Genomic DNA, 57,671 nt, shown 5'->3' on the forward strand with positions numbered 1-57,671 from the left:
CACCTTGAGCACACGCAGCGAGTCGCCCCCCAGTTCGAAGAAGTTGTCGGTAACGCCAACCTGTTCGACCTCCAGCACCTGTTGCCAGATGGCCGCCAGGCCCTGCTCCAGCGCATTGCGCGGGGCGATGAAGGCACGCGCCTTGAAGTCCGGGTCGGGCAGGGCCTTGCGGTCGAGCTTGCCGTTGGGGTTGAGCGGGAAGGCGGCCAGCGCGAGGATCTGCGCCGGTACCATGTAGTCGGGCAGCTCGACCTGCAGTGCACCGCGCAGGCGTTCGCCCAGGTCACCGGCGTCGTCCGCCACCACGTAGCCGATCAGTTGCTTGCCGGCGCCGGTTTCACGTGCAACCACCACCGCGTCGGTCACCCCGGGTTGCTGGCGCAGGCGCGATTCGATTTCGCCCAGCTCAATGCGGAAACCGCGCACCTTGACCTGATTGTCCAGTCGGCCGAGGTAGTCGAACACGCCGTCGGCGCGCTGGCGCACCAGGTCACCGGTGCGGTACAGGCGGCTGCCATCGCCCGCGAACGGGTCGGCAACGAAGCGTTCGGCGCTGAGCCCGGGACGCTGGTGATAGCCGCGCGCCACGCCTTCGCCACCGAGGTACAGCTCGCCGGCCACGCCGTCGGGCACCGGGTTGAGCTGGTCGTCGAGTACGTACAGGGTACGTCGACCCACGCGGGTGCCGATGGGCGCATACACCGCACCGCACTGCTGGCTGGCGTCGACTTTCCACAGCAACGGCGTGACCACGGTTTCGGTGGGGCCGTAGCCGTTGGTGAGATAGGCCGGCTTGAGTGCACGCTTGACCAGCTCGAAGTTGGCCTCGGCCACCGCGTCACCACCAAAGCAGTACACCCGCACCGCCGGTGGCGGCGCTTCGACGCTGGCGGCGTATTCGGCCAGTTGCTGCAGGTAGGCGGGCGGGAAGCAGGCGATATCGATGTTGTGCGCGTGCAGGGCCTGCCAGGTTTCCTCGGCAGTCCACAGGCGATTGTCGCGCAGCACCAGCTGGCCGCCGCCGAGCAGGGTCGACTGCCAGCGTTCCTGGGCACCGTCGAAGGCGAACGACATGAACAGCAGCTCGCGGGTGCTGGCGTCCATCGCGTAGCGCTCGGCAATCGCCAGGCAGTGCATGCGGATCTGCCCGTGGCTGACGGCCACTCCTTTGGGCTTGCCGGTGGAGCCGGAGGTGTAGATCAGGTAGGCGAGGTTGTCCGCGTCGGCGCGAGGCGCCGGGCAACTGGCGGGGTAGGTGTCCAGGGCCAGATGGTCAAGTGTGATCAGGGTGCCGGCACCGGCATCGGCAAACCGGTGCTGGAGTGAGCGTTGCGTCAGCAGCACCGGCATGCGCGAGTCTTCGACGATCCACTTGACGCGCTCCTGCGGGTAGTCGATGTCGAGCGGAACGTAGGCTGCGCCGGTCTTCATCACGGCATAGAACGCCACGATCACGTCGACCGAACGCTCCAGGGCAATGCCGACGCACACTTCAGGGCCGATGCCCTGTGCGATCAGGTGGTGGGCCAGCCGGTTGGCGCGGGTTTCCAGTTCGCCGTAGCTCAACTGCACATCGGCGCAGGTGACCGCGATACGCTGCGGCTGCCGTTCGGCATGGCTGCGGATGCACTCGGCCAGCAGCGCCGGGTCGCGGCTCGGCGGCGCCAGTTGATTGTGTTGTGCAAGTGCCTGCTGTTCGTCGGCACTGAGCATCGACAGGCTGCCCAGGGTTGCTTGAGGGTTGTCGAGCAGGGCATCGAGCAAGGTTTCGAAGCTGGTGCGGATCTGCGCCGTGGCAGCCTCGGTGAAGCGGTTGCGCAGGTAGAGGAACTCGATCTTGAGGGTGCGGCCCAGGTTGATCGCCAGGTCCATGGCGAAGTTGGTGACGTCACGACTGTTCACCTCGCCAAAGCTCAACTGATTCTGCTCGGCTTCCTGCAGGCGGTCGTCCACCGGGTAGTTTTCGAACACGATGATGCTGTCGAACAGTGCCTGGCCGTTCTGCCCCGACCAGCGCTGCACGTCGGCCAGCGAGGCATGCTCCTGGTCACGAACCTCCAGGTTGTAGGTTTGCAGTGCTTGCAGCCACTGCGCCAGCGGCATGTGCGGCTGCGGGGTCTGAATGATCGGCAGGGTATTGATGAACAACCCGAGCATTTCTTCGGCACCGGGCAGGCTGGCCGGGCGACCGGCCACGGTGGCGCCGAAGCACACGGTGGGCTGGCCGGTGTAGCGTTGCAACAGTAGCAGCCATACGGCCTGGATCAGTGTGTTGGGCGTGATACGCAGGCGCTGGGTCTGTTCGCGCAGGCGCTGGGTGCGTGCTTCGTCCCAGTGCAGATACAGCGCTGCATGCCCTTGCAGGTCGCCGGCCGGACGCGGTGCAATGCTGCCGGCCAGCAGGGTCGGGCCTTCAAGGTCGTGCAGCTTGTGTTTCCAGAACTGCTCCAGGCTGGCCTGGGACTGATTCTGCAGCCATTGGATATGGTCGCGATATTGCCCGCGCTTTGCCGGTGGCGTGCGCCCGTGGTACAGCTCCAGCACTTCGCCGAGCAGGCGCGAGCTGGACCAGCCGTCCATCAGGATGTGGTGGCTGGTCCAGATCAGGTGGTGCTTGTGCTCGCCCAGGTCGATCAGCGTCAGGCGCGTCAACGGCGCCTGCAGCAGATCGAAGCCTTCGGCGCAGTCCGCTTCAAGGATACGTTGCAGGGCCTTTTCATCGAACGTCGTGGCTTGCCTGGCCAGGCGACGCACCGGCAGGGTGGCGTGCCTGTACACCACTTGCAGCGGCTCATTCAGCTCGTTGGCCGACCAGAACCCGGTGCGCAGGATTTCATGGCGGGCAATCGCGGTGTTCCAGGCCGCGATGAACCGTTCGGGGTCCAACCCGATAACCGGTACGCTCATCTGGTTGATGTAGAGGCTGGCCTCGTTGGACTCCAGCGTGTGAAACAGCATGCCTTGCTGCATGGGCGAGAGTGGGTAGAGGTCCTGCACGTCGCTGCACGGTACTGGCAAACGGTCCAGTTGCGGCTGGCCAAGACGCGCCAGCGCGAAGTCCGATGGCGTCAGCCCCCTGTGCTGCGGGTCGCGACAATGCGCAATGACAGCGGCCAGTTCCAGGCAGAAGGCATCGGCCAGTTGCTGAACCGTCGCCTCCTCGAACATTTCGCTGCTGAAGCTCCAGTTCATGCTCAGCTCGCCGCCATACACCTGGCCGTTGAGCGACAGCCAGTTGCCCAGCGTTGCGTGGGCACTCTGGTTGGCGCCGGTGCTTTCAGCGGCCGGTGCGAACAGCGCGCCCTCATTGCTGTCGAAGCTGGCGTCGAACTGGCCCAGGTAGTTGAAGGTGATGCGTGGGACGGGCAGTTCGCCCAGGGCCTGACGCGCGCTCCCATCGCCAAGAAAGCGCAGTGCGCCGTAGCCGATGCCCTTGTTGGGAATGGCGCGCAGCTGTTCCTTGATTGCCTTGATCGACTCGCCCATACCGCTGGCGGGGGTGAGCTTGACCGGGAACACGCTGGTGAACCAACCCACGGTACGGGTCAGGTCGATCGTGTCGAACAGGTCTTCGCGGCCATGGCCTTCCAGCTCGATCAGGCTGCTTGGCGAGCCGCTCCAACGGCCGATCACGCGTGCCAGTGCGGTCAGCAGCAAATCGTTGATCTGTGTGCGATAGGCCGCCGGTGCCTCCTGCAGCAGTTGGCGGGTGAGCTGCGTGTCGAGGCGGCTTTGCACGCTGCGTGCGTGGCGGTTCAGCAAGCTGCCGTGTGGGCGATCGCAGGGCAGTGTGGTGGGTACATCCTGCAGTTGCGCCTGCCAGTACTGCAGTTCCTTTTGCAGGGCCTCGCTGCGTGCATAGCCTTGCAACTGCTCGGCCCAGGCCTTGACCGAGCTGGTTTTGCCCGGCAGTTTCGTCGGCTGGTTTACCAGCCGTTGCTGGTAGGCCAGTTGCAGGTCTTCGAAGAGGATGCGCCACGACACGCCATCCACCGCCAAGTGGTGAATGACCAACAGCAGGCGCTGCTGGCCATCGGGCAGGGTCGCCAGCAGGGCTCGCAGCAGCGGGCCTTGCTGGATGTTCAGGCTGGCCTGGGCGCGATTGGCCCATTCGTTGAGCGCAGGCTCGTCAGCGACCTCGGCCTGCCACAGCAATTTGCAGGTCGGGTCCACTGGCAGGTAGCGAGCCCCTGGATGTTCGCCGTCGAGGGAGAACACCAGGCGCAAGGCATCGTGGTGTTCCAGCAGCGCGTGCAAGGCATGGTCCAGTACGGCTGCATCCAGCGGCCTGGATGGTTCGAGCATCACCGATTGATTGAAGTGATGCGGTTCGGGGGTATCGCTGAGCAAGAACAGTTGCTGGATCGGCAGCAGGGGCGTGGTGCCGAGCACGGGGCCCTGATCGATCTGCTGCGTGGTGTCGGCGACCTGCGCGACACTGGCCAGGCTCTTGATGGTCTGGTGCTGGAACAGGTCTTTGGCGCTGAAGCGGATCCCGCTCTGGCGGGCACGGCTGACCACCTGGATCGAGATGATCGAGTCGCCACCGAGCTCGAAGAAGTTGTCGTCCAGACCAATGCGCGGCAGCTTGAGCACGTCTTGCCACAAGGTGGCGATGCGTTTTTCCATTTCGGTCTGCGGTGCCACGTATTCACGCTGCAGCAGGCTCGCATCCGGCGCCGGCAAGGCGCGGCGGTCGAGCTTGCCGTTGGCCGTCAGTGGCCATTGCTCCAGGAACAGCAGGTGCGTGGGCACCATGTAGTCCGGCAGTTCGGCCTTGAGCCCGGCCTTGAGTTGATCACGCAATTGGGTGTGCTCGGCACTGGCGTCCTGCGGCACGACGTAGCCCACCAACTGCTGGCCGCTCGGCCCGTCCACCGCCAGCACCAGCGCTTCGCGCACGGCGGCCTGTTGCGCCAGACGTGCCTCGATCTCACCCAGTTCGATGCGGAAGCCGCGGATCTTGACCTGATGGTCGATGCGGCCGACGTATTCGACGATGCCATCCTGGCGATAACGCGCCAGGTCGCCCGTGCGGTACAGGCGCTCGCCGCGGGACGAGAACGGGTCGGGCACGAAGCGCGTGGCGGTGAGATCGGCACGCTTGAGATAACCACGCGCCAGGCCGGCCTGGCCCACATACAGCTCGCCGATGGCGCCTTTTGGCACCGGGTTCAGGTCGGCATCGAGCAGGTACCACGACAGGTCCGGGATCGGCTCGCCGATGGGGCTTGCCGCATCGCCGGCCAGATCGGCCAGCGACACAGGACGGTAAGTGACGTGCACCGTGGTCTCGGTGATGCCGTACATGTTGATCAGTTGCGGCTGCTGATCGCCGAAGCGCTCGAACCAAGGGCGCAGGCTGTGCACGTCGAGAGCTTCACCACCGAATACCACGTAGCGCAGGGCGGGTTTGGCTGCTGCATTGGCGGGGGCACAGGCCACCTGCATCAGCTGTTTGAACGCCGATGGCGTCTGGTTGAGCACGGTAACCCCCTGCTCGCACAGCAACTGGAAGAACTCTTCCGGTGCCCGGCTGGTGGCCTGCGGCACGATGACCAGCCTGCCGCCATACAGCAGCGCACCAAAGATCTCCCACACCGAGAAGTCGAAGGCATAGGAGTGGAACAGGCTCCACACGTCACTCGGCCCGAAGGCGAACCAGTGTTCGGTGGCGGCAAACAGGCGTAGCACGTTGTGGTGCGCGAGCAACGCGCCCTTGGGCTTGCCGGTGGAGCCGGAGGTGTAGATCACATAGGCCAGGTTGGCAGGGTCCAGCGAGAGTGCCGGGTTGTGCGTGGCGAAGGCGCCGAAGTCATCGTCCAGCAGCAACGTGCGCACGCCTTGCGGAACTGGCAGTTGCAGGTGCGACTGGGCCAGCACCACGCTCAGGCCGCTGTCCTCCATCATGTAGGCCAGGCGGTCCTCGGGGTACGCCGGGTCCAGTGGCACATAGGCGCCGCCGGCCTTGAGGATCGCCAGCAGGCCGACCACCATCTCCAGGCTGCGCTCGCAGGCCAGGCCCACCAGCACCTCTGGCCCGATGCCCTGGGCAATCAACGCATGGGCCATCTGGTTGGCGCGCTCGTTGAGTTCGCGGTAGCTGAGCTGGGCGTCACCCAGGGTCAGCGCGATGGAGCCCGGCGCACGCGCAGCCTGGGCTTCGATCAGTTCATGGAGGCAGCGCTGGCTGGCGAACTGCGCAGGCGCCGGGTTCCATTGCTGGAGGTTGGCCTGTTGCTCGCGGGCATCGAGCAACGGCAGTTCAGCGACGCGCTGTTGCGGGTCAGCGACAATCGCCTGCAGCAGGTTCTGCCAGTGCCGGGCCAGACGCTCGATGGTGGCCGCCTCGAACAGATCGGTGGCATAGGTGAATACCGCTGAGAAGCCTTCGGCGCTTTCAGTTGTATGCAGCATCAGATCGAATTGCGATGTCTGCTTGTCCCAGGCGAGGAACTCTACGTCCAAATTTGGCAGCGCGTTTTGCCTTTGTACGCCACGTGTCTCGCCCTGGTGGCTGAACATGACTTGAAACAACGGATTGTGACTCAGGCTTCGTTCAGGCTGCAGCGCTTCAACCAGCTGTTCGAACGGAAGGTCCTGATGAGCTTGGGCCTGCAAAGTAATGTTTCTAACCTGATCAAGCAGGGTGGCGACGGTGTGCTGACTTTCTATCTCGGTTTTGAGCACCAAGGTATTGACGAAGAAGCCGATCAAGCGCTCGGTTTCCATTCGATTTCTGTTGGCAACGGGCACGCCTACACGAATGTCGCGTTGGCCGTTGTATCGATGCAGCAGCATTTGGAACGAGGCCATCAACAGCATGAAGGGCGTGATGCCGCGCTGTTGTGCAAGTTTTTTGAGGCTCAGCGCTAGTGGTTGATCGAGCGTAAGCGCGAGATGGTCCCCACGGAAACTCTGCTCTGGCGGTCTGGCATGGTCTGTCGGCAATGTTATGACGGAATGTTCGCCGCTCAACTGCTTGAGCCAGTAGTGCAGTTGCCGATCCCGCTCTCCGGCCTCCATCCACTCGCGTTGCCACAGCGCATAGTCTGCATACTGAATGGGCAGTACGGGTAGCACAACATCCTGGCCTGCGCTGTATGCGCTGTACAGGCTGATCAGTTCGTCGACCATCACCTGCATCGACCACGCATCGGAAACGATATGATGCTGGGTCATGATCAACACATGGTCATCGGCTGCCAATTGCAGCAGCTTCACCCGTAACAATGGCCCCTGATCCAATGCAAACAGACGGTTGATTTCGACTTCGACAAAGGTGTCTATCTGGTCTTTCTGATTGGTCAGGTCTTCCTGTTCGATCAGCATGGCTGGTTGATGGGTGACTATCTGGTGCAGTTGGTCATCTTTTTGAGTGAAGTGCGTTCGCAGACTTTCATGACGCGCTAGCAACGTGTCGAAGCTACGTTGCAGTGCCTTCAGGTCCAGATGGCCGCGCAGGCGCAGGGCCGCCGGCAGGTGATAGGCACTGCTCTGCGGGTCCAGCTGCCAGAGGAACCACTGGCGCTCCTGGGCGTAGGACAGCGGCAGCGGCACGCCGCGTTCGACCGCAACCAGCGCAGGCTCGTCAATGCGCTTCAATGCATCCAGCGTGGCGACGAAATCCGCCAGGCGACTGTGTTCGAACAGCGTGCGCAAGGCCACGTCGAAGCCCAGCACCTGACGCACCCGCGAGATCACCTGGGTGGCCAGCAGCGAATGCCCGCCCAGCTCGAAGAAATCGTCGGTACGGCCGATACGCTCGCAGCCGAGCATCTGTTGCCAGAGGGCGGCGATCTGTTGTTCAAGTTCGCCCTGCGGCGCCACGTACTCGGCCTGCAGCAAGCTCGCATCCGGCGCCGGCAAGGCGCGGCGGTCGAGCTTGCCGTTGGCCGTCAGTGGCCATTGCTCCAGGAACAGCAGGTGCGTGGGCACCATGTAGTCCGGCAGTTCGGCCTTGAGCCCGGCCTTGAGTTGATCACGCAATTGGGTGTGCTCGGCACTGGCGTCCTGCGGCACGACGTAGCCCACCAACTGCTGGCCGCTCGGCCCGTCCACCGCCAGCACCAGCGCCTCGCGCACCGCAGCCTGTTGCGCCAGACGTGCCTCGATCTCACCCAGTTCGATGCGGAAGCCGCGGATCTTGACCTGATGGTCGATGCGGCCGACGTATTCGACGATGCCATCCTGGCGATAACGCGCCAGGTCGCCCGTGCGGTACAGGCGTTCGCCGCGGGACGAGAACGGATCGGGCACGAAACGTGTGGCGGTGAGATCGGCACGCTTGAGATAACCACGCGCCAGACCGGCCTGGCCCACATACAGCTCGCCGATGGCGCCTTTTGGCACCGGGTTCAGGTCGGCATCGAGCAGGTACCACGACAGGTCCGGGATCGGCTCGCCAATCGGGCTTGCCGCATCGCCGGCCAGATCGGCCAGCGACACAGGACGGTAAGTGACGTGCACCGTGGTCTCGGTGATGCCGTACATGTTGATCAGTTGCGGTTGCTGATCGCCGAAGCGCTCGAACCAAGGGCGCAGGCTGTGCACGTCGAGAGCTTCGCCACCGAACACCACGTAGCGCAGGGCGGGCTTCATCTCGGCTTGCGCCGGAGCACAGGCCACCTGCATCAGCTGTTTGAACGCCGATGGCGTCTGGTTGAGCACGGTGACCCCCTGCTCGCACAGCAACTGGAAGAACTCTTCCGGTGCCCGGCTGGTGGCCTGCGGCACGATGACCAGCCTGCCGCCATACAGCAGCGCACCAAAGATCTCCCACACCGAGAAGTCGAAGGCATAGGAGTGGAACAGGCTCCACACGTCACTCGGCCCGAAGTTGAACCAGTGTTCGGTGGCGGCAAACAGGCGCAGTACGTTGTGGTGCGCGAGCAACGCGCCCTTGGGCTTGCCGGTGGAGCCGGAGGTATAGATCACATAGGCCAGGTTGGCAGGGTCCAGCGTCAGGCCTGGGTTGCTGGCGGCATAACCAGTGAAGTCATAGTCCAGCAGCAACGTGCGCACGCCTTGCGGAACTGGCAGTTGCAGGTGCGACTGGGCCAGCACCACGCTCAGGCCGCTGTCTTCCATCATGTAGGCCAGGCGGTCCTCGGGGTACGCCGGGTCCAGTGGCACATACGCACCGCCAGCCTTGAGGATCGCCAGCAGGCCGACCACCATCTCCAGGCTACGCTCGCAGGCCAGGCCCACCAGCACCTCTGGCCCGATGCCCTGGGCAATCAACGCATGGGCCATCTGGTTGGCACGTTCGTTGAGTTCGCGGTAGCTGAGCTGGGCGTCACCCAGGGTCAGCGCGATGGAGCCCGGCGCACGCGCAGCCTGGGCTTCGATCAGTTCATGGAGGCAGCGCTGGCTGGCGAACTGCGCAGGCGCCGGGTTCCATTGCTGGAGGTTGGCCTGTTGCTCGCGGGCATCGAGCAACGGCAGTTCGCCGACGCGCTGTTGCGGGTCAGCGACAATCGCCTGCAGCAGGTTCTGCCAGTGCCGGGCCAGACGCTCGATGGTCGCGGCGTCGAACAGATCGGTGGCATACGTGAAGCTTGCCGAGAAGCCAGTCGGCGATTCGGCGGTGTTGAGCGTCAGGTCGAACTGCGCGCTGTGGGTGTCCCACTGCAGGTTTTCGACCTGCAGCGCATCCGAGTGGTCTGATGCCTGCCGCGTTTCATTGACCAGCCCGCGATGGTTGTACATGGCCTGGAACAGCGGTGTGACGCTCATGCTGCGGGTGGGTTGCAGCGCTTCGACCAGGTAGCCGAAAGGCAACTCCTGATACTGCTGTGCTTCGAGCGACGTCTGCTTCACCTGCTGCAACAGTGCCTCAAAGCTCGATGCGGTGCTGAAGTCGGCCTTGTAGACCTGGGTGTTGACGAAGAAGCCGATCAGACCCTCGGTCTCGACCCGGTTGCGGTTGGCCACTGGCACGCCGACACGGATGTCCGCCTGACGACTGTAGCGGTGCAGAAGGGTCTGGAATGAGGCCAGCAACAGCATGAAAGGGGTCACGTTGTGCGATTGGGCCAGGTGTTTGAGATGCTGGGCGACGGTGTGATCGAGGTCGACATCCAGGCGCGCTCCGCGGTGGCTTTGCTCGGAGGGGCGCGGGCGGTCCAGTGGCAACTCCAGCACCGACTGCTCGCCACCGAGCTTTTCAGTCCAGTACTGCAACTGCCGCTCACGTTCGCCGGCTTCCATCCAGCGTCGCTGCCAGATGGCGTAGTCGGCGTACTGGATCGGCAGCTCGGGCAACGTCACCTCGCGCCCCTGGCTGTAGCCGGCATACAACTGCACCAGGTCGCTGACCATGATCTCCAGCGAGGCGGCGTCCGACACGATGTGGTGCTGAACCAGCACCAGCACATGCTCGTCCGGCGCCGAGGATGCTAACGCGATGCGCAACAGAGGGCCGTGCTCCAGGTCGAACGGGGCCTGTGTCTGCGCCTGGACAAAGGCCAGAACCGCCGCCTCTGTCTGGGTGTCCAGCACATGACGCGCAATTTCCAGCGTCAGGTGCGGGGCAATGCGCTGCACCGGGCCGTCGTGGGTCTGGGTGAAGGTGGTGCGCAGGGCCTGGTGGCGTGCCACCAGGGCGTTGAAACTGCGCTCCAGCGCGTTCGCGTTCAACGGGCCCTTCATGCGCAGCGCAATGCAGATGTGGTAGGCCGCACTCTGCGGCTCCAGCTGCCAGAGGAACCACTGACGCTCCTGTGCGAAGGACAGCGGAACCGTCTCGACCTCCGACTGCACCTGCGGGATCGGCAGGTTGGCCGGCGACACGCCTTCGCCGAGCATTTTTTCGAGAAACACTTTGCGCTTGTCCAGCGGGAGGGTGATGAATCGCTTGGCGATCCGTGCAGCCATGTCCTTGTCCATCACACTTCCTCCAATTCGTCGAACAGTGCTTCGAGTTTGCTGAGTTTCGTGGTGTCGACCTGGGCACCGAGTTGCGCCACCTGTGCAGTGAAATCACCCAGGACAGGGAATTGGAACAGCTCGTGCGGGCTCACCTGTATCCCCACATCCAGTTGCATGCGTGACATCACGCGAATCACCATCAAGGAATGTCCACCCAGTTCGAAGAAGTTGTCGTGCAGGCCGATGCGCTCGCAGCCGAGCACGTGCTGCCAGATGGCAGCAATGCGCTGCTCCAGCTCGCTTTGCGGGGCTACATATTCACGTTGCAGCTGGCTGGCATCGGGCTTGGGCAGCGCCTTGCGCTCCAGCTTGCCGTTCGGGCTCAGCGGCATCTGCTTCAGCCACACCCATTGCGCCGGGATCATGTAGTCCGGCAGATGTGCATTCAGTGCGTGCCTGAGGTGCTCGCGCAGGTCGTCCTGCCCAGCACCAGCGCTTGGCACCACATATCCCACCAGTTGCTGGCCGGTGGCACCCTCGATCGCCAGCACCACCGCTTCGCGCACGGCGTCGAGCGCCATCAGGCGTGCCTCGATTTCACCCAGCTCGATGCGCAGGCCGCGGATCTTCACCTGATGATCGATACGCCCGCGGTATTCGATCACGCCGTCGGCGCGGTAGCAGGCAAGGTCGCCGGTGCGGTACAGGCGCTTGCCTTCGCCGAACGGGCTGGTGACAAAGCGCTCGGCAGTCAGTGCGGCGCGGCGGTGGTAACCCCGCGCCAGGCCTTCGCCGGCCAGGTAGAGCTCACCGGTGACGCCCGCCGGCAACAGCCCCAGGTCGTCGCCGAGGATGTAGGTCTGCAGGTTGGCAATCGGCTGGCCGATCGGTACGCCATCCTTGCCTTCCTCGCGGCAGGTCCAGTGAGTCACGTCGATGGCGGCTTCGGTAGGGCCATACAGGTTGTACAGGCCGGCGTTCGGCAACTTGGCGAATACCTGCTGCTGCGCGTCCACCGGCAGGGCCTCGCCGCTGCAGACGATGCGGGTGAGGCTGGTGCAGCGCGGCACACCGGCATCCAGCAGGAAGGCCTGCAGCATCGACGGTACGAAGTGCAGGGTGCTGACCTGGTGCTGGTTGATCAGCGCCACCAGCCTGGCCGGGTCGCGATGGTCGCCAGGAGCAGCGACCACAAGGCGCGCACCGGTCATCAGCGGCCAGAAGAACTCCCACACCGACACGTCGAAGCTGAACGGGGTCTTCTGCAGTACCGTGTCGCTGGCGTCCAGGGCGTAGGCCTGCTGCATCCAGCACAGGCGGTTGGTGAGTGCGCTGTGGCGGTTGCCGGCGCCCTTGGGATTGCCGGTGGAACCGGAGGTGTAGATGACGTAGGCCAGGTTCTCCGGGTGCAGGGCAATGTCCGGGTTGCTCTGGGCGTGCTCGCTCAGGTCCAGCGTGTCCAGGGCCAGCAGCGGTAGGCCTTCGGGCACCGGCAACTGTGCCAGCAGGTGCTGCTGGGTCAGCAGCAGGGCGATGCCGCTGTCGTCGAACAGGTAGCCCAGGCGCTCGCGCGGGTATTCCGGGTCCAGCGGCACGTAGGCGCCACCGGCCTTGAGGGTCGCCAGCAGGGCGACGACCATCTCGATGCTGCGTTCCATGGCGATGCCGACCAGCACGTCGGGGCCGACACCGCGTGCAATCAGCGCATGGGCGAGCTGGTTGGCACGGCTGTTGAGTTCGGCATAGCTCAGGTGCTGCCCGCCGAACACCAGGGCCGGCGCGTTCGGTGTCTGTTCGACCTGCGCCTCGATCAATTGATGAACCGGTTGCTCGAGTGGGTAGTGGGTCGATGTCAGGTTCCAGTCGAGCAGTACGGTGTGCTGTTCCTGCGGTGCAAGCATCACCAGGTCGCCGATGGCCTGGTCTGGCGAGTCGAGCATCGCCCTCAGCAGTCTGAGCAGCGAGTGAGCGAGCTTCTCGACCGTGGCGGTATCGAAATGCGCCTGGTCGTAACTTGCCTGCAAGGTCAGCATCGCGCCGAAGCCGACCATCAAGGTCAAGGGATAGTTGGTCTGCTCATGGGTACGGATGCTGCCAAAGTGCAGTGTTGTGCTTGGCGTCTGTTCCAGGGCTTGCGAAATCGGATAGTTCTCGAACACCAGAAGGGTGTCGAACAGGCTTTCGGCGTTCTTGCCGGCCAAGCGTTGAATCTCGAACAACGGGGTGTGTTCATGTTCTCGCAAGCTCAGGTTCTGCGCCTGCACCTGCTGCAGCCATTGGCCGACGCTGAGCTCGGGCAGCGGCGTGGCGACCACTGGCAAGGTGTTGATGAACAGCCCCAGTTGCTGTTCCACCCCGCTGAGCTCCGCCGGGCGACCGGAGACGGTGGCACCGAAGCAGACCGTCGTCTGTGCGCAGTAACGCTGCAGCACGATCAGCCAGGCTGCCTGAACCAGTGTGTTGGGGGTCACCTTCTGCTGGCGGGCAAAGGTCTCGAGCCGGGCAGTGTCGGCCTGTTCGAGCGCGGCTTCGAGGTGTGCGTGGCCGGACCCCGGTGAGCGTTGCGCAGTGATGGCCGCTGCAAGCCGAGTGGGCGCATCGAGGGTCTGTACCTGGGCTTTCCAGAACGTCTCGCTCAGTGTCGGGTCCTGCTGTTGCAGCCAGGCGATGTAATCGCTGTAGCGACCGCTGGACTGGGGCACGCGCTGGCCATGGTAGCGCTGCATCACCTCACCCATCATCTGCGAGTTGCTCCAGCCATCCATCAGGATGTGATGGTGGGTGTAGATGAGGTGATGGCTGTCCTCGCCGGTGCGGACCATGAACAGGCGCAGCAATGGCGGTTGCTGCAGGTCGAACGGCTGCATCAGCTCTTCGCCAGCCAGGGTGTCCAGCGCTGCGCTGCAACCCTGGCGCTCGCGCCAGTCCAGTACGCTGAACGGCAGTTCGACTCGCTTGTGCACCACTTGCAGCGGCTCGTCGAGCTGGCCCTGCCAGAGGAAACCGCTGCGCAGGATGTCATGGGCATCCACGGTGGCCTGCCAGGCAGCCCGGAAGCGTTCTGCATCCAGGCCGCGTACGTCCAGGCGCATCTGATTGATGTAGTCGCCTGCTTGTTGCTGGTAAAGGGTGTGAAACAGCATGCCCTGTTGCATCGGGGCCAGCGGGTACAGCGTTTCAACCTGCTGGGCCGAAAGGGGCAGTGCATCGAGCTGCGCCTGGCTCAAACGGGCCAGAGGCACGTCCGACGGCGTCAGGCCGTGGTGGTCGGCCTGCAGGCAGTGCTCGATCAGGCGGCTCAGCGAATGCAGGTAATCTTCGGCCAGCCCTTCAATGGTCGATGCATCGTACATTGCGCTGTTGTAGCCCCAGGTCAGGCTCAGTTCACCGGCAAACACCTGGCAGTTGAGGGTCAGCCAGTTGCTCTGCGGGGCGTCCAGGCTCTGCCCGATACCTGCGCTTTCTGCAGCGGGGGCAAACAGCGCACCCTCGTCACTGTCGAAGGTGCCATCGAGCTGGCCCAGGTAATTGAACGTCAGGCGCGGCACAGGCAGCTGCTGCATGGTCTGTTGCATCTGTGCATCGCCCAGGTAGCGCAAGGCGCCGAAGCCGATGCCCTTGTTGGGGATGGCGCGCAGTTGCTCCTTGATCTGCTTGATCGTGCCACCCAGCGTACTGGCCGGGGTCAGGCGTACCGGGAACAGGCTGGTGAACCAGCCGACGGTACGGGTCAGGTCCATGTCTTCGAACAGCTCCTCGCGGCCATGCCCTTCGAGTTGCAGCAGCAGGTCGTCGTGACCGCTCCAGCGCGTGATGACCTGCGCCAGCGCGCTGAGCAGCAGGTCGTTGACCTGGGTGCGATACGCCGCCGGTGCCTGTTGCAGCAACTGGCGGGTGCGTTGCTTGTCCAGCACGACCTGCACACTGTTGCTGTTGCGGTTGATCAGGCGATCGGCTGCACGGTCGCAGGGCAGGTCATTGCTCGCTCCGTGCAACTGCTGCCAGTAGGCGAGTTCCTGGTCCTGCCCGGTGTGCCTGGCGAACGCCTGCAACTGTTCGGCCCAGGCACGCAGCGAGCGGGTCCTGGCGGGCAGTTCGACAGCGTGCCCGGCCACTGCACGGCGGTATGCTGCCTGCAGGTCTTCGAAGAGAATGCGCCACGACACGCCATCGACCGCCAGGTGGTGAATCACCAGCAACAGGCGCTGGCTGCCATCGGCGAGCTCGGCAAGCAGCGCACGGACCAGGCCGCCTTCCAGGTCCAGGCTACGCTGCGCCGATTCGGCCAGCGCTTGTAGCGCATGCGCATCACTGACTGTGTGTTGCCACAGCAGCGGTGTGTGTGCCCAGGCTTCGCGCTGGGCCGCTTGCGAACGGTACTCGCCGGTCCAGCCGCTGGCGGTTTCGGTGAACTGCAGGCGCAAGGCGTCGTGGTGCAGCACCAGGCTTTGCAGGGCCTGCTCCAGCGCCGCCGCATCAAGCCTGGCGTTGGCCTTGAGCAGTACGGCCTGGTTCCAGTGATGCCGCTCGGGCATCGGCAGTTCGAAGAACATCTGCTGGATCGGCAGCAATGCCGTTTCGCCCTGCAAGGGCGATTGGTCGACAACCGAGCGTGCATCGCTGGTCTGGGCAACCGTGGCCAGGCGCTGGATGGTCTGGTGTTCGAACAGCGCCTTGGGAGTGAAGCGGATACCGGCCTGACGGGCGCGACTGACGACCTGGATCGAGATGATCGAGTCGCCGCCCAGTTCGAAGAAGTTGTCGGTAACGCCCACGCGATCAAGCTTGAGTACCGCCTGCCAGATAGCGGCCAGTTGCTGTTCCAGTGGGTTGGAGGCAGCGACATGCTCGCTGCGCGTGGCTGCGTCGCCGATGCCGGGCAGAGCCTTGCGATCGAGCTTGCCGTTCGGGCTCAGCGGCAGTTGCTCCAGCAGTATCAGGTGGGTTGGCACCATGTAGTCGGGCAAACCGGTCAGCAACTGCTGGCGAACAGCATCGCGCCATTGCGCCTGCTGCGCACTGCTGGCCGACGCCAGGGTGGCGTCACTGGCCACCAGGTAGGCGGCCAGTTGCAGGCCGCTGCCTGCTTCAACGGCCAGCACGCTGGCCTCGCGAACGCAGTTCAGTTCGAGCAGGTGCGCTTCGATTTCACCGAGTTCGATACGCAGGCCGCGGATCTTCACCTGGTGGTCGACTCGCCCCATGTAGTCGATCACGCCGTCGGCGCGTTGGCGTGCCAGGTCACCGGTACGGTACAGGCGCTGGCCGGCGCCGAACGGGCTGGCGACGAAGCGCTCGGCGGTCAGCGCGGCACGGCGGTGGTAACCGCGCGCCAGGCCTGCACCGGTCAGGTACAACTCGCCGGTGGCACCCGCCGGCAACGGCAGCAGGTCGGCACTGAGCACGTACGCGCCCAGGTTGGCGATCGGCTGGCCGATCGGCACGCTGTTGCGACCTTCGTCGCGGCAGGTCCAGTGGGTCACGTCGATGGCGGCTTCGGTGGGGCCATACAGGTTGTACAGGCCGGCGTTCGGCAACTTGGCGAACACCTGCTGCTGCGCGTCCACCGGCAGGGCCTCACCGCTGCAGACGATGCGGGTGAGGCTGGTGCAGCTCGGCACACCGGCATCCAGCAGGAAGGCCTGCAGCATCGACGGTACGAAGTGCAGGGTGCTGACCTGGTGCTGGTTGATCAGCGCTACCAGCCTGGCCGGGTCGCGGTGGTCGCCAGGAGCAGCGACCACAAGGCGCGCACCGGTCATCAGCGGCCAGAAGAACTCCCAAACCGACACGTCGAAGCTGAACGGGGTCTTCTGCAGTACCGTGTCGCTGGCGTCCAGGGCGTAGGCCTGCTGCATCCAGCACAGGCGGTTGGTGAGTGCGCTGTGGCGGTTGCCGGCGCCCTTGGGATTGCCGGTGGAGCCAGAGGTGTAGATGACGTAGGCCAGGTTCTCCGGGTGCAGGGCAATGTCCGGGTTGCTCTGAGCGTGCTCGCTCAGGTCCAGTGTGTCCAGGGCCAGCAGCGGTACGCCTTCGGGCACCGGCAGCTGTGCCAGCAGGTGCTGCTGGGTCAGCAGCAGGGCGATGCCGCTGTCGTCGAACAGGTAACCCAGGCGCTCGCGCGGGTATTCCGGGTCCAGCGGCACGTAGGCGCCACCGGCCTTGAGGGTCGCCAGCAGGGCGACGACCATCTCGATGCTGCGTTCCATGGCGATGCCGACCAGCACGTCGGGGCCGACACCGCGTGCAATCAGCGCATGGGCGAGCTGGTTGGCACGGCTGTTGAGTTCGGCATAGCTCAGGTGCTGCCCGCCGAACACCAGGGCCGGGGAGCCGGGGGTCCGCTCGACCTGGTCTTCGATCAGCTGGTGCACGCAGCGTTCGAGCGGGTATTCGGTGCTGGTGGCGTTCCACGCCTGGACGACCTGATGGCGTTCGATCGGCGCGAGCATCTCCAGCTCGCCCAGGTGCTGGCGGGGGTTGTCGCGCATGCGTTCGAGCAGGTTGAGCAGGTGCTCGCCGATGGCCTGCACGCCCGCGTCGCTGAAATGCTGTCGCGAATAGCTGGCATGCAGCAGCAGCGAGTCGCCAGCACTGATGGCCAGGGTCAGCGGGTAGTTGGTCTGTTCGTGATAGTCGACTGCACCGAATGTCAGCCCGGCGGGCGCCTCCTGTTCCAGGGCTTCGGCCACCGGGTAGTTCTCGAACACCAGGATGTTGTCGAACAGTGCCTCGCCCTGTTGACCGGACCAGCGCTGGATATCGCTCAGCGCGGTGTGTTCGTGCTCACGCAGGCCAAGGTTGATTTCCTGCACCTGCTGCAGCCAGCTGGCCACGCTGACGTCGGGGCGCGGGCTGGCGATGACCGGCAGGGTATTGATGAACAGGCCGATCTGCTGTTCCACGCCCGCGATATCAGCCGGGCGCCCGGCCACGGTGGCCCCGAAACATACGCAGCGCTGGCCGCTGTACTGTTGCAGCACTACCAGCCAAGCGGCTTGCACGAGGGTGTTGAGGGTGACTTTCTGCTGGCGTGCGAAGTCGTTGAGGTGTTGAGTGCGTGGCGCATCCAGGCTCAGGTAGCAGGCGCCATGGCCCTGCGCCGGCGTGCTGTTGACGACCGAATGCGCGAGCCGGGTGGGCTCCTCCAGGTCGGCCAGTTGAGTGTGCCAGTAGGCCTGGTCAAGTACGGCGTCCTGACGGCCGAGCCAGTGGATGTAGTCGCGGTAGCGGCCTGGCGGGGTAGCGAGGGCCTGGCCGCTGTAGCGTTGCAACACTTCGCCGAGCAACTGCGAGGTGCTCCAGCCATCCATCAGGATGTGGTGGCTGGTATGGATCAGGTGATAGTGCCCAGGTGCGGTGCACACCAGCACAAGCCTGAACAGCGCAGCCTTGTCCAGCGCCAGGTCCTGTTGCAGCTGCTCGGCGGCCAGTGCGTCGAGCGCGCCCGGCAGGTCAGCGCGTTGCTGCCAGTCGAGCAGGCTGAACGGCACGCGCATCTGCCTGTACACCGCCTGCAGTGGCTGCGCCATTTCGCCTTGCCAGAGGAACACCGTGCGCAGGCTGTCGTGTCGGTCGACGGCGGCCTGCCAGGCTTCGGCGAATGCCTGGGGGTCCAGGCCGCTGATGTCCAGGCGCATCTGGTTGATGTAGCTGCGACCGTCCAGGTCGTGGGCTTCCTGCTCGTAGAGTGTATGGAACAGCATGCCTTGCTGCAGCGGCGACAGCGGATAGAGGTCGTCAATCAATGCCAGGTCGATCGGCAGGGCATCCAGTTGCGCCTGGTCGAGCCCGGCCAGCGGGAAGTCCGACGGGGTAGCGCCCTGATTCAGGCTGTCACAGCAGTGGTCGATCAGTGCGCCGAGCTCTGCGACATAGTCCTCTGCCAGACGCTCTATCACCTGCGGGGCGAAGCGGTTCTGGTCATAGGTCCAGCTCAGGCTCAACTCGCCGGCGTACACCTGGCCATTGATGCTCAGCCAGTTGCTCAGCGGGGCATCGGCGTGTTTCTCGGCACCTGCCGCTTCGCTGGCCGGTATCAGCAGCGGTTGCTGGGTGTCATCGAAGCTGGTGTCGAACTGGCCGAGGTAGTTGAAGGTGATACGTGCATCTGGCAGCGCCTGCAACACCTCGCGCACGGCTTGCTCGCCCAGGTAGCGCAGGGCACCGAAACCGATGCCTTTGTCGGGTATGCCACGCAGTTGCTCCTTGACCTGCTTGATGGTGGCCTGCAGGTCATGTCCCGCCGACAGCCGGAGCGGGAAGGCACTGGTGAACCACCCCACGGTACGGGTGAGGTCCAGCCCTTCACTCAGCTCTTCGCGGCCATGCCCTTCGAGCTGGATGAGGTTGTCGGCCTGTCCGGTCCAGCGTGCGAGTACTCGGGCCAGCGCGCTGAGCAGCAGGTCGTTGACCTGGGTGCGGTAGGCCGCAGGCGCCTGTTGCAGCAGGCGACGCGTGCGTTCGCTGTCCAGGTGCGAATCGAGCAGCGCGACCTGTGCCGGTGCGCCCATGGCGCTCCGGGCATCGGGCAGGTCGGCTGCGATGGCCTGGTGCTGGTCCAGCCAGTAGTCCAGCTCGCCGATGGCCTGGCCCCTGGCATGCTCGCGCAGCGCCTGGGCGAAGGCCTGCAGCGAACTGGTACGGGCCGGCAATTGGGGGGGCTGGCCAGCCAGGCACTGCTGGTAGGCGCTTTGCAGGTCATCAAACAGGATGCGCCAGGAAACCCCGTCGATCACCAGGTGGTGGGCTACCAGTAACAGGCGTTGACGCCCATCGGCCAGGCTCACCAGCAGCGCGCGCAGCAACGGGCCGTGTTCGAGGTCCAGGCTGCGCTGGGCGCGTTCGCACAACTGCTCCAGTTCGCGATCATCGCACGCCACCGCTTGCAGCAGGGCGTTGTGGGCGTCGGCAGGCGCGCGGTAGACGCTGCTCCAGCCCTGTGCCTGCTGGGTGAAACTCAGGCGCAATGCGTCGTGGTGGTTGATCAGGGTGTTCACTGCCTGTTCCAGCACAGCGGCATCGAGTGGCTGCCCGGCCGGCTTGAGCAGGACCGACTGGTTCCAGTGATGACGTGATGGCACCGGCGTATCGAAGAATGCCTGCTGAATCGGCAGCAGCGCGACCGTGCCGCTGGCCGGCCCCTGGTCGATGTGTGCAACCGGGTCGTCGAACTGTGCGACCTGGGCCAGCCCCTGCACGGTCTGGTGCTGGAACAGCTGTTTGGGAGTAAAGCGAATGCCAGCCTGACGGGCGCGGCTGACCACCTGGATGGAGACGATCGAGTCGCCACCCAGTTCGAAGAAGTTGTCGTTCAAGCCGATGTTCGGCTGCTTGAGCACTTCCTGCCAGAGCATCGCGATCTGGCGTTCCATGGCGCTTTGCGGGGCCGCGTAGCGGTAGCCGGTGGGCGCAGTGTCGGGCATAGGCAAGGCCTTGCGGTCGAGCTTGCCGTTGCGTGTCAGGGGCAGGCCGTCGAGCAGCAGCAAGTGGGCCGGTACCATGTAGGCCGGCAGTTGCTGTTCGAGCCCGGCAATCAGGGCCTGGCGCAACTGGTCCTGCGCCTGAGCATCGGGCAACGGCCGGGTGGCCACCACATAGGCCACCAGGCGCTGGCTGCCCAGGTAGTCCGGGGCCAGTACGACGGCTTCGGCAACCTGGGGCTGTTGCAGCAGGCGTGCCTCGATCTCGCCCAGTTCGATGCGCAGGCCGTGCAGCTTGATCTGGTGGTCGATGCGGCCGACATAGTCGATCACGCCGTCGTCGCGATAGCGGGTCAGGTCGCCACTGCGGTACAGGCGCTCGCCGTGTCCGGCGAAGGGGTCTGGCACGAAGCGTTCGGCGGTCAGCCCGGGCCGGGCGTGGTAGCCGCGGGCCAGGGCCACGCCACCGATCAGCAGCTCGCCACTGACGCCGATGGCGCAGGGGTTCAGCTCGTGGTCGAGCACGTGGGTGCGCAGGTTGCTGATTGGCTGGCCGATGGGCACGATGGCGCCGTCGGGCGTGGCCGGCACGCTGTAGCAGCACGTGTCGATGGTGGCTTCGCTGGGCCCGTAGAGGTTGTAGATACGTGCGTCGCTGACGCTGCGCAGTTGCTGCACCAACGCCGGGCTCAGCGCTTCGCCGCCCAGCAGGATTGCCCGCAGGCTGGCCAGTGATGTGCGCTCGGCCTGGCCCATCAGGGCTTGCAGCAGCGAGGGCGCGGCTTGCAGCACGGTGATGCGCTGGGCCTGCACTTCGGGCCACAGCAGCGACATGTCGTCGTTCAGTTCAGGGCCAGCCAGCACCAGTTGCGCGCCGTTGAGCAACGGCAGCCAGAACTCCCAGACCGAGGCATCGAAGCTGAACGCGGTTTTTTGCAGCACCCGGTCCTGGGCCTGCAATTGCAGGGTCTGCTGCATCCACAGCATGTGGTTGGTGAGTGCGCCATGACGAACCTGCACACCCTTGGGGCGACCGGTGGAGCCGGAGGTGTAGATGATGTAGGCCAGGTTGTCCGCGTCGACCACTGGCGTCGGGTTGCTGTCGGCATACCCCTGCAGTTCGTTGTCGGCCTGCTCCAGCAGCATGACCGGCAGGGCCTCGGGCAGCAGCAGGCCAGGGTGCACCGATGCCTGGGTCAACAGCAGTGCAATGTCGCTGTGCTCGATCATGTAGGCCAGGCGATCCTGCGGGTAGCCGGTGTCCAGCGGCACATAGGCGCCCCCGGCCTTGAGCACGCCCAGCAGCCCGATCACCATCTCCAGGCTGCGCTCGCACGCAATGCCCACGCCGACCTCTGCACCTACGCCCAGTTCCAGGAGCTTGTGCGCCAGGCGGTTGGCGCGCTGGTTGAGTTGACGATAGGTGAGAGCGGCACTGCCCAGGCGTACGGCGACGGCATCCGGGGTGGCGTGCGCCTGACGTTCGAACAGGGTCTGCAGGTTGGCATGCGCGCCGAAGTCCGTGGCTGTGGCGTTCCAGGTGTGGAGGGCCATCTGCTGTTCGGCACGCTCGAGCATTGGCAGCTCGCCCAGGCGCAGTTGAGGCGTTTCGACAAGCCCCTGAAGCAGGTGCTGCCAGTGGCCGGCCAGACGCTTGATGGTCTGTGGCAGGAACAGTGCGGTGCTGTAGCTGAACGTGGCGTCGGTCTGCTGCTGGCTGTAGTCGATCTCCAGCGACAGGTCGAACTTGGCCTGCTGCTGCTCGACACCGAGAAATTCCACCTCCAGGCCATCCAGGCGTAGTTGTGCTGCGTCCTGGTTGGCCACGCGCCAGTTGAACAGCGTCTGGAACAGCGGGTTGGCCTGGGTGCTGCGTTGCAGTTGCAGGTCTTCCAGAATCAGCTCGATGGGGTAGTCGGCGTGCTCCAGTGCGGCCAGCGACTGTTCGCGCAGGCGTTGAAGGAATTCGGCGACGGGTTGCGCGCCGTCGAGTCGGGCACGGTACACCTGGCTGCTGACGAAGAAGCCGACCAGCGCCTGTGTCTGGCCCTGGCTGCGGGTTGCATTGGGCACGCCGACGGTGAAGTCGTGCTGGCCGGTATAGCGACCCAGCAGCAGTTGCCAGGCACCCAGCAGCACGATGAAGGGTGTCAGCCCCTGTTGCTGGCAGAACCGCTGCAGGGCGCTGCCCAGCGAGGCCGGCAGGGTAAGGCAATGGTTGCCGACGAGGTGTAGCTGGTCTGGTGCATGCGGCCTGTCGAAGGGCAGGTCCAGGCTCGGCAGCTCGCCGTCGAGCACTTGCTTCCAATGGGCGGTCGCGCGTTCGTGGGCGGCGCTGAGCGGGTACTGCTGGCGCTGCCAGTGCGCGTAGTCGGCGTATTGGATCGACGGCCGCTGCAGGCCAGCGGGCAGGCCTGCCTGCGCTTGCGCAAAGGCTTGGGCCAGGTCCTGCAGCAGGATCGCATTGGACCAGGCATCGGACACGATGTGGTGCATGTTCAGCAGCAGCACGTGCTCGCTGGCACCGGTACGCAACAGCGTGCCGCGAATCAGAGGTGCCTGGCTCAGGTCGAACGGTTGGGCCAGGTCGGCGTCATGGTGCCGGCGTATGGCTGCGTCGCGCTCGGTGGCGGGCAGTTCGCCCAGGTTGTGCCGTGCAAGTATCAGTCGCGCCTGGCGGTCGACCTGCTGCTGCGCCAGGTTGTCGATTTCGACGAAGCGGGTGCGCAGGATATCGTGCTTGTCGATCACTGCATTCAACGCCTGCTCCAGCGCGTCGGCGTTCAGCGGACCGTTCAGGCGCAGTGCGCGAGGCAGGTTGTAGGCACAGCTCTGCGGGTCGAACTGCTGCAGGAACCAGAGGCGCTGCTGAGCGAAGGACAAGGCGCCATGCGTGGGTGCGCAACCGGCCTTGATCACGTGTTCGGAGCCGGCTTCGTCGGCCAGCAGCAGGGCCAGCAGGTCGTCGTCGGAGGGGTGATTCATCTGATTCATGTCGATCTCGTCGCCGTCGGCAGAAATTGAGCGTTGTCAGGAAGACGAAGGGCGACGAATGCGATTTAGTTGCAAAGGCGGGCAGCGGCGAGCGGCGGTGCGCTCGCCAGTTCTAGGCATTCAGGCGAAGACTTTTTCGCTGACCACACGACCGCCGTGCATGCGCACCAGTTGGTCGGCCACGTCGAAATAGCGGTCGTCGTGGGAGATCACGATGATGGTCTTGCCCAGGCGTTTGAGATCGGGCAGCAGCTCGGTGTAGAAGATCCGGCGGAAGGTCGGATCCTGGTCGGCGGCCCACTCGTCGAACACCAGCACCGGGCGCCCGTCGAGCCATGCATTGACCAGGGCCAGGCGCTTGCGCTGGCCGGTGGACAGGTCGGTGGTGGTGAAGGCGCCGTCGCGCACGCTGACCTTGTGCGCGATCTCCAGGCGTTCCAGGTACTGCGCGGCATCGTCGGGCAAGGCGCCTTCGCGCTGCACCAGTTCGTCGAACAGGAAGTAGTCGGCAAAGATGGTGGTGAACAGCTGGCGGTAATCGTCCAGGCCAGGCGCATCAACAGCCTTGCCGTTGAGCAGCACCATGCCCTGTTGCGGCGTGTACAGGCCCAGCAGCAGCTTGATCAGGGTGGTCTTGCCGCAGCCGTTCTCGCCGACGATGAACAGGATCTCGCCGGGCTCGATGTTCAGGTTGACCGGCCCCAGGCGGAAGGGCGCGGCGCCGGGTGCCGCCGGGAAGCTGTATTGAACGTCGCGCATTTCCAGGCCCTCGAAGGCGCCTGCGGGCTTTTCTGCAGCGCTGAGCAGCAGGTGTGGCTCGGGCGAGGAGAAGCGCTCGGCCAGGTCGGCGATGCGGCGGAAGGCGATTTGCGCCCGGCTGATGATCGGGATGTTGCCGATCAGGTTCTCCAGTGGGCCTTTCATGTACAGCAGTACCAGCACGAAGCCGCTCAGCGCGGTGGGGTTGCTGGCCGGCCAGAACGCCTGCAGGGCCAGGGCCAGGCCGATGACCACGAAGAACAGCATCGAACCCAGGCTCTTGGCGATCACGAAGATGTTGATGGCGCGTACATGGGTATCGCAGATGAAGTCGGCGGTGCCCTGGATGTTGCGGGTGAACATGGCGTGGCGGCGTGGGCGGTGGATGCGCAGTTCCTTGGCGCCCTCGGCGATTGCCTGGTAGTGCTTCTGCAGGTTGTCCTCGGCGTCGCGCGCGGCATGGAAACCCTTGACGCCGCGGCGCTGGGCAAAGAACTGCACCGCCGAACCGATGCCGATGGCGATCAGGGTCATCAGGCAGATCGGCCAGGACAGCATCGCCAGGTAGCCCAGGCAGCCGATCACCACGGTCAGCGAGATGGCCAGTGGCGCGAACGAAAAGGCGAAATCGCTGATGGTGTCGACGTCGTGGGTCAGCACCGGGATCAGACGGTGGGTACGGTAGCGCTCGATCTGCTCGATCGGTGCGGCGAGCACCTTGGCGCCCAGGTCCTTGCGCAGCTTGGCGATGATTTTCTGGCCGACGTAGTTGCTGCCGATATCGGCCACGATGGTGCTGAGCAGGGCCAGAACGCATAGCCCGGTAAACGCCAGGACCACGCCCTTGCCCATGCCGCCGGCATCGTGCAGGCCCTGGTTGACGGTGGCCAGCAGGGCGGTGACGCTCAGGCCTCCGACGATACCCAGCGCGATCGAGGCGATCACGATGGCGCGGTAAGGCCTGAGCAGGCTGAAGAGTTCGCGAATGGCGCTACGCGGTGCTGCGGTCATGAAACTACCTCGGTCGCGACGTGGCTACGTGCTAAGGGCGAGTGGACCCGCGCACGGCGGGCTGTCTGAAACTGGACGAGTGGATACGCGGGGGATTTAGTGAGGGCGCCGGCGCGGCACCGGCGCCCTGGCCGGTCGGCTACAGGTCGCGCATCACACGAAAGCCCAGCCAGTCGCCGGCGTTGTCCGAACAGCGGTCGTTGCGGTTGCCTGAGCGCGAGAAGATCGGCGCTTCGGTCCAGTCGTTGCCGCGGATGTGCCGGTAGTCGCAGGTGGGGTCGCTCGGCTTGGGGTCGATCCAGGCGCTGCCATCGGTGGGTGCGCCGACGTAATCGTCATGCACGCTGTCGGCGACCCATTCGTAGACGTTGCCGTGCATGTCGTACATGCCGAAGGCGTTGGGGGGGAAGCTGCCCACCGGGGCGGTGAAGCTGAAGCCGTCTTCAGGCCCGTAGGTGTTGGCATGCCTGGCGATGCTGTATTCCTTGCCTTCGTCGAAGGGGAACGGGAAGGGGCCGGTGCTGCCGGCACGTGCGGCGTACTCGCGTACCGACTCGCTGAGCATGCGGTAGGGCTTGCCGGTCTTGTTCGACAGCCAGTCGATGTAGCGCTGCGCTTCGTGCCAGGTCATGCAGACGGCGGGGTGACGCGCGGTGGTCGGGTAGCTGGGGTTGCCGGCGCTGCATTTGCGGCCGGGGCGGTCATCGGCGTCGGGCATCTTGTAGCCGGTGTCGCGCAGAAATGCCTGCCACTGGCCGATGGTCACGGTGAAGCGGCTGACGGCAAATGGCTTGCTGAAGGTCACCTGGTGCAGCGGGCCTTCGTCGGGCTGGCGGCCGACTTCGTCATCAGGGGTGCCCATGGTAAAGCTGCCGCTGGGCAGCACGACCATTTCAGGGCAGTCCTTGCAGTCCTGGAACACCTCGCCCGGGGGCGGTACGGCGGCGTGTGCGGCGGGCATCAGGCAGGCGAGCAGGGCACCAAGGGCCAGTGCGTTGCGCCAGGGGGTCGGGATCATCTGGGGTCTCCATGAGGGGCGGATCGCTGCACGCAGGCAGGGACGGTACGCGGTGTGCTCCCCAGGAAGAACGAGCGCAGGGCCGATTAATTTATCCGGCACCGGGTGTGGCGCCGACACTAAATTTAACCTTCAAGCCTACGTCCTAGCTTGGATAAAGCCTGCTTCCAGGCTGATACAGGTAGGGCAATGACGATATCTCGACGAGGATTTGTCGCAGGCCTGGCACTGACCGGTGCTGCGGTGCCTGCTGCGTTGTACGCGCACAAGGAACTGACGCGACCCGAGCATCCGGTTACCCCGGGGGAAGCCAGGGTCGAGCTGCCGGATACGGCAGGACGCCAGTTGGCCGATCAGTTGCGCGGGGTGTGGAGCCTGCGCCTGGAAGGGCGCGATGCGGGACTGGACGGCCTGGCCACGCATGACCTGGAGGTGTTCATCGACATTGCACCGCGCGGGCGCGCGGTTCGCGGTTTCATCGACACCGCGCAGGCCCTGCGTGCCCCCGCGGCCCCGCGCTACAGCCTGCTGGGCGACCTGGCCACGCCGGGAGCGGGGGAGCTGACGTGGCGCCTTTTCGATCGGGAGCAGGGGCTGCAGCAACCGGTCTACGAATTGAGCATGGTGCTGGATGAGGTGTGGGGTGAATTTGCCAACGCCGGCAGCGGCACGCTTACCGGGCGCATTGCGCGCCTGGACCGCAGCCTTGCCCTGGTACAGCAGGACAACCGTTTTGTCGCCACCCGCAAGCTGTTCCCGGAAGCACGCGAGCGCATCGGCTTGCAGCCGGCCCTGCTGAACTGGCTGATTTCCGACGAGCACAGGTTGTTTCACCAACTCTGGCACGCTTCGCGTGACCAGTGGCACTCGTTACCCGAAGACAAGCGCAATGCTCTGCGCGGGCTTGGCTGGCAGCCCGGAACGCGCGAGCGCGAGCGCGATGCGCGGGGGCCGACCAAGGACCGCAATGGCTCCGGGGTGGATTTTCTGTTCATGCATCGACACATGCTGCAGACCGCGCGGGGGTTGCAGGACCTGCCTTCCTGGCCGCGCTTTCCGGCGCCACAGCCGGAGCTTGAACGCGACCGCCTGGGCTTTGCGCGCTACTTCGACAACCATGATGGCTGTGCGGTGCCGCCAACCTGGCTGGCGCCGGGGGATGCCGAGTACACCCAGTGGGTCAGTGACATCAAGAGTGCCGAGACCTACCACAGCAATTTCGAGGTATGGGAGTCGCAGTACCGCGACCCGCGCTACCTGTCGCGCCTGAGCCTGGGACAGCTGGGCTCGGAGATGGAGCTGGGCCTGCATGACTGGCTGCACATGCGCTGGGCGTCGGTGCCGCGTGACCCGTCCAACGGTGCACCAGTACCCATGGCGCGTGACCTGGACGACTTCTCGGCGCGTTGGTACGGGCCCGAAAACGACTTTCTCGGCGATCCGTTTTCTTCCCATGTGAACCCTGTGTTCTGGCTGTTCCATGGCTGGATCGATGACCGTATCGAAGACTGGTTCCGCGCCCACGAACGCTTCCACCCCGGCCAGGTGACGCGCAACCGGGTCAATGGCGTGCCGTGGTTCGCCAAAGGGCGCTGGGTCGATATCAGGCAGCCCTGGCTGGGCCCTGTGACTCATGGTTGCAGCACCACGCCAGGCCTGCAGCCGGGCAAGAGTGTGGAGATGGACCCGGAGACCATGAAGCTGGCGCTGCGGGTGATCGTCGCCAATACCAAGGACAAGCAGCGTTTCAAGGGGTTGCTGCGCCGGGTGCCGCAACGCCCCTGGTACGCGCGTCACCTGGTGGTCACGCGTCGCACCTGAGGGCAGGTGCAGTCATTGCACCTGCCACCCCCCTCCCACAGCCTTGTACAGGGCGATGCTGGCCTGCAGTCGCTGCAGATGCAGCAGCACGGCCTCGTCCTGGCTTTCGTACAGGCTGCGTTGCGCGTCCAGTACATTGAGCAGCAATTCGGCGCCTGCCTCGTAGCGTGTGCGTGCAATGTCGAAGGCCTGCTGAGCCTGGTTCAGCTCGACGCGCTGCCATTGGCGCTGGCGATCGAGGCCGTCGATGCTGTTGAGGGCCTTTTCGACATCGGCAAATGCGTTGATCAGTTCGCCGCGGTATTTTTCCAGCAGTTCCTGCTGCACGGCGGTGGCCTTGTCACGTTCGGCGCCGAGCCGCCCATTGTTGAAGATCGGCGCACTGAGGCCGGCCGCCAGGCTGTAGAACGGGTTGCGCAGCACGTCGGCGGCGACGTTGGCGCCGGAGCCCAGGCCGGCAGTCAGGGTCAACTTGGGCAGCATCGCGGCGCGCGCCACCTGCACGTCGGCCTTGGCCGCTGCCAGGCGAGCCTCGGCCGCGGCGATGTCTGGCCGGCGGCTGAGCAGGTCGCTGGGCAACCCGGCATCGATGCCAGGGGCGGCGATGCGGTTGAAATCGCTGGCGTGCAGGGTGAGGGCCTGCACCGGCTTGCCCAGCAATGCGGCCAGGGTGATGCGGGCCTCGGTGGCCTGCTGGCGCAGCAATGGCAGCCGGCGCTGCTGCGCAGCGACCAGTACTTGCTGCTGGGCCAGCTCAAGTGCAGTTGCCGAGCCCGCGTTGTACTTGGCGCGTACCACCTCCAGTACCTGCTGGGCGTTGGCCAGGTTGAGGCTGGCGATACGCTGCTGTTCGTCCAGGGCCAGGGCCTGCAGGTAGAAGCTGGCCACGTTGCTGAACAGGGTCAGGGTGACGGTAGCCTGGTCGAACTCGCTGGCCTTGAGGGCCTGCTCGGCACTGTCGCGTGCCGCTGCATTGCCGCCCCAGAAGTCGACCTCGTAGCTGGCGTTGAAGCTGGCGCTGTAGCTGACCGATTCTCGGTCGTTAGTGCTGCTGGAGGTGCCGTAGCCGTTGTGGTGCATCTGTTTTTCGCGATTGCCGGCCAGGGCTGCGCCCACTTCGGGCAGCAGCGTGCCGCCAGCGATGGTGCGCGCCGCACGGGCCTGGCGCACGCGGGCGATGGCAGCGGCAATGTCGTAGCTGCCGCTGTCGGCCTGTGCGATCAGTTGGTCGAGTTCGGGACTGGCAAAGCTGCGCCACCAGGCGAGGTTGCTGTCGCGCACCGCCTGGGTGTTGGCTGACTGCCACTGTTGTGGCGGGGCAAACCCGATGTCCGGCGGGGTGGGTGGAGTGCTGCAGGCACTGAGCAGCAGGGCCAGGCTCAATGCGCTCAAGAGCGGTTTCATCGGAGGTTCATTCACTGGTGAGGGCCTTGACCGGATCGAGACGGGCTGCTTTGCGTGCGGGCATGAAACCGAATACCACGCCGGTGATGACCGCGCAGGTGAATGCGCCAAGCATGGCGCCCAGGGTAAAGGCCACGGCAATGTCGGCCAGCAGCAGGCCGCCGCCGATCAACAGCGCCAGGGCAATGCCGGTGATGCCACCGACCATCGACAGCAGCACCGCCTCGCTGAGGAACTGGCGCAGGATGTCGCGCTGGCGGGCGCCGGTGGCCATGCGGATGCCGATTTCGCGAGTGCGTTCGCGCACGGTCATCAGCATGATGTTCATCACCCCGATGCCGCCCACCAGCAGCGAAATGGCTGCGATTGCGCCCAGCATCAGCGACAGGGTGTTCTGGGTGCGGGCCTCGGCCTGGATCAGCGCCGCATCGTTGGTCAGCTCGAAATCATGCTTGCCGTTGTGCAGGCGGCGCATCAGGTGATCGATGGCCTGCTCGGTTTCCTTGACCCGGCCCGAGTCGACGGCGCCGATGGTGACGTACTCCGGATCGCGGCTGCCGAACAGGCGCACGGCAGCGGCGGAGTAGGGCACCACGATGCGGCCATCGCTGTCCTGGTTGCCGGAGCTGGAACCTTTTTCGGCGAGTATGCCGATGACCTGGAAGGGCACGTTGCCGATCAGGATGTACTGGCCAATAGGGTCGCCGGCATCCTTGAGGAGTTTTTCCCTGACCTTGTGACCGATCACCGCGACGGCTGCGGCAGCATGTTCGTCAGCGTCGGTGAAAAAGCTGCCTTCGACCACCGGCCAGTTGAAGATCTCGGGGAAGTGGGTGTTGTTGCCGCCGACGTAGAAGCGCTGGTTGCTGTTGCCGTAACGCACCGTCAGTTCGCTGCCGATGACCGGCATGATCATCTTCACCTGCGGCAACTGCGCCACTGCTGCCACATCGTCGAGGGTCACCACTCCGGCGGGGGCGTTGTGCGTCGGCTCGCTGCCGCTGAGGTAAAGGATGTTGGAGCCGAAGGCGGCCATCTGCGCCATGACCTGGCGCTTGCTGCCTTCGCCGACGGCCAGCATCACCACCACCGAGGCCACGCCGATGACGATGCCGAGCAGGGTCAGGGCGGTGCGGAAGCGGTTGATCCACATCAGGCGCCAGGCGGCCTGCAGGGCTTCGATGAGCTCGCCTTTCCAGGCCCCGCTCTGGGTGGCGCCGCGGTCCAGGCGCTGGCGCAGGTCGTCTGCATTCAGGCTGGCCACCGCTGCGCGCGCTGGCGCCGCCGCGTTGGCCGAGTCGCTTAGGATCAGGCCGTCGCGGATCTCGATGATGCGCTTGGCGCGCGCGGCGACTTCGCGGTCATGGGTGATCAGGATCACGACGTGGCCCTGGCCTGCCAGTTCGTCGAGCAGGCTCATCACTTCGGCGCCGCTCTGGCTGTCGAGGGCGCCGGTGGGTTCGTCGGCCAGGATGATGTGGCCGCCGTTCATCAGCGCGCGGGCAATCGAGACGCGTTGTTGCTGACCGCCGGACAGCTGGTGCGGACGGTTGCCCGTGCGGGTGGCCAGGCCCAGTCGGGCCAGCAGCCCGGCCGCGCGGGCATGGCGCTCGGCGGCAGGGGTACCGGCGTAGATTGCCGGCATCTCGACGTTTTCCTGGGCCGACCCGGAGGCGATCAGGTGGTAGCCCTGGAACACGAAGCCGAAGGCTTCGCGACGGATCCAGGCCAGTTCGTCGCTGTCCAGTTCGGCGACATCCTTGCCGGCAAAGTAGTACTGGCCGCTGGTGGGGCGGTCGAGGCAGCCCAGGATGTTCATCAGGGTCGACTTGCCCGAGCCCGAAGCCCCGACGATGGCAACGAACTCACCGGGCTGGATGGCCAGGCTGATACCGCGTACCACCTCGACCTTGGGCGTGTCGATGCCGCCGTAGGATTTGCGTATGTCGCGCAGTTCGATCAGGGGCGTGGACATTCAGCCTCCACTGGCGGCGGGCGCGCCGATCAGCAGGGTGTCGCCCTCGGCCAGGCCTTCGAGGATCTGCACGCGCAGGCGATCGCTGAGGCCGGCGCGAACCTGGCGTTGCTCGACCTTGCCGTTGGGGTGCAGTACCTGGACCAGGCGCATGTCGTTTTGCCGGGCATCGGGCTCCAGCGCCACGATCGGGGCAGTGAGCACGTTGCTGGCCTGGCCGGCGACGAAGAACACCTGGGCGGTCATTTCCGCCATCAGGGAATTGTCGACGTTGTCCACGTCCAGCAGGACGGTATACAGCACGACCTTGCCCCCACCGCCGGAGGCGCTGGAGCTGGTGGGGCTGCCACCGCCCTGGCTGATCTGGTCGAGCGGCTTGGGCGGTACCGGCAGGATCTGGCGCACGGTGCTGCTCCAGCGGCGCTTGCCGCCGGCCAGGGTGGTGAAGTAGGCCTGCATGCCGGGTTTGACGTTGCCGATGTCGGCCTCCGAGACCTCAGCCCATACGGTCATCGGCGACAGCTTGGCGATGCGCAGGATCAGCGGTGTTTGCTGCTGCGCGTTGAGTGTCTGGCCCTCACGCGCATCCACGGCGACCACCGTGCCGGACATCGGCGCGTAGATACGCGTGTAGCCCAGCTCTGCCTCGTCGCTGCGCAGGCTGGCCTGGGCCTGCAGGATCTGCGCCTGGAACATGCCGATGCGTGCCTGGGTGACTTTCAGTTGTGCCTGTGCGGTCTGCACATCCTCTTCGCGGGTAGCGCCGCTGGCGGCCAGTTGCTGCTGGCGCTTGAGCTGATGCTCGGCCAGGGTGTACTGGGCGCGCTGCTCCTGCAGCTGGGCCTTGAGGTTCTCGATCGAATAGCGGCCTGCATCGAGGCGTGCCTTCTGGGTCGAAGGGTCGATCTCGACCAGCAGTTGGCCTTCCTCGACGTGGTCTCCGGTTTCCACATGCAACTTGCGGATCTGTCCCGAGGCCTGGGCGCCGACATCGACATAGCGGCGTGGCTGCAGGGTGCCGAGTGCTGTCACGCTGCTTTCGATGTCGGCGCGGGTGACCTTGATGGTGTTCGAGGGCTCACCACCCAATGGCAGGGTTTGCCAGGCCGCCAGGCTGCCGGCGGCGAGCAGGCCGAGGCCGCAGAGCAACAGGCGGCGATTTTTCGTAAGACGTGTCATGCGGGCTTCCAGCCAGAAGGGTTGACCCGCGAGTTGCTGGCGTAGACAGCGCAGGCACGGGGGCTCCTCGTTAGACGAGCTATATGCGCAGGAATTTACCGGCGCACATTCAGGGTTGCAGGCCGTGCAGTCGGGTAATCTGCGAGGCGTGACGGAGGTTGCTGAGAATAATAATAATTTGTATTGTTGCCTACTGGCTTCACCCTGATTCTCCATTCTCGGCGCTTTAGCGCCGAATCCTGGCCAGGTGTCGTTTTGGAAAACTACTATCGCGAACTGGTGAGCTTTCTGTGTGTTCGGCTGGGCAGTCGCCAGGCGGCCGAGGACGTGGCCCACGACGCTTATGTGCGAGTGCTCGAGCGACATGGCGAACAGCAGATCGAGTATCCGCGGGCCTTTCTCTACCGTACCGCGCTGAATCTGGTGATCGACGACCATCGGCGTAGTCAGGTGCGGCACAACGAGCCGCTGGAAGTGCTCGACACCGACGAGGCATTCCGTTCGCCGGCGCCCTGCCAGCGCATGGACATGGATCGCCGACTGGAGCTGATGCAGCAGGCGTTGGGGGAACTAAGCCCTGGGTGCCGGGACAGTTTCCTTCTACGCAAGCTGGAGGGGTTTTCTCACCAGCAAATTGCCGAAAGACTCGGAATTTCTCGCAGTCTGGTGGAAAAAAATATCGTCAATGCCATGAAGCATTGCCGGGCGCGGATGCGCCAAAATTCCGTCTGATGCACTGGTCAGCAACAAACAATTGAGGCTGCGCCTTGATTTCCCGGCATTTCCCTACAACTATCTATCAGATCCGTCACCTGACGTAATGCCTGTCGCAGCCTGAGGTTTATCGTGGCGTAGTAGCGGTCAAGGAATGTCTTCCATGCTCTCTATCCAGGCCCTTCCGATGCCCGACAAGTCCATGCGAATCCTGATTGCCGATGAGCACCCCATCCAACTGCTGCAGTTGGAGAAGATGCTCAACGGCCTGGGGTATTACCGGATTGCCCCTGTCGAGACCTTCGACGACCTGCAGCGCCTGGTGCAGAACGCGCTTTTGCCGTTCAGTCTGCTGGTCGGAAATATCGACCTGGCCAGCCACGTGGGGGTCGATCTGGAGCGGTTCTGTCGCGTGAGTACGCAGATCCAGCATGTGCTGCTGTATGAGTCGCAACACCTTCGCGTACCTGCGGTGCCTGCTGGCCAGCGTCAGGCGGTGAGCGTCAGCCTGCCCAAGGTGCCCGACAACGAGGCCCTGCAGTCCTTCATGGCTATCATCGATGCCCCACTGCTGCTGGGGCAGTTGCCCAACCCCGGGTACAGGCCTGCTGGTAACGCGCCCCCCATGCGCCGCCTGAACATGGGGCATACGGTGTTCCCTCGCGAGGCCTGAGCCGTTCGCCGCTTTTTGGTATGCTCTGCGCCTGTCCTGGCGCGCCTTGCTGCGCGCAGTGAGCCTATCGAAGCGGATGCCTTTATGACTGCCACCAACCCTGCGCGCCCGCTGCGGCTTTCGCGCGACGACCACAAGACCCTGGGCCTGGCGGCGCTGGGCGGTGCGCTGGAGATCTACGATTTCATCATCTTCGTGTTCTTCGCGCTGACCCTGAGCCAGCTGTTCTTCCCGCCCGAGATGCCGGAGTGGCTGCGTCTGCTGCAGAGCTTCGGGATCTTCGTCACCGGGTACCTGGCGCGGCCGCTGGGCGGCATCCTGATGGCGCATTTTGCCGATCACCTGGGGCGCAAGAAGGTCTTCAGCCTGAGCATCCTGATGATGGCGCTGCCGTGCCTGCTGATCGGGGTGATGCCAACCTATGCCGACATCGGCTACGCGGCGCCGCTGATCCTGCTGGGCCTGCGCATTCTGCAGGGCGCGGCGGTGGGCGGCGAGGTGCCAAGTGCCTGGACCTTCGTCGCCGAGCATGCGCCGGCCGGGCGGCGGGGCTATGCGCTGGGTTTTCTGCAGGCCGGGCTGACGTTCGGCTACCTGCTGGGCGCGCTGACCGCCACGGCGCTGGCCCAGGTGTTCACCGCCCAGGAGATTCTGGACTACGCCTGGCGCTATCCATTCTTGCTGGGCGGGGTGTTCGGCGTGATCGGGGTGTGGCTGCGCCGCTGGCTGAGCGAGACGCCGGTGTTCCTGGCGCTGCGCGAGCGGCGTGAACAACCGGTGGCCTTCCCGCTGCGCACGGTGCTGCGCGAGCACCGCCGCGCGCTGGTGCCGGCGGCCCTGCTGACCTGCGTGCTGACCTCGGCGGTGGTGGTGCTGGTGGTGATTACCCCGACGGTGATGCAGCAGCGCTTCGGCATGAGCGCGGCCGACACCTTCGCCCTGAGCGCGCTGGGTATCGTGTTCTTGAACATCGGTTGCGTGCTGGCCGGCTTGCTGGTGGACCGGGTAGGTGCCTGGCGCGCGCTGATGGTCTACAGCCTGTTGCTGCCGTTGGGAGTGGGGGCGCTGTATGCCAGCCTGATCGGCGGCTGGGGCTGGACCGGGGTGGCCTATGCGCTGGCAGGGCTGGCCTGTGGTGTGGTGGGGGTGGTGCCGTCGGTGATGGTCGGGCTGTTTCCGCCGGCCATTCGCGTGTCGGGGATTTCCTTTACCTACAACCTGGCCTATGCGCTGTGGGCCAGCACCACGCCGCTTATGCTGATTGCGCTGATGCCGTGGAGCCCATGGGTGTGTGTGGGGTTCTGCCTGCTGATGGGCACGGTGGGCCTGCTCACGGCGGTGTACTTCAGTGCGCGGGAGGACCTGCGGGCCGGGGATGAACTGGTGTTGGCGAAGGTGTGAGGCCGTTTGCTCGAACGCCTTCACGAAAAAGCCCCCAGCGCCGCAAGGCGTGGGGGCTTTTTTTGTGGGCGGTACTTACATGTTCGGGTAAGTCGGGCCGCCAGCACCTTCCGGGGTCACCCAGGTGATGTTCTGCGAAGGGTCCTTGATGTCACAGGTCTTGCAGTGCACGCAGTTCTGGGCGTTGATCTGGAAGCGCTTGCTGCCGTCTTCCTGGCTGATCACCTCGTATACGCCGGCCGGGCAGTAGCGCTGCGCCGGTTCGTCGTACAACGGCAGGTTGGTGCCGATCGGGATGCTCGGGTCGGTCAGCTTCAGGTGGCACGGCTGCTCTTCTTCATGGTTGGTGCTGGAGAGGAACACCGAGCTCAGCTTGTCGAAGCTCAACTTGCCATCGGGCTTGGGGTAATCGATCTTCTTCGAGTCGGCCGCCAGCTTGAGGCAGGCGTAGTCCGGCTTGGTGTCGTGCAGGGTGAACGGCAGCTTGCCGCCGAACCAGTTCTGGTCGACATAGTTGAATGCCGCGCCGAGCATCGGGCCGAACTTGTGCATCGCCGGGCCGAAGTTGCGGCTGGCGAACAGTTCTTCGTACAGCCAGCTGGCCTTGAAGCCGTCGACGTAGGCGGTCAGTTCGTCGCCACCCTCGCTACCGGCCAGCAGCGCATCGGCCACCGCTTCGGCTGCGAGCATGCCGGACTTCATGGCGGTGTGGCTGCCCTTGATCTTGGCCACGTTCATGGTGCCCAGGTCGCAGCCGATCAGCGCGCCGCCCTTGAATACCATTTTCGGCAGCGAGTTCAGGCCGCCCTTGGCCAGGGCACGGGCGCCATAGCTGATGCGCTTGCCACCCTCCAGGTACTGGGCGAGCACCGGGTGGTGCTTGAGGCGCTGGAACTCGTCGAACGGGGAGAGGTAGGCGTTGGCATACGACAGGTCGACGATCAGGCCGACCACCACCTGGTTGTTTTCCAGGTGATACAGGAACGAGCCACCGGTGTTCTCGGTGCTCATCACGTCCAGCGGCCAGCCGGCGGTGTGGATCACCAGGCCTTGCTGGTGCTTGGCCGGGTCGATTTCCCAGATTTCCTTGAGGCCGATGCCGTAGTGCTGCACGTCGCTGGCGTTGTCCAGGTCGAAGCGCTTGATCAGTTGCTTGCCGATATGCCCACGGCAGCCTTCGGCGAACAGCGTGTACTTGCCGCGCAGTTCCATGCCGGGGGTGTATACGCCTTCCTTGGGGTTGCCTTCGCGGTCGACACCAAGGTCGCCGGTGATGATCCCGCGGACCACGCCGTTTTCATCGAACAGCGCTTCCTGGGCAGCGAAGCCTGGGTAGACTTCCACGCCCAGGTTCTCGGCCTGCTGGGCCAGCCAGCGGCACAGGTTGCCCAGCGAGATGATGTAGTTGCCTTCGTTGTGCATGGTCTTGGGCACGAACAGATCGGGCACCTTGACCGAGCTGCTGGCGTCGCGCAGCACGTAGATGTCGTCGCGCTTGACCTCGGTGTTCAGTGGCGCGCCGAGTTCTTTCCAGTCCGGGAACAGTTCGTTCAGGGCACGCGGCTCGAACACCGCACCGGAGAGAATGTGTGCACCGACCTCGGAGCCTTTCTCGACCACGCAGACGCTGATTTCATTACCGGCTTCGGCGGCCTTCTGCTTCAGTCGGCAGGCGGCGGACAGGCCTGCCGGGCCAGCGCCGACGATGACCACGTCGAATTCCATGTATTCGCGTTCCACAGGTTCTCTCCTACTCAAGGCTCATCGGTTTTTCTTTGTTGGCGGGTGTCAGGCGGTCATTTCGAAGTACCCGGGTGTGTAGCTCGGGTGATGACGGACTACACCGCTTTCTCTTGGCCGCGCATTATATCTACACCACTTGCGAGGTCCAATACAAACGTTTGTTTGAATTTGCCGCAGCCCAGTAAAATCAAAGACGCACGGCTTGAAGCTGGCTGGTTTGCCGTATTGACCGGATTGGGCGTTACGGTCAAGATACGGGCGGTTTTACGCTCGCCGTAGGCTGACCGTCGGATGCAGGAGCACCCCTAAAAACCAGGCAAAAAGCAGGGCAGTTACGCCAGGACCCGCCTTTGTAGTGGAGTTTACACGCCACGACAAACAATGACCCACGGGTTTTGCGCGCAAGCGTCGAGAACAGACTGCACAGTCAGTTGAGTTTCACCTGCTCGCGTTCGTTTTTGGAGGTGCCCTTGTACCCACGCGCAATCGCCCGGTTCTGCCCAGGCGACATTCTTTTCACCGGAGAGTAACGAGGAATCCATGAAGGTTCTTGTAGCTGTCAAACGAGTGGTCGACTATAACGTCAAGGTTCGCGTCAAGGCGGACAACTCCGGCGTAGACCTTGCTAACGTCAAGATGTCCATGAACCCCTTCTGCGAAATCGCCGTAGAAGAAGCCGTGCGCCTGAAAGAGAAGGGCGTGGCGAGCGAAATCGTCGTCGTTACCGTCGGCCCGGCCACTGCCCAGGAGCAGCTGCGTACCGCCCTGGCACTGGGTGCCGACCGCGCCGTGCTGGTCGAGTCGGCTGAAGAGCTGACCTCGCTGGCCGTGGCCAAGCTGCTCAAGGCTGTGGTCGACAAGGAGCAGCCGCAGCTGGTCATCCTTGGCAAGCAGGCCATCGACAGCGACAACAACCAGACCGGCCAGATGCTGGCTGCGCTGACCGGCTATGCCCAGGGTACTTTCGCCTCCAAGGTGGAAGTGGCCGGCGACAAGGTCAACGTCACCCGTGAAATCGATGGCGGCCTGCAGACCGTTGCTCTGAACCTGCCGGCCATCGTGACCACCGACCTGCGTCTGAACGAGCCGCGCTATGCGTCGCTGCCGAACATCATGAAGGCCAAGAAGAAGCCGCTGGAGACTGTGACTCCGGACGCGCTGGGCGTTTCCACCGCCTCTACCAACAAGACCCTGAAAGTCGAAGCGCCAGCAGCACGCAGCGCTGGTATCAAGGTCAAGTCGGTGGCTGAACTGGTCGAGAAACTGAAGAACGAGGCGAAGGTAATCTAAATGACTATCCTGGTTATCGCTGAACACGAAAACGGCGCCGTTGCCCCGGCGACCCTGAACACCGTTGCTGCCGCCGCGAAAATCGGTGGCGATATCCACGTACTGGTCGCTGGCCAGAACGTGGGTGGCGTTGCCGAAGCTGCCGCGAAAATCGCTGGCGTGGCCAAGGTGCTGGTAGCCGACAACGCTGCCTATGCGCACCAGCTGCCGGAAAACGTCGCGCCGCTGGTGGCCGAGCTTGGCAAGGCCTACAGCCACGTGCTGGCACCAGCCACCTCCAACGGCAAGAACATCCTGCCGCGCGTTGCCGCGCTGCTGGACGTCGACCAGATCTCCGAGATCATCGCGGTCGAGTCGGCGGACACCTTCAAGCGTCCGATCTACGCCGGTAACGCCATTGCCACCGTGCAATCGAGCGCTGCGGTCAAGGTCATCACCGTGCGTGCCACCGGCTTCGACGCCGTTGCCGCCGAAGGTGGTTCGGCTGCTGTCGAAGCGGTTGGCGCTGCCCACGATGCGGGCAAGTCGGCATTTGTCGGCGAAGAGCTGGCCAAGTCCGATCGTCCTGAGCTGACCGCTGCCAAGATCGTCGTTTCCGGCGGTCGCGGCATGCAGAACGGCGACAACTTCAAGCACCTGTACGCGCTGGCCGACAAGCTCGGCGCCGCCGTGGGTGCTTCGCGCGCCGCGGTCGACGCAGGCTTCGTGCCCAACGACATGCAGGTCGGCCAGACCGGCAAGATCGTTGCGCCGCAGCTGTACATCGCCGTCGGCATCTCCGGCGCGATCCAGCACCTGGCCGGCATGAAGGACTCCAAGGTGATCGTTGCGATCAACAAGGACGAAGAGGCGCCGATCTTCCAGGTGGCCGACTACGGCCTGGTCGCCGACCTGTTCGAAGCCGTACCTGAGCTGGAGAAGCTGGTTTAATCCAGCCGCTTCACTTATAAAGAGCCCGGTCTTTTGATCGGGCTTTTTTATTTCGCGACGCAAGGGAGGCATGTGCATGGGGTGGCTTGGCCGAATGGCGATGGCAGGATTGCTGGGGTTTGCCTGCTTGCCCACGGCGGCGCTGGCGGTGGGCAAGTGCGAGCGTCTGGTGGCGACCGGCAGCCCCGATGCGCCGCCCTATGCCTGGCGCGACCCGCAGGACCCCAGGCACCTGATTGGCGCCAACGTCGACCTGCTCAAGCAGGTGGCGACGGAGCTTGGGCTGAAGGTCGAGGTGCTGTACGCAGGCAAGCGCAACGAGGCGCAGGATGAAGTGCGCAGCGGACGCATGGACCTGCTGGTGGATGCGCCGCTGGCCACTGAAGACCTGACCCGCGTCGACTTCATCCACCCGGCGCTGCTGCAGAACGACTACCTGGTGTGGACCCGGCACGACTCCACGCTGGCCTACGACGGCCTGGCCGATCTGCACCAGCACCAGGGCGCGATCTCGGAGAAGGCCAGGCTGACCCCGGCGTTCGCCCAGTTTGCCAAGGACCAGTTGAAGCTGGCGCCGGCGCAGAACCTGACCCAGGCATTCCAGAAGCTTTTGCTTGGCCAGGTCGACTATGTGCTGGCCGGGCGTTACGCCGGCATGGCCATGGCGCAGACCCTTGGCATGGCCAACGACCTGATCGCCCGCGGCCTGCCGCTGGATCGCCCGGGGCTGTACCTGGCGCTGTCGCACAATTCGGCGTGCAATGACGCCTGGTTGCGCGGACAGCTGGCCAAAAAACTGACAGAATTGCCGGCCTCAGGCGTGCCTCAGGCAGTACTGCAACGCAATGTCGAGCGCTGGAAGGCGCAGCTGCAGCAACCGCTCGACGCCCCCAAACAGTAGGAAGATTGTGTGAGAACTCAACCGCTTTTCGCTGCCATGGCGTTACTGGCCCTGGCCGGTTGCGCTGCCGACCCGGCGCCCCACGAGCAGATGCGCCTGTCCGAACAGGCGCTGGAGCAGGCCAAGGCCGTCGGTGCCACCGACGAAGTGGCCGAGCTGAAGCTGGCCGAAGACAAGCTTGCCCGCGCCCGCAGCAACATGGCCAGCGAGTCGTACCGTGATGCGCGGCTGCGCGCCGAGCAGGCCGAGCTTGATGCGCGGCTGGCCGAAGCCCGGGTGCTGACCCTCAAGAGTCAGGAGCAGCTGTCGCTGCTGCAATCGCGGGTCAATCGTCTGCGCAAGCAGTTGGGGGAGCAACAGTGAGTTCGATCAAGCCCTTGGTGGCCGTGTTGTGTGCAGGTGTGCTGGGGTTGCAGGGCTGCGCCAGCGAGCGCAGCGAAACCGCCCTCGACCAGGCCGCCGCCAGTTTCCAGGCAGTGAAGGACGATTCCAATGTGCTGCGCAGTGCGCCGCGTGACGTGATCCGCGCCGGCGAGTCGCTGGCCCGTGCCGAGCGGTTGTCCAGCTACGTGGGCAGTGGTGCGGACGTGCGCCATTACGCCTACCTGAGTCAGCGCTACAGCGAGATTGCCCGCGAGCACAGCAACCTGGTGCTCAATCAGGAGCGCCTGGCCAAGCTCGAACTGGAGCGCCAGCGCCTGCAACTGGCCCTGCGCGAAGCCAAGCTGGTCAGCGTGCAGCAGCAGGGCAAATGGCTGGAGGCGCAGATCGTCAGCCTGGCCACGACCCAGAGCGACCGTGGCCTGGTGATGACCCTGGGTGACGTGCTGTTCGATACCGGGCAGGCCGAATTGAAGAACTCCGCCAGCCGTACCGTGCTCAAGCTGGTGCAGTTTCTGCAGCTCAACCCCCGGCGCGTTGTGCGCATCGAGGGGTATACCGACAGCACCGGCACTCCCGAGGACAACCTGACGCTGTCGCGTGATCGTGCGCAGGCCGTGGCGGACATGCTGGTCGACCTGGGCGTCGACGAAAAACGCATCCAGGTCGAAGGCTATGGCGACCAGTACCCGATCGAGGCCAATGCCTCGGAGCGGGGCAGGGCGCAGAACCGTCGGGTGGAGATCGTGTTTTCCGACGAGAAAGGCCACCTGGGCGCGCCGCGCTGAGGTCGAGGTAAACAAAAACCGGTGATAGTCACCGGTTTTTTTATGCCGCAAAGCTTGAAAAAGCCGCTGTCACACAACTGTGTAGTCGACTATTCTGGCATCTGTGCCCGTACACTTATGCACTGTTCCGGTATTCTTCGCCGACTGTACAAGAACAATTAGATAGCCCGCGTTTCGAGATCCGTCCCATGACCAATCTGTTGCTCTACCAGCGCATCGCCCAGCAACTGGCGGAAGACATCCGTCGCGGCGTCTATCAGCCCGGTGAGCGCGTACCTTCGGTACGCAAGATGAGCTCGCAGCTCAATGTCAGCCATGCCACCGTGCTGCAGGCCTATGCCAACCTCGAGGACCAGGGGCTGATTCGCGCGCGGCCGCAATCGGGCTACTACGTCCACCAGACCCCGGCCCTGACTGCGCAGACCCCGGACATCGCGCGGGTCGAGCGTCCAGGGCTGGTCACGCGCAGCAGCATCATCCAGCAGGTACTGACCGAAGCCCGGCGTGATGGGGTGTTCCCGCTGGGGGCGGCGGTTCCGCATGTGGACTACCTGCCGGTGCGGGCGCTGCACCAGCAACTGGCCAAGGTCACGCGGTTCCAGAGCCCGCGCGCGTTCAGCTACATGTTCAGCCCGGGTTTCGAGCCGCTGCGCCGGCAGATCGCCATTCGCATGCGCGACGCCGGGGTGGTGGTCGACCCGTCCGAAGTGGTGGTGACCCACGGTTGCGTCGATGCGCTGCAGATGTCGTTGCGGGTGCTGACCCGGCCAGGCGACCTGATCGCCGCCGAGTCGCCCACCTATTACGGGCTGCTGCAACTGGCGGACCTGCTGGGGCTCAAGGTGATCGAGATCCCCAGCGACCCGGCCACCGGCATCAGCCTGGAGGCCCTGCAACTGGCGGCCAACCAGTGGTCGATCAAGGCGCTGGTGCTGACTGCGCGGTTGAGCAACCCGCTGGGCGGCACCATTCCCGAGGAGCGCCAGAAGCAGTTGCTGCGCCTGGCCTCGGATTTCAACATCCAGATCGTCGAGGACGATATCTACGGCGAGCTGATGTTCGAGCAAGGGCGCACCAAGGCGCTCAAGGCCTTCGACCGGCTGGGGCGGGTGATCTATTGCTCGAGCTTTTCCAAGACCCTGTCGCCGGGGGTGCGTATCGGCTGGATGATCGCGGGCAACTATCAGCAGGAAATCCAGCGACTGCAGACCTTTACCACGCACTCGGCGTGCAGTGTGACGCAGATGGGGGTGGCAGCCTACCTTGAAAATGGTGGCTATGACCGTCATCTGCGCTACATTCGCCAGGAATATCGCAAGAACCTCAGTGCCTACCAGCTGGCGGTACAGCAGCACTTTCCGGAAGGCACCCAGATGAGCCGGCCTACCGGGGGCTTCATCCTGTGGGTCAGCCTGCCGGGGCGGGTCAACACCCAGGAGTTGCATGTACGTGCCTTGCAGCAGGGCATCAGCATCGCGCCCGGGCTGATCTTCAGTAATACGGAGCAGTTCAACCACTGCATTCGCCTCAACTGCGGCATTCCGTGGAACCGCGAGGCTGAGCGGGCGCTGCTGACATTGGGGATGCTGGCCCATCAGCTTTGCCAGGAAACCGCCTCGGGCGGATACCTCTAGATCGCGGGCTTGCCAGCGACTGCAGGAACAAGGAGCATGTGCGACTCATGAATACGTCTCGTTGCCTATGAAAGCGTTGAGCTGTGCTGCCGTGATGTTGTGTGCGCTGGGCCTGTGTGCAACGGGCCCGGCACTGGCTGTGCCCGGACCGGGGCCGATACTGCTGGCACAGGCGTCGGCTGCCCCGGCACCGGACCGGAAGCCTTCGACCCAGGCCCCGGTAAAAGCGAGTGCCAAGCCACAGGCCAAGCCCAAGGCGCAACCCAAGACCAAGGCTGGCGACCCCAGGAAGACGCCGGCCAAGGCGGTAAAGTCGGGCAAGCGCAAGGCCTCCGAGGTGATTGCCGCGCCCTTGCCCAAGGCGCGCCTGGATCTGAGCCTGCCCCCGGAGATGGTCAAGGACCTGCAGCCGAGCAGTCAGGAGGAAGTCCGTGTGCGACGTCCGCTGCTGCCGTCGTTGTTCGAAGAAAAGCCTGCCGCGGACAGCCCGTTCCAGCTCAATGGCCGCTTGATCAGCAACGAAATGCAATTGCAGTTGCGCAATGATGCCCGTCAGGACATCGAGGGTGCAGCCATCGATTTCGAGTTCAAGCAATAAACGCTGCTCGACCTGCCGGTCACATTCTGCGCGGCGATATTTCATCTGAGCGGTAATTTCAAACACCTGTTTTAGCGGTTACTATCCCCATTCACCCATCATTTGTTAGGCCGAGGTCCATGTCGTCATGAACTGCCGTGAAGGCTGTGGCGCTTGCTGCATTGCCCCTTCCATCAGCTCGCCCATTCCTGGCATGCCGCACGGCAAGCCGGCTGGCGAACGCTGTGTGCAACTGTCCGAGCACAACCTCTGCAGCCTGTTCGGCCAGCCTGAACGGCCGGCGGTGTGCTCGGGCTTCCAGGCGGAGGTGGACACCTGCGGCAATGATCGCGACGAGGCGATCAGGATCATCGGTTGGCTGGAGCAAGTGACGGCGGCTTGAGTGAGTGGAACTTCGCAAACAAGGAAAACAACACGATGGGTTCGATGAAGCGGGTAGCGGTGATTTGTGGTCTGAGTGCGATGTTCATGTCGGTGGCGCAGGCTGAAGACTGGAAGGTTGCCAAGCAAGCGGATGGCATCAAGGTATCGCTGAGCGAAGTGAGTGGTTCGAACTACAAGGCCTATCAGGGCGTGACGACCATCAAGGCGCCGCTGGCCAAGGTCCGGGCGCTGCAGGAAGACGTGGCCGGGGCCTGTGCCTGGATTCACGAGTGCAAGAGCCAGAAGCTGCTCAAGCACGAGGGTGACCAGAGCTGGACCTACACCCAGTTCAATACGCCGTGGCCGGTCACCCCGCGCGATTCGATCATCCATGTAACCACCAGCGAAGGTGCTGACGGCAGCCTGACCCGCAAGCTGGAGGGTGTTCCCAAGTATCTGCCGGAAGAAAAAGGCTATGTGCGGGTGGCTGAAGTGCAGGGTTTCTGGAAGCTGGTGCCCAAGGGTGACACTACCGAGGTGACATACCAGGTGCACACCGAGCCAGGCGGCAGTGTGCCAGCGATGGTGGCGAACAAGTTCGTGGTGGATGCGCCGTTCAATACGCTCAAGGCGTTGAAGGAGCGGGCGGAGAAACCGTAACAGTTTGATGGTTGGCTGGAATATGTCTCAACTGTAGGGGCCGCCAAGGCTTGCTCCTCCTGCATGAAGCATTACGCAACAAAAAAGGCTGCCCGAGGGCAGCCTTTCTTGTTGTTGCAGGCGAGCCGTTTGGCTTACTTGCGGTCTTCCAGTTTGACGATGTCACGCGACTCGTAGCCGGTGTACAGCTGGCGCGGACGGCCAATCTTGTACGGGCTGGAGAGCATTTCCTTCCAGTGCGAGATCCAGCCGACGGTCCGCGCCAGGGCGAAGATCACGGTGAACATGCTGGTAGGGATGCCGATCGCCTTGAGGATGATCCCCGAGTAGAAGTCGACGTTCGGGTACAGCGAGCGCTCGATGAAGTACGGATCGGTCAGGGCGATCTCTTCCAGGCGCATGGCCAGTTCCAGCTGCGGATCGTTGGTGATGCCCAGCTCGCGCAGCACTTCGTCGCAGGTCTGCTTCATCACGGTGGCACGCGGGTCGCGGTTCTTGTAGACGCGGTGACCGAAGCCCATCAGCTTGAACGGGTCGTTCTTGTCCTTGGCCTTGGCGATGAAGGTGTCGATGTTCGAGACATCGCCAATTTCGTCGAGCATGGTCAGCACGGCTTCGTTGGCGCCGCCGTGGGCAGGGCCCCACAGTGCAGCGATGCCGGCAGCGATGCAGGCGAACGGATTGGCGCCCGAGGAGCCCGCCAGGCGTACGGTGGAGGTCGACGCATTCTGTTCGTGGTCGGCGTGGAGGATGAAGATCCGGTCCATTGCCTTGGCCAGCACCGGGCTGATCGGTTTGATCTCGCACGGGGTGTTGAACATCATGTGCAGGAAGTTTTCGGCGTAGGTCAGGTCGTTGCGCGGGTACATCATGGGCTGGCCCATGGAGTACTTGTAGACCATCGCGGCCAGGGTCGGCATCTTGGCGACCAGGCGCACTGCCGAGATTTCCCGGTGCTGCGGGTTATTGATGTCCAGCGAGTCGTGATAGAACGCCGACAGGGCGCCAACCACACCGCACATGACGGCCATCGGGTGGGCGTCGCGGCGGAAGCCGTTGAAGAACGACTTCAACTGCTCGTGCACCATGGTGTGATTTTTGACGGTGCTGACGAACTGAGCCTTCTGCTCGGCATTCGGCAGTTCGCCGTTGAGCAGCAGGTAGCAGGTTTCCAGGTAGTCGGATTGCTCGGCGAGCTGTTCGATCGGGTAGCCGCGATGCAGCAGGATGCCCTTGTCGCCGTCAATGTAGGTGATCTTGGACTCGCACGATGCGGTCGCCATGAAACCAGGGTCGAAAGTGAAGTGACCCGTGGCCCCCAACCCTCTAACGTCGATAACATCGGGACCAACGGTGCCGGTTAAAATGGGCAGCTCGACGGGGGCTGCGCCCTCGATGACCAACTGCGCTTTTTTGTCAGCCATGTGGCCTCCTATTAATGCTTGAAATCATCAGACAGACCCCCCACGCAGGGCCCGCACCACTATAGTGAGATAAATTCGAATGTCAATTTGCCTAAAGCACGGTTGTAAAGGGCTTTGGGCGCTGTTTTTCCGCGAAATTGCGGCCCGTTTACGCCTTTTGTTCGCCAAAGGCAATGCGCTATTTGGGCTAGGGCTTCACGTTGTCATTAGTAGCCTAACTGTCTATACTCGGCACCCGACCGCCAGGGGCTTTAAAGCCCGCTTTTCTGGGGTCGTCACTCCCTGGGTGGTGGGTACCTGACCAGTACACTTACCAACAACTTTGCCCTGCTTGCTAGGGGCTCTTCAGTGTGAAAAAAGCCGTGAAAAGCCAACGACCTGTAAACCTAGACCTAAGGACCATCAAACTCCCCATTACCGGCGTTACGTCATTTCTTCACCGTGTTTCCGGCATCATCCTCTTTCTGGGCCTGGGCATCATGCTGTACGCATTGAGCCAATCCCTGAGTTCCGAGGAAGGTTTTGCCGAGGTGAAGGCATGCCTGACCAGTCCGCTGGCCAAATTCGTGGCGTGGGGCCTTCTGTCCGCCTTGCTGTATCACCTGGTTGCCGGTGTGCGCCATCTGATTATGGACATGGGCATCGGTGAGACGCTGGAAGGCGGCAAACTGGGCTCGAAAATCGTTATCGCCATTTCCGTGGTGGTGATCGTTCTGGCGGGAGTTTGGATATGGTAACTAATGTCACGAACCTGTCGCGTTCGGGCCTCTATGACTGGATGGCGCAGCGCGTTTCTGCGGTCGTTCTCGCGGCTTACTTCATTTTTCTGATCGGCTACCTGGTGGCGCACCCTGGCATCGACTATGCCCAGTGGCACGCCCTGTTCTCCCATAACGCGATGCGGATCTTCAGTCTGCTGGCCCTCGTTGCCCTGGGCGCTCACGCCTGGGTCGGCATGTGGACCATTGCCACCGACTACCTGACGCCGATGGCGCTGGGCAAGTCGGCGACTGCAGTTCGTTTCCTGTTCCAGGCGGTATGTGGTGTCGCGATGTTCGCGTACTTCGTCTGGGGTGTGCAGATTCTCTGGGGTATCTGATTCATGGCTAACATTCCAACGATTTCCTTCGACGCCATCATCATTGGTGGTGGCGGTGCCGGCATGCGCGCTGCGCTGCAGCTGGCTCAAGGCGGCCACAAGACCGCCGTGATCACCAAGGTGTTCCCGACCCGTTCGCACACCGTATCGGCCCAGGGTGGCATCACCTGCGCCATCGCTTCGGCCGACCCGAACGATGACTGGCGCTGGCACATGTACGATACCGTCAAGGGTTCCGACTACATCGGTGACCAGGACGCTATCGAATACATGTGTCAGGAAGGCCCGGCTGCGGTGTTCGAGCTGGACCACATGGGTCTGCCGTTCTCGCGTACCGAAACCGGCCGTATCTACCAGCGTCCGTTCGGCGGCCAGTCCAAGGACTACGGTAAAGGTGGCCAGGCCGCCCGTACCTGCGCCGCTTCCGACCGTACCGGTCACGCGCTGCTGCACACCCTCTATCAGGGCAACCTGAAAGCCGGCACCACCTTCCTCAACGAGTGGTACGCGGTTGACCTGGTCAAGAACCAGGACGGCGCCTTCGTCGGCGTGATCGCGATCTGCATCGAAACCGGCGAGACCGTCTACATTCGCGCCAAGGCCACCGTACTGGCCACCGGCGGTGCAGGGCGTATCTACGCCTCCACCACCAACGCCCTGATCAATACCGGCGACGGTATCGGCATGGCCCTGCGTGCCGGCGTGCCGGTGCAGGACATCGAGATGTGGCAGTTCCACCCGACCGGCATCGCCGGCGCAGGTGTACTGGTTACCGAAGGCTGCCGTGGTGAAGGTGGTTACCTGATCAACAAGCACGGCGAGCGTTTCATGGAGCGCTACGCGCCAAACGCCAAGGACCTCGCCGGTCGCGACGTTGTGGCCCGCTCCATGGTCAAAGAGATCATCGCCGGCAACGGCTGTGGCCCGAACGGCGACCACGTGATGCTCAAGCTCGACCACCTGGGCGAGGAAGTGCTGCACAGCCGCCTGCCAGGCATCTGCGAGCTGTCCAAGACCTTCGCGCACGTCGACCCGGTCGTTGCACCCGTACCCGTCGTTCCAACCTGCCACTACATGATGGGCGGCGTTGCCACCAACATTCATGGCCAGGCGATCTCGCAGAACGCCGACGGCGAAGACACCATCATCGAAGGGCTGTTCGCGGTCGGTGAAGTGGCTTGCGTATCGGTTCACGGCGCCAACCGCCTGGGCGGCAACTCGCTGCTCGACCTGGTGGTGTTCGGCCGTGCGGCCGGCCTGCACCTGGAAAAGGCCCTGAGCGACGGTATCGAATACCGCGACGCCAGCGACACCGACGTGGAAGTCGCGCTGAACCGTCTGAACAAGCTCAACGAGCGTACCGACGGCGAAGACGTGGCAACCCTGCGTCGCGAGCTGCAAAGCTGCATGCAGAACTACTTCGGCGTATTCCGCACCGGCGAATACATGCAGAAGGGTATCGAACAGCTGGCTGGCCTGCGCGAGCGTATCGCCAACGTCAAGATCAACGACAAGTCCCAGGCCTTCAACACCGCGCGTATCGAAGCGCTGGAGCTGCAGAACCTGCTGGAAGTCGCTGAAGCCACTGCAATCGCTGCTGAAGTGCGCAAAGAGTCCCGCGGTGCCCACGCCCGTGAAGACTTCGAAGACCGTGACGACGAAAACTGGCTGTGCCACACCCTGTACTTCCCGGGTGAAAAGCGGGTTGCCAAGCGTGCAGTCAACTTCTCGCCGAAAACCGTTCCGACGTTCGAGCCTAAAGTCCGGACTTACTAAGGGTGGCCACTATGTTGAAAGTCGAAGTTTATCGCTACAACCCCGACACCGACTCGGCACCTAAGACCCAGGTGTTCGAAGTCGATACCGGCGGCAAGGACCTGATGGTTCTGGACGTGCTGGCACTGATCAAGGAACAGGACGAAGGTTTCTCCTATCGTCGTTCGTGCCGCGAAGGCGTGTGCGGTTCCGATGGCATGAACATCAACGGCAAGAACGGCCTGGCCTGCATCACCCCGCTGTCGGCGGTGGTGAAGAAGAACAAGCTGGTCGTGCGTCCGCTGCCCGGCCTGCCGGTCATCCGTGACCTGGTCGTTGATATGAGCATCTTCTACAAGCAGTACGAGAAGGTGAAGCCGTTCCTGCAGAACGATACCCCGGCGCCGGCGATCGAACGCCTGCAGTCCCCGGAAGAACGCGAGAAGCTGGACGGTCTGTACGAGTGCATCCTGTGCGCTTGCTGCTCGACTTCCTGCCCGTCGTTCTGGTGGAACCCGGACAAGTTCCTGGGCCCGGCCGCTCTGCTTCAAGCTTATCGCTTCCTGGCCGATAGCCGTGACACCAAGACCCAGGAGCGCCTGGCGTCCCTGGATGACCCGTTCAGCGTATTCCGCTGCCGCGGGATCATGAACTGCGTAAACGTTTGCCCCAAAGGTCTGAACCCGACCAAGGCAATCGGCCACGTACGTAACATGCTGCTGCAAAGCGGCACCTGATTCAAAAGTGTTGTACCCGTAGCACACCGAAGTGCGGGCCCTTGCCCGCACCGAGGTGCAACTTGAGCAAAGGCCAAAAGCCCGAGCTTTTACCTATGAAGATATGAGACCAGCAGGGGCGTCCGGGCTGGTACCCGGTAAATCTGCGGAACTCTCGGTGGCTTGGTTCAGTCGCTGCATACGGACTCAACTCAGCTTGCTGTGGTTCTTGCCGATCGAGGCCCCTAACCGAGGGTGACCAAGCATGCAAGAAAGCGTGATGCAGCGCATGTGGAACAGCGCCCACCTTTCAGGTGGTAACGCTGCCTATGTGGAAGAGCTCTACGAGCTCTACCTGCACGACCCTAACGCTGTGCCAGAAGAGTGGCGCACTTACTTTCAGAAGTTGCCCGCCGAAGGCAGCACTGCCACCGATGTATCGCACTCGACGATCCGCGACCATTTCGTACTGCTGGCAAAGAACCAGCGCCGCGCCCAACCGGTTTCCGCCGGTAGCGTGAGCAGTGAACACGAGAAGAAGCAGGTTGAAGTGCTGCGACTGATCCAGGCCTACCGTATGCGCGGCCACCAAGCCGCGAAGCTCGACCCCCTGGGGTTGTGGCAGCGCCCTGCGCCAGTAGACCTGTCGATCAATCATTACGGCTTGACCAATGCCGATCTTGATACGACCTTCCGTGCCGGCGACCTGTTCATCGGCAAAGAGGAAGCGAGCCTACGCGAAATCTTCGAGGCGTTGCAGCAGACATATTGCCGCACCATCGGCGCCGAGTTCACCCACATCGTCGACTCCGAGCAGCGCAGCTGGTTCCAGCAGCGTCTGGAGAGCGTGCGTGGGCGTCCTGAATTTTCCGCAGACATCCAGAGCCACCTGCTCGAGCGCGTTACCGCGGCAGAAGGCCTGGAGAAATACCTGGGTACCAAATACCCGGGCACCAAACGTTTCGGCCTGGAAGGCGGCGAAAGCCTGATTCCGATGCTGGACGAGCTGATCCAGCGCTCCGGTTCCTATGGCACCAAGGAAGTCGTGATCGGCATGGCCCACCGTGGTCGCCTGAACGTACTGGTCAACACCTTCGGCAAGAACCCGCGCGAGCTGTTCGACGAGTTCGAAGGCAAGAAGAAGGTCGAGCTGGGTTCCGGTGACGTGAAGTATCACCAGGGCTTCTCGTCCAACGTGATGACCGCCGGCGGTGAAGTTCACCTGGCCATGGCGTTCAACCCTTCGCACCTGGAAATCGTCTCGCCAGTGGTGGAAGGTTCGGTGCGTGCCCGTCAGGACCGCCGCAACGACAGCGTTGGCGACAAGGTACTGCCGATCTCGATCCACGGCGACGCGGCCTTCGCTGGCCAGGGCGTGGTCATGGAAACCTTCCAGATGTCGCAGACCCGCGGTTTCAAGACCGGCGGCACCGTGCACATCGTGATCAACAACCAGGTTGGTTTCACCATCAGCAACCCGCTGGACTCGCGTTCCACCGAGTACTGCACCGACGTCGCCAAGATGATCCAGGCGCCGATCCTGCACGTCAACGGCGACGATCCGGAAGCGGTGCTGTTCGTGACCCAGCTGGCGGTCGACTACCGCATGCAGTTCAAGCGTGACGTGGTCATCGACCTGGTCTGCTACCGTCGTCGCGGCCACAACGAGGCCGACGAGCCGAACGGCACCCAGCCGCTGATGTACCAGCAGATTAGCAAGCAGCGCACCACCCGTGAGCTGTACGCCGATGCGCTGACCCAGGCCGGTCGTCTGGATGCCGAGCGCGTCCAGGCCAAGGTCGACGAGTACCGCAATGCGCTGGACAACGGCCTGCATGTTGTGAAAAGCCTGGTCAAGGAGCCGAACAAGGAGCTGTTCGTCGACTGGCGTCCATACCTGGGCCACGCCTGGACCGCGCGTCACGACACCCGCTTCGACCTCAAGACCCTGCAGGAGCTCTCGGCCAAGTTGCTGGAGCTGCCGGAAGGCTTCGTGGTTCAGCGCCAGGTCTCGAAGATCTACGAAGATCGCCAGAAGATGCAGGCCGGTGGCTTGCCGATCAACTGGGGTTACGCCGAAACCATGGCGTACGCCACCCTGGCCTTCGAAGGTCACCCGATCCGCATGACGGGTCAGGATATCGGTCGCGGCACCTTCTCTCACCGCCATGCGGTGTTGCACAACCAGAAGGACGCCAGCACCTATATCCCGCTGCAGAACCTGTTCCCGGGCCAGCCACGTTTCGACCTGTACGATTCGTTCCTGTCCGAAGAGGCGGTACTGGCGTTCGAATACGGCTACTCGACCACCCAGCCCAATGCGCTGGTGATCTGGGAAGCCCAGTTCGGCGACTTCGCCAACGGTGCCCAGGTGGTTGTCGACCAGTTCATCACCAGCGGCGAGCACAAGTGGGGCCGTCTGTGCGGTCTGACCATGCTGCTGCCACACGGTTATGAAGGGCAGGGGCCTGAGCACTCCTCGGCGCGTCTGGAGCGTTACCTGCAACTGTGTGCCGAGCACAACGTTCAGGTCTGCGTACCTACCACGCCGGCTCAGATCTACCACCTGCTGCGTCGTCAGGTCATCCGTCCGCTGCGCAAGCCGCTGATCGTGCTGACACCCAAGTCGCTGCTCCGCCACAAGCTGGCCATCTCGACCCTGGAAGAATTGGCCGAAGGCTCGTTCCAGACCGTCATTCCGGAAATCGACAGCCTCGATCCGGCCAAGGTGACGCGCCTGGTGCTGTGCAGCGGCAAGGTCTACTACGATCTGCTGGAAAAACGCCGTGCCGAAGGCCGTGAAGACATCGCTATCGTGCGTATCGAGCAACTGTATCCGTTCCCTGAAGACGATCTGGTTGAAATCCTTGCGCCTTACACCGGTCTGAAGGACGTGGTGTGGTGTCAGGAAGAGCCGATGAACCAGGGCGCGTGGTACAGCAGCCAGCACCACATGCGTCGCATCCTGAGCCGTCACAACAAGGACCTGGTCCTTGAGTACGCCGGTCGTGACGCCTCGGCAGCACCTGCCTGTGGTTACGCTTCGATGCACGCCGAACAGCAGGAAAAACTGCTGCAAGCTGCCTTCACCGTTTAATGCCATCGCGCACCAGAAACCGAATTTAAGGAACCACTGATAATGGCTATCGAGATCAAAGCCCCTACTTTCCCGGAATCGGTTGCCGATGGCACCGTTGCCACCTGGCACAAGAAACCGGGCGAAGCCGTCAAGCGTGACGAGCTGATCGTCGACATCGAGACCGACAAGGTCGTCCTGGAAGTGCTGGCCACCGCCGATGGCGTGCTGGGCGACATCGTCAAGGGCGAAGGCGAGACCGTGCTGTCCGACGAAGTGCTGGGTTCGATCAATGAAGGCGCTGCACCAGCTGCTGCTCCGGCCGCCGCTGCCGCCGCACCTGCCCAGGCTGCCGCTCCGGCCGACGCTGGCGAAGACGACCCGATTGCTGCGCCTGCCGCACGCAAGCTGGCCGAAGAAAACGCCATCGACCTGGCCAGCGTCGCTGGCACCGGTAAAGGCGGTCGCATCACCAAGGAAGACGTCGTCGCTGCCGTCGCCAACAAGAAGGCCGCTCCGGCTGCCGCTGCTGCCAAGCCGGCCGCTGCTGCCGCTGCCCCGGTTGTCGCCACTGGCGACCGTACCGAGAAGCGTGTGCCGATGACCCGCGTGCGTGCCACCGTGGCCAAGCGTCTGGTCGAAGCACAGTCGAACATGGCGATGCTGACCACCTTCAACGAAGTCGACATGACCGAAGTCATGGCACTGCGTTCGAAGTACAAGGACCTGTTCGAGAAGTCCCACAACGGCGTGCGCCTGGGCTTCATGTCGTTCTTCGTCAAGGCTGCCACCGAAGCGCTGAAACGCTTCCCGGCTGTCAACGCCTCGATCGACGGCAGCGACATCGTCTACCACGGCTACGCCGACATCGGTGTTGCCGTGTCCAGCGACCGCGGCCTGGTGGTACCGGTACTGCGTAACGCCGAGCAGATGAGCCTGGCCGAAATCGAAGGCGGCATCGCCACCTTCGGCAAGAAGGCCCGTGACGGCAAACTGTCGATCGACGAGATGACCGGCGGTACCTTCACCATCACCAACGGTGGTACCTTCGGTTCGATGATGTCGACCCCGATCGTCAACCCGCCGCAGGCTGCAATCCTGGGCATGCACAACATCATCCAGCGTCCGATGGCCGTCAACGGCCAGGTCGTGATCCGTCCGATGATGTACCTGGCACTGTCCTACGATCACCGCCTGATCGATGGCAAAGAAGCCGTGACGTTCCTGGTGACCATCAAGAACCTGCTGGAAGACCCGGCTCGTCTGCTGCTGGACATCTGATAAACAGCTGCAGGCTGCAAGCGACAAGCTTCGAGCAGAAGCGTGTTCGCCTTGCCGCCTGCAGCTTGCCGCTTGACGCTAAAAGGAATCTTTTATGACCCAGAAATTCGACGTGGTAGTGATTGGTGCAGGTCCTGGCGGCTATGTAGCCGCGATCAAGGCTGCCCAGCTCGGCCTGAGCACTGCCTGTATCGAGAAGTACGTTGACGGCGAAGGCAAACTGGCCCTCGGCGGTACCTGCCTGAACGTGGGTTGCATTCCGTCCAAGGCGCTGCTGGACAGCTCCTGGAAGTACAAGGAAGCCAAAGAGAGCTTCAACGTGCACGGCATCTCCACTGGCGAAGTGAAGATGGACGTGGCTGCGATGGTTGGCCGCAAGGCTGGCATCGTCAAGAACCTGACCGGCGGCGTTGCCACCCTGTTCAAGGCCAACGGCGTCACTTCGATCCAGGGCCACGGCAAACTGCTGGCCGGCAAGAAAGTCGAAGTCACCAAGCCTGACGGCAGCACCGAAATCATCGAAGCCGAGAACGTGATCCTGGCCTCCGGTTCGCGTCCGATCGACATTCCGCCGGCTCCGGTCGACCAGAAAGTCATCGTCGACTCCACCGGCGCCCTGGAATTCCAGACCGTGCCAAAACGCCTGGGCGTGATCGGCGCCGGCGTCATCGGCCTGGAGCTGGGTTCGGTATGGTCGCGCCTGGGTGCCCAGGTGACCGTGCTCGAAGCCCTGGACACCTTCCTGATGGCAGCCGACACCGCTGTTGCCAAGGAAGGCCTGAAGACCCTGACCAAGCAAGGTCTGGACATCAAGCTGGGCGCTCGCGTGACCGGCTCGAAGGTCAACGGCGACGAAGTCGAAGTGACCTACACCGACGCCAACGGCGAGCAGAAGATCACCTTCGACAGGCTGATCGTTGCAGTCGGCCGTCGCCCTGTGACCACCGACCTGCTGGCTGCCGACAGCGGCGTGACCATCGACGAGCGCGGTTTCGTGTTCGTTGACGACTACTGCGCTACCAGCGTACCGGGCGTCTACGCCATCGGTGACGTGGTACGTGGCATGATGCTGGCGCACAAGGCCTCGGAAGAGGGCATCATGGTCGTCGAGCGCATCAAGGGCCACAAGGCCCAGATGAACTACGACCTGATCCCATCGGTTATCTACACCCACCCGGAAATGGCCTGGGTCGGTAAAACCGAGCAAGCCTTGAAGGCTGAAGGCGTTGAGGTTAACGTGGGCACCTTCCCGTTCGCGGCCAGCGGCCGTGCGATGGCAGCCAACGACACCGGTGGTTTCGTCAAGGTCATCGCCGATGCCAAGACCGACCGCGTTCTGGGTGTACACGTCATTGGCCCAAGCGCTGCCGAACTGGTGCAGCAGGGTGCAATCGCAATGGAATTCGGCTCCAGCGCCGAAGACCTGGGCATGATGGTCTTCTCCCATCCGACCTTGTCTGAAGCGCTGCACGAAGCCGCTCTGGCCGTGAATGGCGGTGCCATCCACGTAGCCAACCGCAAGAAGCGTTAAACAATAAGAAACCACGGCGGACGGCCCGTCGTGAGTCTTGCGTGCATGGCTCACCGCGGAAAGTCCGCCGGACTCGAACTCCCGGAGCATACCGGGGGCAAGCGGTCACAGGTGGCGCGGCACTCCACAGGAGCGCAGCGCCGAAGCGCAGTACCTAACGAAGACGGTAAAAAGCATGAATCTTCACGAGTATCAGGGTAAGCAGCTGTTCGCTGAATACGGCCTGCCAGTTTCCAAGGGTTTCGCAGTCGACACCCCTGAAGCTGCAGCAGAAGCCTGCGACAAGATCGGTGGCACCGAGTGGGTTGTAAAAGCCCAGGTTCACGCCGGTGGTCGCGGTAAAGCGGGCGGCGTAAAGCTGGTTCGCAGCAAAGAAGACGCCAAGGCGTTCGCTGCCCAGTGGTTGGGCAAGCGTCTGGTTACCTACCAGACCGATGCCAATGGTCAGCCAGTCACCAAGATCCTGGTTGAATCGTGCACTGATATCGCTAAAGAGCTGTACCTGGGCGCTGTCGTTGACCGTTCGAGCCGTCGTATCGTGTTCATGGCCTCCACCGAAGGTGGCGTGGACATCGAGAAAGTCGCTCACGACACTCCGGAAAAAATCATCAAGGCCACTATCGATCCACTGGTTGGCGCTCAGCCATTCCAGGGTCGCGAGCTGGCATTCCAGCTGGGTCTGGAAGGCAAGCAGGTTGCTCAGTTCGCCAAGATCTTCGTCGGTCTGGCCAAGCTGTTCAAAGAGCACGACCTGGCACTGCTGGAAGTGAACCCGCTGGTGATCAAGGCCGACGGCGATCTGCACTGCCTCGATGCCAAGATCAACATCGACGCCAACGCCATGTACCGTCAGCCCAAGCTGAAAACCTTCCACGACCCGTCGCAGGACGATCCTCGTGAAGCCCACGCTGCCAGCTTCGAGCTGAACTACGTGGCCCTGGAAGGCAACATCGGCTGCATGGTAAACGGTGCCGGCCTGGCCATGGGTACCATGGACATCGTCAACCTGCACGGCGGCAAGCCAGCCAACTTCCTCGACGTAGGTGGTGGCGCTACCAAAGAGCGCGTGACCGAAGCGTTCAAGATCATCCTGTCCGACAGCAATGTCGCGGCCGTACTGGTCAACATCTTCGGCGGCATCGTTCGTTGCGACATGATTGCCGAAGGCATCATCGGTGCAGTGAAAGAAGTTGGCGTTAAAGTGCCGGTTGTTGTTCGTCTGGAAGGCAACAACGCTGAACTGGGCGCCAAAGTACTGGCAGAAAGCGGTTTGAACATCATTGCGGCAACCAGCCTGACCGACGCTGCTCAACAAGTTGTCAAAGCTGCGGAGGGCAAGTAATGAGCGTCCTGATCAATAAAGACACCAAAGTCATCTGCCAGGGCTTCACCGGCTCGCAGGGTACCTTCCACTCCGAGCAAGCCATCGCCTACGGCACCAAGATGGTTGGCGGCGTGACCCCAGGCAAAGGCGGCACCACTCACCTGGGCCTGCCGGTGTTCAACACCGTGAAAGAAGCAGTAGCTGCTACCGGCGCCGACGCGTCGGTCATCTACGTACCGGCTCCTTTCTGCAAGGACTCGATCCTGGAAGCAGCGTTCGGCGGCATCAAGCTGATCGTGTGCATCACCGAAGGCATTCCTACCCTGGACATGCTCGATGCCAAGGTCAAGTGCGACGAGCTGGGTGTTACCCTGATCGGCCCTAACTGCCCAGGCGTCATCACCCCGGGCGAGTGCAAGATCGGCATCATGCCAGGTCACATCCACTTGCCAGGCAAGGTCGGTATCGTGTCGCGTTCCGGCACCCTGACCTATGAAGCCGTGAAGCAGACCACTGACGCCGGTTTCGGTCAGTCCACCTGCGTCGGTATCGGTGGCGACCCGATCCCGGGTTCGAACTTCATCGACATCCTGAAGCTGTTCCAGGAAGACCCGAAGACCGAGGCGATCGTGATGATCGGCGAGATCGGCGGTTCGGCTGAAGAAGAAGCGGCTGCCTACATCAAGGCAAACGTCACCAAGCCAGTGGTTTCCTACATCGCCGGTGTGACTGCCCCAGCGGGCAAGCGCATGGGCCATGCTGGCGCCATCATTTCGGGCGGCAAGGGTACTGCAGACGAGAAGTTCGCAGCCCTGCAGGACGCCGGTGTAAAAACCGTGCGTTCGCTGGCCGACATCGGCAAGGCCCTGGCCGAGCTGACCGGTTGGGAAGTGAAGAAGTAAGCTGCGGCTGACCTTCCACGCTTCGGCAAAGG

At 63.5% G+C, this 57,671-nt stretch carries 31 protein-coding genes (1 of these 31 running past the window's edge); 22 read left to right on the forward strand and 9 right to left on the reverse strand.

The genetic code is table 11. The features are described from left to right. The 4 genes from KH389_RS27510 to pvdO all read right to left on the reverse strand — a co-directional run. A protein-coding gene (locus KH389_RS27510) for a non-ribosomal peptide synthetase (RefSeq protein WP_213607249.1) crosses the window boundary here: on the reverse strand, positions 1-10,890 show its 5' portion. The gene continues 924 nt to the left of window position 1, outside the view; the window shows 10,890 of its 11,814 coding nt (coding positions 1-10,890); it begins with the start codon at positions 10,888-10,890; its stop codon lies off the left edge, out of view. After that, positions 10,890-23,288 carry a non-ribosomal peptide synthase/polyketide synthase gene (locus KH389_RS09200; protein WP_213607250.1) on the reverse strand — a complete coding sequence of 4,133 codons (12,399 nt, stop codon included), beginning with the start codon at positions 23,286-23,288 and terminating at the stop codon, positions 10,890-10,892. The genes KH389_RS27510 and KH389_RS09200 overlap by 1 nt, the downstream gene beginning before the upstream one ends. 120 nt (positions 23,289-23,408) lie before the next feature. Beyond that, entirely contained in the window at positions 23,409-25,058 is a 1,650-nt protein-coding gene (locus KH389_RS09205; RefSeq protein ID WP_104572892.1) for a cyclic peptide export ABC transporter, read from the reverse strand. A gap of 139 nt (positions 25,059-25,197) precedes the next feature. Then, the gene (gene pvdO / locus KH389_RS09210; RefSeq protein ID WP_104572891.1) at positions 25,198-26,076 is read right to left on the reverse strand and encodes a dihydropyoverdine dehydrogenase; all 879 of its coding nucleotides are present in this window, start codon (positions 26,074-26,076) and stop codon (positions 25,198-25,200) included. 189 nt (positions 26,077-26,265) lie between these two features. Between pvdO and pvdP the strand changes: the two genes are divergently transcribed. After that, entirely contained in the window at positions 26,266-27,897 is a 1,632-nt protein-coding gene (pvdP, locus tag KH389_RS09215; protein WP_213607251.1) for a pyoverdine maturation tyrosinase PvdP, read from the forward strand. Between the two features lie 12 nt (positions 27,898-27,909). Here pvdP and KH389_RS09220 read toward each other — a convergent pair whose 3' ends face one another. From KH389_RS09220 to KH389_RS09230, 3 genes are read right to left on the reverse strand one after another with little or no spacing between them, the layout of a single operon-like run. Then, the gene (locus KH389_RS09220; protein ID WP_213607252.1) at positions 27,910-29,301 is read right to left on the reverse strand and encodes an efflux transporter outer membrane subunit; all 1,392 of its coding nucleotides are present in this window, start codon (positions 29,299-29,301) and stop codon (positions 27,910-27,912) included. A gap of 7 nt (positions 29,302-29,308) precedes the next feature. Further along, entirely contained in the window at positions 29,309-31,276 is a 1,968-nt protein-coding gene (locus KH389_RS09225) for a MacB family efflux pump subunit (RefSeq protein WP_104572888.1), read from the reverse strand. Further along, positions 31,277-32,455, reverse strand: a complete 1,179-nt coding sequence (locus KH389_RS09230) for an efflux RND transporter periplasmic adaptor subunit (RefSeq protein ID WP_104572887.1) — start codon at positions 32,453-32,455, stop codon at positions 31,277-31,279. 255 nt (positions 32,456-32,710) lie between these two features. Between KH389_RS09230 and KH389_RS09235 the strand changes: the two genes are divergently transcribed. The 3 genes from KH389_RS09235 (at position 32,711) to KH389_RS09245 (ending at position 35,243) form a co-directional block, all read left to right on the forward strand. Further along, positions 32,711-33,187 (forward strand): sigma-70 family RNA polymerase sigma factor, encoded by a 477-nt coding sequence (locus KH389_RS09235; protein WP_213607253.1) that lies wholly within the window; start codon positions 32,711-32,713, stop codon positions 33,185-33,187. A 169-nt stretch (positions 33,188-33,356) separates the two neighbouring features. Beyond that, positions 33,357-33,842: a histidine kinase gene (locus KH389_RS09240; RefSeq protein ID WP_104572885.1), complete on the forward strand. Its 486-nt coding sequence runs from the start codon at positions 33,357-33,359 to the stop codon at positions 33,840-33,842. A gap of 84 nt (positions 33,843-33,926) precedes the next feature. Beyond that, on the forward strand, positions 33,927-35,243 hold the full coding sequence (locus KH389_RS09245; protein WP_104572884.1) for an MFS transporter: 1,317 nt from the start codon (positions 33,927-33,929) through the stop codon (positions 35,241-35,243). A 75-nt stretch (positions 35,244-35,318) separates the two neighbouring features. On the opposite strand, the gene KH389_RS09250 is transcribed toward KH389_RS09245, so the two are convergent. Beyond that, on the reverse strand, positions 35,319-36,983 hold the full coding sequence (locus KH389_RS09250; protein ID WP_043863152.1) for an electron transfer flavoprotein-ubiquinone oxidoreductase: 1,665 nt from the start codon (positions 36,981-36,983) through the stop codon (positions 35,319-35,321). Positions 36,984-37,526: 543 nt separating this feature from the next. Here KH389_RS09250 and KH389_RS09255 point away from each other — a divergent pair. The 9 genes from KH389_RS09255 to KH389_RS09295 all read left to right on the forward strand — a co-directional run bounded on the left by KH389_RS09255 (position 37,527) and on the right by KH389_RS09295 (position 44,531). Further along, a complete protein-coding gene (locus KH389_RS09255; protein WP_043863151.1) occupies positions 37,527-38,276 on the forward strand; it encodes an electron transfer flavoprotein subunit beta/FixA family protein in 750 nt (249 codons plus the stop codon). After that, entirely contained in the window at positions 38,277-39,206 is a 930-nt protein-coding gene (locus KH389_RS09260) for an electron transfer flavoprotein subunit alpha/FixB family protein (protein ID WP_043863150.1), read from the forward strand. It abuts the gene before it with no gap. A gap of 94 nt (positions 39,207-39,300) precedes the next feature. Then, positions 39,301-40,107 (forward strand): substrate-binding periplasmic protein, encoded by an 807-nt coding sequence (locus KH389_RS09265; protein ID WP_244988700.1) that lies wholly within the window; start codon positions 39,301-39,303, stop codon positions 40,105-40,107. A 9-nt stretch (positions 40,108-40,116) separates the two neighbouring features. Further along, entirely contained in the window at positions 40,117-40,470 is a 354-nt protein-coding gene (locus KH389_RS09270; protein ID WP_043863148.1) for a DUF4398 domain-containing protein, read from the forward strand. Beyond that, positions 40,467-41,276 (forward strand): OmpA family protein, encoded by an 810-nt coding sequence (locus KH389_RS09275; RefSeq protein ID WP_043863147.1) that lies wholly within the window; start codon positions 40,467-40,469, stop codon positions 41,274-41,276. Before KH389_RS09270 ends, KH389_RS09275 begins: the two co-directional genes overlap by 4 nt. 188 nt (positions 41,277-41,464) lie before the next feature. Next, the gene (locus tag KH389_RS09280; protein ID WP_043863146.1) at positions 41,465-42,910 is read left to right on the forward strand and encodes an aminotransferase-like domain-containing protein; all 1,446 of its coding nucleotides are present in this window, start codon (positions 41,465-41,467) and stop codon (positions 42,908-42,910) included. A gap of 67 nt (positions 42,911-42,977) precedes the next feature. Next, the gene (locus KH389_RS09285) at positions 42,978-43,508 is read left to right on the forward strand and encodes a hypothetical protein (protein WP_043863145.1); all 531 of its coding nucleotides are present in this window, start codon (positions 42,978-42,980) and stop codon (positions 43,506-43,508) included. Positions 43,509-43,635: 127 nt separating this feature from the next. Continuing rightward, positions 43,636-43,890 carry a YkgJ family cysteine cluster protein gene (locus tag KH389_RS09290; protein ID WP_043863144.1) on the forward strand — a complete coding sequence of 85 codons (255 nt, stop codon included), beginning with the start codon at positions 43,636-43,638 and terminating at the stop codon, positions 43,888-43,890. Positions 43,891-43,925: 35 nt separating this feature from the next. Continuing rightward, on the forward strand, positions 43,926-44,531 hold the full coding sequence (locus tag KH389_RS09295; RefSeq protein WP_058541861.1) for an START domain-containing protein: 606 nt from the start codon (positions 43,926-43,928) through the stop codon (positions 44,529-44,531). A gap of 134 nt (positions 44,532-44,665) precedes the next feature. On the opposite strand, the gene gltA is transcribed toward KH389_RS09295, so the two are convergent. Then, positions 44,666-45,955: a citrate synthase gene (gene gltA / locus KH389_RS09300; RefSeq protein WP_043863142.1), complete on the reverse strand. Its 1,290-nt coding sequence runs from the start codon at positions 45,953-45,955 to the stop codon at positions 44,666-44,668. Between the two features lie 350 nt (positions 45,956-46,305). Between gltA and sdhC the strand changes: the two genes are divergently transcribed. The 9 genes from sdhC (at position 46,306) to sucD (ending at position 57,639) form a co-directional block, all read left to right on the forward strand. Continuing rightward, complete coding sequence (gene sdhC / locus KH389_RS09305) at positions 46,306-46,692, forward strand: succinate dehydrogenase, cytochrome b556 subunit (RefSeq protein ID WP_088515660.1); 387 nt, start codon at positions 46,306-46,308, stop codon at positions 46,690-46,692. Then, positions 46,686-47,054, forward strand: a complete 369-nt coding sequence (gene sdhD / locus KH389_RS09310; RefSeq protein ID WP_043863140.1) for a succinate dehydrogenase, hydrophobic membrane anchor protein — start codon at positions 46,686-46,688, stop codon at positions 47,052-47,054. Before sdhC ends, sdhD begins: the two co-directional genes overlap by 7 nt. A 3-nt stretch (positions 47,055-47,057) precedes the next feature. Then, positions 47,058-48,830, forward strand: coding sequence for a succinate dehydrogenase flavoprotein subunit (sdhA, locus tag KH389_RS09315; protein ID WP_043863139.1), 1,773 nt, complete (start codon positions 47,058-47,060; stop codon positions 48,828-48,830). 11 nt (positions 48,831-48,841) lie between these two features. Further along, positions 48,842-49,546, forward strand: a complete 705-nt coding sequence (locus KH389_RS09320; RefSeq protein WP_043863138.1) for a succinate dehydrogenase iron-sulfur subunit — start codon at positions 48,842-48,844, stop codon at positions 49,544-49,546. A gap of 244 nt (positions 49,547-49,790) precedes the next feature. Beyond that, entirely contained in the window at positions 49,791-52,622 is a 2,832-nt protein-coding gene (locus tag KH389_RS09325; RefSeq protein WP_043863137.1) for a 2-oxoglutarate dehydrogenase E1 component, read from the forward strand. Between the two features lie 42 nt (positions 52,623-52,664). After that, positions 52,665-53,882 (forward strand): 2-oxoglutarate dehydrogenase complex dihydrolipoyllysine-residue succinyltransferase, encoded by a 1,218-nt coding sequence (gene odhB, locus KH389_RS09330; RefSeq protein WP_054915668.1) that lies wholly within the window; start codon positions 52,665-52,667, stop codon positions 53,880-53,882. 94 nt (positions 53,883-53,976) lie between these two features. Then, positions 53,977-55,413, forward strand: a complete 1,437-nt coding sequence (gene lpdA, locus KH389_RS09335) for a dihydrolipoyl dehydrogenase (RefSeq protein ID WP_043863135.1) — start codon at positions 53,977-53,979, stop codon at positions 55,411-55,413. Positions 55,414-55,588: 175 nt separating this feature from the next. Beyond that, positions 55,589-56,755, forward strand: a complete 1,167-nt coding sequence (gene sucC / locus KH389_RS09340) for an ADP-forming succinate--CoA ligase subunit beta (protein ID WP_043863134.1) — start codon at positions 55,589-55,591, stop codon at positions 56,753-56,755. Further along, entirely contained in the window at positions 56,755-57,639 is an 885-nt protein-coding gene (gene sucD / locus KH389_RS09345; RefSeq protein ID WP_038613108.1) for a succinate--CoA ligase subunit alpha, read from the forward strand. Before sucC ends, sucD begins: the two co-directional genes overlap by 1 nt. Positions 57,640-57,671 lie beyond the last annotated feature (32 nt).

The organism is Pseudomonas qingdaonensis (assembly GCF_018398475.1).
GTDB classification, from domain to species: domain Bacteria; phylum Pseudomonadota; class Gammaproteobacteria; order Pseudomonadales; family Pseudomonadaceae; genus Aquipseudomonas; species Aquipseudomonas palmensis.

Coding starts and splice junctions, on each gene's coding strand:
- gltA (WP_043863142.1), bottom strand. CDS start 45,955: ATGGCTGACAAAAAAGCGCAGTTGGTCATCGAGGGCGCAGCCCCCGTC.
- KH389_RS09280 (WP_043863146.1), top strand. CDS start 41,465: ATGACCAATCTGTTGCTCTACCAGCGCATCGCCCAGCAACTGGCGGAA.
- KH389_RS09230 (WP_104572887.1), bottom strand. CDS start 32,455: ATGACACGTCTTACGAAAAATCGCCGCCTGTTGCTCTGCGGCCTCGGC.
- KH389_RS09225 (WP_104572888.1), bottom strand. CDS start 31,276: ATGTCCACGCCCCTGATCGAACTGCGCGACATACGCAAATCCTACGGC.
- KH389_RS09325 (WP_043863137.1), top strand. CDS start 49,791: ATGCAAGAAAGCGTGATGCAGCGCATGTGGAACAGCGCCCACCTTTCA.
- KH389_RS09320 (WP_043863138.1), top strand. CDS start 48,842: ATGTTGAAAGTCGAAGTTTATCGCTACAACCCCGACACCGACTCGGCA.
- KH389_RS09220 (WP_213607252.1), bottom strand. CDS start 29,301: ATGAAACCGCTCTTGAGCGCATTGAGCCTGGCCCTGCTGCTCAGTGCC.
- sucC (WP_043863134.1), top strand. CDS start 55,589: ATGAATCTTCACGAGTATCAGGGTAAGCAGCTGTTCGCTGAATACGGC.
- KH389_RS09285 (WP_043863145.1), top strand. CDS start 42,978: ATGAAAGCGTTGAGCTGTGCTGCCGTGATGTTGTGTGCGCTGGGCCTG.
- odhB (WP_054915668.1), top strand. CDS start 52,665: ATGGCTATCGAGATCAAAGCCCCTACTTTCCCGGAATCGGTTGCCGAT.
- sdhA (WP_043863139.1), top strand. CDS start 47,058: ATGGCTAACATTCCAACGATTTCCTTCGACGCCATCATCATTGGTGGT.
- KH389_RS09245 (WP_104572884.1), top strand. CDS start 33,927: ATGACTGCCACCAACCCTGCGCGCCCGCTGCGGCTTTCGCGCGACGAC.
- KH389_RS09205 (WP_104572892.1), bottom strand. CDS start 25,058: ATGACCGCAGCACCGCGTAGCGCCATTCGCGAACTCTTCAGCCTGCTC.
- KH389_RS09265 (WP_244988700.1), top strand. CDS start 39,301: ATGGCGATGGCAGGATTGCTGGGGTTTGCCTGCTTGCCCACGGCGGCG.
- sucD (WP_038613108.1), top strand. CDS start 56,755: ATGAGCGTCCTGATCAATAAAGACACCAAAGTCATCTGCCAGGGCTTC.
- KH389_RS09240 (WP_104572885.1), top strand. CDS start 33,357: ATGCCCGACAAGTCCATGCGAATCCTGATTGCCGATGAGCACCCCATC.
- sdhD (WP_043863140.1), top strand. CDS start 46,686: ATGGTAACTAATGTCACGAACCTGTCGCGTTCGGGCCTCTATGACTGG.
- pvdP (WP_213607251.1), top strand. CDS start 26,266: ATGACGATATCTCGACGAGGATTTGTCGCAGGCCTGGCACTGACCGGT.
- KH389_RS09290 (WP_043863144.1), top strand. CDS start 43,636: ATGAACTGCCGTGAAGGCTGTGGCGCTTGCTGCATTGCCCCTTCCATC.
- pvdO (WP_104572891.1), bottom strand. CDS start 26,076: ATGATCCCGACCCCCTGGCGCAACGCACTGGCCCTTGGTGCCCTGCTC.
- KH389_RS09295 (WP_058541861.1), top strand. CDS start 43,926: ATGGGTTCGATGAAGCGGGTAGCGGTGATTTGTGGTCTGAGTGCGATG.
- lpdA (WP_043863135.1), top strand. CDS start 53,977: ATGACCCAGAAATTCGACGTGGTAGTGATTGGTGCAGGTCCTGGCGGC.
- KH389_RS09255 (WP_043863151.1), top strand. CDS start 37,527: ATGAAGGTTCTTGTAGCTGTCAAACGAGTGGTCGACTATAACGTCAAG.
- KH389_RS09260 (WP_043863150.1), top strand. CDS start 38,277: ATGACTATCCTGGTTATCGCTGAACACGAAAACGGCGCCGTTGCCCCG.
- KH389_RS09200 (WP_213607250.1), bottom strand. CDS start 23,288: ATGAATCAGATGAATCACCCCTCCGACGACGACCTGCTGGCCCTGCTG.